Genomic DNA, 55,554 nt, shown 5'->3' on the forward strand with positions numbered 1-55,554 from the left:
GGAGGGCGTCGCGGAGCCGCCGGCGGCCTGCGCGGCAGGCACGACGAGGGCGGAGAGGGCCAGGGCGCCGGAGACGGCGGCCACGGTGGCGCGAATACGCATGCGTTCCCCTGTGTGGAGAAAGTGGACCCGAGGTCCAAAGTGATCAAGGAGTCAGTCGACTCACGGCATCAGACCCGCGAGGGAATCGACTGGTTGTACGACGGAAGCCGGGAGTTTCCGGCGGCTTCACCGCACGGCTGCCGCACGTTCGGCATCACGGGCGGCGCTCACCGCCGCGACGGCCGAGGCGCCCGCGCGGGAGAGGCGTGCCGGAGCCGCCGGCCGGCGCGGCCGGGACGGCGAGGTGCCGCCGGCGACGGCGGTGGTGGCGCTGATCCGCATGTGTTCCCCTGCGTGCGTGGCGATGGCTGAGTCCGGTGACTGCGGTGGGTCAGACTCGGCACGCAGGGGAACGGTTGTACGGAAGTTGAAGAAGTTGTAAGAGATTTCCGGAGGCGGTCGCCGGGGCGCCGTCAGTCGAACCAGCGGTCCCGGGCCAGCTCCTGTGTCCGTGACGGGTCCTCCAGCAGGGCCGCCACCTCGAAGCGCCGGGGCCACTGTCCCGCCGCCCACGCCAGCCCGGCCGCGACCCCCTCCAGGGTGGCCGCGTGGAGCACGCCGTCGTCGGTGAGCCGCCAGTCGATCTCCACGCCGTCCACCACGAGTTCGTCGTGCTCCACGTACGTCCCGGGCGTACGCGGCCCGAGCAGCACCCGCACCGGCTCCGGCACCTCGTGCTCGGTCCCCTCGGAGTGCACCTCGCCGGTGACGGACTCGCTCAGCCGCCGCACCTGGAACAGCTCCGCCAGCTCGGCCGCGCGGGACGGCCGTACCGGCAGCAGCGGGATCCCGGCGGTGAACGGCAGCAGGTCGGGCGAGTCGACCACGACCGCCTCCGCCGCGTCCACGACCTCCACCCGGCCGTCCACCACGGCCCGCAGCTCCTCCGGCAGGGTCACCTGCTCGGGGTCCATCTCCGCCAGCGCGCCGTACAAGCCGTGCAGTTGTGCGGGGGTCACGGTGCGCGCGGGGTCGGCGAGCCGGTCCAGCAGCTCGGCGGCGCCGCCGGGCTCGTCCAGCAGGGCCGCGACCGAGGTGCGCACGCCCAGGGCCCGCAGCACCTGCTCGTCCTCGAACCCGGTGGCGTCGGCCTCGTCGTACAGCCCGCGCAGCAGCGGGTCCCCGCCGGCGGCGAGCAGCCCGGCCGGGCGGCGCCCGTCGAGGACCGGGTGCCCGCGCAACCACCACGCGGTGTACGGCCGTACGGTCTCGTGGGTGCCGTCGTGCAGCAGGATGCGGACCGGCTGGGTGAGCGCGTCCCGCAGCGGGGGCTGCGCGAGCAGGGCGAGGGCCTCCGGCCAGCGGTCGTCGTCCACCAGGTCCAGGTCGCGCACGGCGACCAGCTCGGTGGCGACCGGCGGCACCGGGCTGTCCGGGAAGCGGTCGAGGATGTCCTCGCACCACACGTCGACGGCGTCCAGCAGACCGGCGTCGTCGGGCTCGGCGAAGTCGCTCTCCCGGGGCTCCAGTTCGTCCGGGTCGAGGACCACGTCGGTGGCGCGGACCAGCGCGAAGTTCGCGAGCACACCGCAGGCGGTCAGCGGCTGCTCGCCCCACTTGTCGGCCAGCTCCCCGTCCACGGCGGCCAGTTCGCCCTCGCGGATCACCCGGGCGAAGGGGCTGCCGGGCAGGACGAGTTCACCGGCGGGGGCCAGTTCGCCGTCCTCGTCGGGCAGGGCGAGCGCCCCCAGCCAGGGTTCGTCGCCGGGCTCGAGGGCCGCGTCGCGGACCAGCGCGAGGACGGTGTCGGCCAGTTCCTCCGCATCCGGGGCGTCCTCCTCCCATCCCCCGATGCCGCCCTCCTCGTCCAGCGAGGCGGCGACGGCGGCGCGCACCTGCGGGGTGGTGAGCACGGCGCGCGGAGTGGCGGGCAGCGCGCCCAGCTTCTCCAGCAGCGGGTGCGCGGCGTCCTCGTGGGCCACCTTCAGGCCGAGCCGCCCGAGGACGTCGGCGTCGATCCGGGCGGCGTCCGGGGTGGGCAGCAGGACCTGCCGGGGCCCGATGGCGGTCCGCCTGTCGGCGAGCGGCACGGGCAGCCCGGACAGCCGGTCGGGGTCGACCCCCGCGAGGCTGTCGTAGAGCCGCCACCACCAGCCCGGGTCCTTCTCCAGGCCCGCGAGCCGGTCGATGGCGTCGGCGAGCCGCAGCCGGGCCACCCCGAGGGTGCGCAGCTCGGCGCGCCGCTCGAGTCCGGCGGGCAGCAGGGTGGGCAGCACCTCGGCGAGCACCCGCACGGTGTCCGCCCCGGCGCCCTCCACGACCTCGGCGTCCCGGGGCCGCAGCGCCTGAGGCAGCTCGTGGTCGTCGTCCCGCGCGACGACGGCGGGGGGCAGGAAGGCGGTGCGCGGCAGCCGCTCCAGCACGGCCTGCCGCAGCGCGCCGTCCAGTTCGCCCTTGCCGAGCGGTCCCGGCACCAGGTCGATGATGCCGTCGGTCACCGGCCGCCAGTCGGCGAGCAGTTCGGTGTAGGCGTCGGCGGCGCGCTGCACCAGGAAGTCGGTGAGCGGCCCGGGAGCGGTGTGCCGGCGGGTGGTGTCGAGCGGGAAGGAGGCGATGAGCAGGGCGGGGACGCCGAGCGGCTCGTCGCTGGGGGTCGGCGCGTGCACGACGGGCGTGGTCCGGGGCCGCACCGGCCGCCCGTCCGCGTCCTCGGGTACGGCCCAGGTCACCGACCAGTGGGGGCGCAGCCGCTCCTCCACGGGCCGGTCGGCGAGCAGGTCGGGGGTGAGCGGGCCGTGCGCGGAGGCGGTGCGCCACCGGGTGGCGCCGGCGCGGGAGTCCTCCACCACGACGACGGCGCCCTCGTCGCGGCGGCGCAGGGTGCGCTCGGCGCCGCCGCCCTCGATGACGACCTCCGCCAGGCCGGGCAGGGCGAGGAGCAGCGCGTCGTCGACGGCGTTCAGCAGCCGCTCGGCGAGATCGGCGGCGGCCGCGTCCCGCAGGGGCAGGATGACGGCGGTGTCGTACGGGTCCGGGGCGGTGCCCTCGGCGGCGAACGGCAGCCGGAGCAGCGGCACATGGCCGTCCCGGCGCCGCACCTCGTCGCCCAGCCCCGGGCTGTGCCGGGCGGTCTCGGCGGCCATCTCCCGTGCCTCGCCGAGCGACCAGCGGACACCGCCGTGCCGCCCCACGATCGCGGGTTCGTCGGTCACCGCGAGCACGGCGGCGAACCCGACCCCGAACCGCCCGACGGCACCCTGGGTGACCTCTGTGTCCCGCTTGGCGGAGGCGCGCAGGGTGGACAGCGACTCGACACCGGCCGCGTCCAGCGGGGCGCCGGTGTTGGCGGCGACGAGGACGCCGTCCCGGAGGGTGAGCCGCAGCCGCCCCGGCACCCGCGCCCGGGCGGCGGCGTCGGCGGCGTTCTGGGCCAGCTCGACGACGAGCCGGTCCCGGTAGCCGCCGAGAACCAGGTCCTCCTCGGCGTTGGCGTCCTCCCGGAACCGGGCGGGGCTGGTGGCCCAGGCGTCGAGGACACCACGGCGCAGCCGGGCCGTCCCGAACGGATCGGCACCCTCAGCCGCCGGCCGCACGTACTTGCTGCTCACGTTCACACTCCTCATCACGCGTGAGGACGAAGGTACAGCGCGCGAGGGGAAGAACGGCCGCCGCCGGGTCACGCCCCCGGGCGGGCCCGGGCACGATGCCGACGGGCCGAGGGCAGGACCCCGACGGCGGGGGACACGAACCCGGCCGGGGCCGGGGTGGGTGGGGGGCGGCCCTGTTCCGGCTGCCGGACGCCGGCACAGCTCCGGGCGGTCACCCGGTCACGCCTGCCGGATCCGCGTGGCGGAGGCCGGCGAATCCGCCGGTTGACAGGCCGACGCCAGAACCGCTCCGCCCGCAACGGCAATCCGGCCGGTGGCCCCGGCCACCCCCACCACCCCGCACACCCACCGGCTTCTCGCCGCGAAGCCCGGCGAATCCGCCGGTCAACGGGCGCACTCAGGCACTGCCCCAGGCCGGCAGTCGGCCGTGACGTCGGCTGATCGCGGCGGAGCCGGGGTCAGGAATGCCCCAGTTCCGCCGTGTCCTCGTCGCCCGTTTCCGGGACCGAGCCCGAGTCGCGGGCGGGGCGGAGGGGGAAGGGGTCGACGCGGGTTTCGTCGATGACCGGCGGGGCCGGCTGGGGCGGCTTCGGCATGACGGCCGCCTCGGAGTGGCCGCCGCAGCCGTAGGCCAGGGAGACCACATGGCCGTCGGCGGGCGAGAACTCGTTGGCGCACACGCCGAAGGCCTGGCCCAGGGAGCCGCCGATGGGCGCCAGGAAGCCGCACGTCATACAGGTCGCCGGGGCCGCCTGGGCCATCGCGGTCTTGGGGCCGTACGACTCCTCCCAGCGGTCGGCGGCGACGTGCAGGCCGTAGCGGGACAGCACCCGGGCCCGGCGCATGCCCAGTTCCTCGGCGACGGCGGCGATCGAACCCCGGGACGGGGCCGTGGGCTGGGCGGCGGGCGCGCCGGGGGTGACGTCGGCGTCCTCGGCCTCCGCCAGCTCCGCCATCTCCTGGGAGACGACCGCGTTCGGCGTCGGCTCGTCCTCAGCCGTGTAGCCGGGCTCCAGACGCAGGTCGTCCTGGTCGGTGGGGAGCAGATCGCCGGGACCCAGGTCGCCGGGCCGCAGCCGCTCGCTCCACGGCACCCACTCGGGAGCGAGCAGGGCGTCCGGGCCGGGGAGGAGGACCACCTCGTCGAGCGTGACAATCTTGGCGCGGGAGGCGCGGGCCACGGTCGCCGCCCAGCGCCAGCCGCGATAGCCCGGCTCCTTGCACTCGAAGAAGTGCGTGACAACGCGGTCGCCCTCGGAGACGAGGCCCACGTGCTCCCCGACCACACCGGGAGCGGCGGCCTCCTCGGCGGCGGCTCGGGCGAGATCGACCGCCTCGGCGCACAGACGGTCGGGGGTGCGGCTTCGCGTTGTCGCTGCGCTCACAGGTATCGCTTCTCTCCTACGCCGTCTCGTCGAGGGCGGCTGCCTGAAGGCGGGCCTGCCGACGGAGCGGACCTGGGGACCGCATCGACGTCATGCATCCGCGCGCTCGGGCGCACCTCTGCCATCCATTCTGCGTTATGGCTGAGATAGGCACGCTACACCGAACAAGATTCCTCGCCGCCACGCGGGATTCCTTCCCGCCCGCCCATCGGCCTCTTCCGCGCGGTACGGCACTATCCCACCGCTTCTCAGGGCACTATGAACCACGTGGCGACCGCGGACAGGCGTGGTGTTCGAGGTGGCGGTGCGAGCCGGGCCGGTGGCGCCGTCCGTTCCGTCGGGCGTGCCCTGCACGTCCCGGTGACCGGGGCGGCGCGCGGGATCCGCAGAGCCACGCACGCCCACGGGGCGGGTGAGTCGGGCCTCGGCAAGCTGATCGAGCTGCACGCCGTCAACGGCGCGGGCGACGTGATGGTCACCGTGGCGCTCGCGTCCACGGTGTTCTTCTCCGTGCCGACCGACGAGGCCCGCGGACGGGTCGCCCTGTATCTCGCCATCACCATGGCGCCCTTCACCGTCCTCGCCCCGGTCATCGGCCCGCTCCTGGACCGGCTGCCGCACGGCCGGCGCGCCGCCATGGCCGGCGCCATGCTCGCCCGCGCCCTGCTGGCGCTGGTCATCTCGGGCGCCGTGGCGAGCGGCAGCCTGGAGCTGTATCCGGCCGCGCTCGGCGTGCTGGTCGCGTCGAAGGCGTACGGCGTGGTGCGCAGCGCGGTCGTACCGCGGCTGCTGCCGCCCCGGTTCTCGCTGGTCAGGGCCAACTCGCGGGTGACCTTGGCGGGGCTGCTGGCCACCGGGGTGGCCGCGCCGGTCGCCGCCGGGCTGCACCGGGTCGGCGATCCCTGGCCGCTGTACGGCGCCTTCCTGATCTTCGTCGGCGGGACGTTCCTGTCGTTCTCGCTGCCGCCCAAGGTGGACTCCGCCAAGGGCGAGGACGTGGCACTGCTCGCGGCCGACGAGCAGCATCTGCACGGCACGCAGCGCGGGAAGGACAAGGAGGGGATCAAGCGGCCGGGGCTGCGGACCGTGGGCCCCGCCGTCACGCACGCGCTCGGCGCCAACGCGGCCCTGCGCTGCCTGTCCGGCTTCCTGATCTTCTTCCTCGCCTTCCTGCTGCGCGAGCACCCGCTGACCGGGGAGAGCGCGGCGGTCTCGCTCGGGGTGGTGGGGGTCGCCGCCGGCGCGGGTAACGCGCTGGGCACGGCCGTCGGCTCCTGGCTCAGGTCACGCGCCCCGGAGATCATCATCGTGGCCGTCGTCGCGGTGGTGCTCGGCACGGCGATCGTGGCCGCCGTGTTCTTCGGCGCGTTCCTGGTGGCCTGTCTCGCGGCCGTCGCCGGGTTCGGGCAGGCGCTGGCCAAGCTGGCCCTGGACGCGCTGATCCAGCGGGACGTGCCGGAGCTGGTGCGCACCTCGGCGTTCGCCCGCTCGGAGACGCTGCTGCAGATGGCGTGGGTGTTCGGCGGCGCCGTCGGCATCGTGCTGCCGCTGGACGGCACCGTCGGCCTGCTGATCGGCGCGGTGTTCGTCGCCGTCGGCTGGCTGACCACCCTCAAGGGCCTGCTCGCCTCGGCCCGGCACGGCGGCCGGCCGCACTCCCGGGTCGCCTGACCTGCCGGGGGATGGCGAACCGGCGGCGTCTCACCGGGCAGGGGCACGGCTGGCGTAACGAACCGGGCACGCCGCACCCCACGTGGGCGGACGGATCGGGGCGCCCGATAGCCTTCGGCTATGACCATGCTGCCCCGCGGCGAAGCCGCTGATGTACACCGGGCTGTGCGCCGCCGCCGCGCCGTCGCCGCCGCCGGCCTCGTCTCCGCCGGACTGCTCGCCCTGTCGGCCTGCGACAAGCCGACGCCCGTCGCGACGGTCACCGTCGGCGACAGCTCGGTCAATTCCGAGGCCACCTGCTACAACGACGGCAAGGCACTGGACGCCAAGTCGCTGACGACGTGCGTCAAGAACGTCGGGAACGCCAAGTCGATCAAGGTCGACCAGGACGAGACGGTCCGCATCGGCGTCGACCCGAAGATCGCGGACACCGGCTGGGTGCTGCTGGTCAACGGCCAGCAGTTCACCGACGTCAGCAACAAGACCTACCGCACCATTCCGGGCAGCGCGTTCTTCAACCAGCAGTACGGCACCCAGGGCGACACCAACACCGTCACCATCCGGATGGGCTCGAAGTCCAACCAGGGCATGTGGTCGTTCAAGCTGAAGAAGGCCTGATCACGGCCTTGGCACGCGTCCTCGTGGCCACCGCGGTCCCCGTCGAGCGGGACGCGGTGGCCAGGGCGCTTCCCGGGGAAGCGGCCGAGGTACGGCTCCCCGGCGCGCTGCTGTGCCGTACCGCCGGCTGGGATCTGCTCGCCGCGGGCGTCGGCCCGGCCCTCGCCGCCGCCTCCACCGCCGGCGCCCTGACGGCCGCCGCCCTCGAGGGCGCCCCGTACGACCTGGTCGTCTGCGCCGGGATCGGCGGTGGCTTCCCGCCCGAGGCGCCCGTCGGCTCGCTGGTCGTCGCCGACGCGATCACCGTGGCCGACCTGGGCGCCGAGACCGCCGAAGGCTTCCTCCCGGTCACCGAGCTGGGCTTCGGCACCGTCACCCACCGGCCGCCGCAGGCCGCCGTGCGCCTGGTGTCCGAGGCGACCGGCGCCCGCACCGGCACGGTCCTCACCGTCTCCACCGTCACCGGCACCGCCGCCCGCGCCGCCGCCCTGCGCGCGCGGCACCCGGGCGCGCTCGCCGAGGGCATGGAGGGCTTCGGGGTCGCCGAGGCCGCCGCCGCGCACGGGGTGCCGGTGCTGGAGATCCGCGCGGTGTCCAACCCGGTCGGCCCCCGCGACCGCGCCGCCTGGCGCATCGGCGACGCCCTCACCGCCCTCACCGAGGCGTTCGGGAAGCTCGCCCCCGCACTGGAGAGTTGGAAACCGTATGACCGCTGAGCCCTTGCAGATCGCGTACTCCCCCTGCCCGAACGACACCTTCGTCTTCGACGCCCTCGCCCACGGCCGGGTCCCCGGCGGCCCCGCGCTGGACGTGACCTTCGCCGACATCGACATCACCAACGGCATGGCCGAGCGCGGCGAGTTCGACGTGCTGAAGGTGTCGTACGCCGTCCTGCCGTACGTCCTCGGCGACTACGCGCTGCTGCCGTGCGGCGGCGCGCTCGGCCGGGGCTGCGGGCCGCTGGTGCTCACCCGGGAGCCGGACGTCGACCTGACGGGCCGTACGGTCGCGGTGCCCAGCGAGAAGTCGACGGCGTACCTGCTCTTCCGCCTCTGGGCGGCCGACACCCTCCCGGCAGGCGTCGGCGAGATCGTCGTCATGCCGTTCCACGAGATCATGCCGGCCGTCCGGGACGGCAAGGTGGACGCCGGGCTCGTCATCCACGAGGCCCGGTTCACCTACCAGAACTACGGGCTGCACAAGCTCGCCGACATGGGCGAGCACTGGGAGCGGACCACCGGACTGCCGATCCCGCTCGGCGCGATCATCGCCAGGCGCTCGCTGGGCGCGGAGCGGCTGAACCGGCTCGCCGACGCCGTCCGCGCCTCCGTACGGGCCGCCTGGGACGACCCCGAGGCGTCCCGCCCGTACGTCATGGCGCACGCCCAGGAGATGGACCCGGCCGTGGCGGACCAGCACATCGGGCTGTACGTGAACGAGTTCACCGCCGACCTCGGCGAGGACGGCTACGCGGCGGTCCGCGGGCTGCTCACACGCGCGGCGGCCGAGGGGCTGGTGCCGCCCCTCGGCCCGGCTGCGCTCGCTTTTCCGTAGTACGGCCGGCTGTCTCCCGTACGGCTAGACGTCCAGCTGGTCGGCGACCGCGCGGAGCAGACCGGCGATCTTCTTGCCGGAGGCCTTGTCCGGGTAACGGCCCTTCTCGAGCATCGGGGTGATGTTCTCCAGGAGGGTCGTCAGGTCCTGCACGATCGAGGCCAGCTCGTCCGGCTTCCTGCGGGTGGCGGCGGCCACCGACGGGGTCGGCTCCAGGACGGTCACCGACAGCGCCTGGTCACCGCGCTGACCGGCGACGACGCCGAACTCCACGCGCTGTCCCGGCTTCAGCGCGTCGACTCCGGCGGGGAGAACAGAGGAATGGACGAAGACGTCACCGCCGTCGTCGCGGGAGAGAAAGCCGAAGCCCTTCTCACTGTTGAACCATTTGACACGCCCGGTCGGCACCGTCTGTCCTCGTCCTCGTACTAGTTGGGGAAACTGCTTCGAAAGTGCTCTTGATAGCACTAGAGCGGGTCGTCCATGACCCGCCGCTACCAAGGCTAATGGTCTCGGGGCGGGTGACAAGACGTCCCCCGGTTGTTCCCTCGCGCTGGGAACTACCCTGGTCCGGTGCGTGACAAAACCCAAACGAATTCCGCCGCACCCGGTGACGGGCTGATCCGCGCCGGTGCGATCGTCTTCTTCGCCGGGGCGCTGGCCACTGCGGTCACGGTGGTTCCGCTGTTCCTCGGCACGAAGCCTTTTCCCACCTACATGTACGGCCTGAGCATGCTCATGGCCGTCGGTTTCCTCCTCGCGGGCGCGGGCGTCCTGCGGGCGGTCGCCGCGGGCCGCCGTCAGGCGCGCGAGGCCTCGGCCTCCCGGTAACCGGCCAGCCACGCGGGGAAGGCGGACAGATCGTCGAGGACGACGTCCGCCCCGGCGGCGCGCAGTTCCTCGGCGGGGCAGGGCCCGGTCGCCACGGCGACCGACAGGGCTCCCGCCGTACGGGCGCCGCGCACGTCCCCGACGTGATCGCCGACGTACACCCCGGCGGCGTACTCGCGCAGCGCCTCCGCCTTCCGCTCGGCCCACAGGTCGCCCACGACGACGTCCGGCTCGATGCCCAGGTGGCTCAGGTGCAGCTTGGCGTTGGGCTCGTACTTCGCCGTGACCACCATCGTGCGTCCGCCGGCCGCCCGCACCGCGGCCATCGCCTCGCGGGCGCCGGCCATCGCGGGGGTCGCGGCGATGGCGTACGCCGGGTACATCTCCCGGTACAGGTCGGCCATCTCCGGCACCCGCTCCTCCGGGAACCAGTTGACCAACTCCTCGGCGAGCGGCGGCCCCAGCCGCGTCACCGCCAGATCGGCATCGATGAACGCCCCGGTCCGCTCGGCCAGCGCCGTGTAACAGGCGTGGATACCGGGCCGTGAGTCGATCAGGGTCATGTCGAGGTCGAAGCCGACGGTGAATGTCATATGGGTCATTGTGTCAGGGGGCATCCGGGCGGACGCCGCCGACCGACGGCCCACCCCGGTCAGCCGTTCAGCGGGGGCGCTGGGAGCGCGGATTCGGGCAGACGCCGGCCAGGGCGGGGTGTCCGGGCGGACGCCGCCGGGCAGGGATCGCCCCCGGTCGGCGCCTCAGCGGGTGCGCTGGCAGCGAGTGTCCGGGCAGGACACCGGCCAGGGAGGGATGTCCGGGCGGACGCCGCCGGCCGATGGCCCATCCCGGTCGGCGCCTCAGCGGGTGTCCGAGCAGACGCCACCGGCCAACGGCCGCCCCGGTCGGCGCCTCAGCGGGTGTCCGAGCGGAAGCCGCCGGTCAACGGCCCACCCCGGTAAGCCGCTCACCGGGGGCGCTGGGAGCGGATGTCCGGGCAGACGCCGGCCATGGCAGGGAGTCCGGGCGGACGCCGCCGGCCGACGGCCCGCCCGGGTCGCCGCCTCAGCGGGTGTCCGAGCAGACGCCACCGGCCAACGGCCGCCCCGGTCGGCGCCTCAGCGGGTGTCCGGGCAGACGCCGCCGGCCGACGGCCCGCCCCGGTAAGCCGCTCAGTGCGTGCGCTGGGAACGCCGAATCGGGCGGACGTCGGCCATGGCGGGGTGTCCAGGCGGACGCCGCCGGGCAACGGCCCATCCAGGTTGCCGCCTCAGCGGATGTCCGGGCAGACACCGCCGGCGAGCGGCACTTCCGGGTCGGCGGCTCAGCGGGGGCGCTGGGAGCGCCATGCCAGGAACAGCGCCGAGGCGATCGCCGCTCCCCGTACCACCCACGGCCATGTCCCGGCGACCGCGTCGTTCATGTGGCCCTGCGGGATCGGGGCGCCCCAGCGGCCGTTGACCCTCCCCCACAGCCAGACCAGCCCGGCGGCGACGGCGGTGCCGGGCAGGACCATCACGGCGACCTTGGTCTCCGCGGGGGTCAGCCGCCGGGAGCCGTAGGCGATCACCCAGCCGAGGAGCAGGGCGAACCAGTTGCCGAGCACCGCTCCCGCGACCAGCGCGGCGGCGGCCAGCAGCAGAAGGGGGTTGGTCCAGCCGGTGGCCGGGCGGGGCACCAGGCGCCGCCGCCCGGCGGGCTCGGCCTCGGGCTCGGTGGCCTCTTCCGGCTCGGCACGCTCCGCCGGCGCCTTCTCCTTCGGCGGGCGCCTGAGCAGCTCCGGGATCTCCACCCCGCCCACGAAGCCCGGCACCGAGTCCGTCTCCGCCGAGACGCCGAACGGATTCCCGCCGACCCTCCACCAGTCGGGCTGTACGGCGCTGCCCCCCAGTTCGTGCGCGGGGGCCAGGTGCGGCGGCGACGCGGCGTCGCGCGGGACGGAGGGCGCGGGCGCCTGTTCGGTCCCGGAGGGACGCGGGCGGGGTACGACCCGGCGCAGCCCCTTGCGGCGCTCCCCGGCCCCCTCCCTGTCACCGCCCGCCTGCTCCTGCGTCGGCTTCGGCCTGCGCTTCGGCTCGGGCGGCGCGGGCTGTACGGGCACGGCGGCGGACGGCGGCTGCGGAACCCGGCCGGCGCCGGACCCGCCGCCCGCGGCCGCCACCACCTCGTCCGGGCTGCCCAGCCGGTCCAGGATGCGGCGGACCGCCGCGGGACTGTCGACCGTCGCCCTGGCCCGGTGCCGCTCGATCTCGCCCCGCAGCTCCGAGACGAGCCGCATCCGCGTGCCCGACGGCAGCTGCCGTTGCTGAGCGATGTCTCCGACACGGCTCAGGTACTCGTAGACGACCTGGTCGCTCTCGATCCCCAACGCAAGCCCCTCCGGGGTGGCGGCGATGAAACCCCGTGAGGACCGTAGCGCAGAGAGGTGTCCGCCAGCCCGTACCGCTCCCGGGGCGCCCCCCTCGGGGGCGGCAGCCGCTACCGTGGGTCAGATGAGCCAAGCGGCCCACCCAGCACCCCGTTCCCTCGCGGAAGCGCTCCGCGCGCGGGACGACGCCTCCCTGGCCGCGCTGCTGCGCAGCCGCCCCGATCTCGTCACGCCCGTCCCGACCGACCTGACCCAGCTGGCCACCCGGGCCGGCACCCGGGCCTCGGTGCTGCGGGCGCTGGAGCGGCTCGACCGGTTCGCGCTGCAGACGGCGGAGGCGCTGGCCGTGGCCCCGGACCCGGCGTCGTACGACACGCTGCTCGGCCTGATGGCCGGGGACGCCCGGGACGAGACGATCGCCGCCGCGCTGCCGCACGCCCTCGGCACCCTGCGCGAGCAGGCGCTGGTGTGGGGCGACGACGACCGGCTGCGGCTGGTCCGCACGGCCCGCGAACTCCTCGCGCCGTCCCCGCAGCACCCCTCCCCGACCGGGCTCGGCCCCACCGTGCAGGAGGCCACCTCGGGCATGTCGCCGGGCCGGATCCAGGAGATCGTCATGGCGGCCGGGCTGCCCTCGACCCATGACTCGGTGTCCGCCGTGGCCGCGCTCACCGCGCTGTTCTCGGACCGGAAGAAGATGGCGAAGCTGCTCGCCGACGCCCCCGAGCCCGCCGTGGAGGTGCTGTCGCGGCTGGTGTGGGGGCCGCCGTACGGGCAGGTCACCCCGGAGCCCGCCGCGCATCTGCGCTGGCTGCTGGACCGCGGTCTGCTGCTGCCGACCGCACCCGGCACCGTCGTGCTCCCCCGCGAGGTGGCCCTGCACCTGCGTCAGGGGCGCGCCCACCGCGCACCCGAGCCGCTGCCGCCCGCCGTCGAACCGGCCGCCACCCACAGTCCGCAGGTGGTGGACGCGACGGCGGCCGGACAGGCGTACACCGCGCTCGCCACGGTCGAGGAACTGCTGAAGGACTGGGACGAGGGCGGCCCGGCGGTCCTGCGGGCCGGAGGCCTGAGCGTCCGGGACCTGAAGCGGACCGCCGTGGCCCTGGACGTGTCCGAGCCGGTCGCCGCTTTCTGGGTGGAACTCGCGTACGCCGCCGGTCTGATCGCCGCCGACGGCGAGGCCGACGAGCGGTACGCGGCTACGCCCGCCTACGACGAGTGGCTGGAGCGGCCCGCCGCCGAACGCTGGGCCCGTCTCGCCGAAACCTGGCTGGCGGCCACCCGGACGCCGGGGCTGGTCGGCGGCCGGGACGCGAAGGACCGTACGCTCGCCGCGCTCGGCCCGGGCCTGGACCGCTCGGCCGCGCCCGAGGTACGGCACCGGGTGCTGACCCTGCTGGCCGGGCTGCCGACGGGCGCGGCGCCCGGCGCCGACGCGGTGCTGGCCCGCCTGCGCTGGGAACGCCCCCTGCGCGGCCCCCAGCAGCGGGGCGCCGAGGAGGACCTGCGCACCCGCCTCGCCCGCTGGACCCTGTCCGAGGCGGAACTGCTGGGCATCACCGGCCGCGGCGCCCTGTCGACACACGGCCGGGCCCTGCTGGGCGCCCCGGCGCTGGGTGCGGGCACATCGGACACGTCCCGCACGACCGCCGGCACCGCACAGACCGCCGCCCACCGTTCGTCGACCGCCACCGGCGCCACGCCCGGCAGCCCCGGCACCACCCGGGCCGCCGCCGGGCCCGCCGAGTCCTCCCGTCCCGCCGAGTCCTCCCGTCCCGCCGAGTCCTCCCGTCCTGCCGAGTCCTCCGGCCCCGGTGACAAGCTGCCCGTGCATCATCACCACCGGCCCGCGCCCGTCCTCGCCCCGCTCTCTTCCGCCGAGCAGGCCGTGGCGACGGCTGCCGCCGCCCGGTTGCTCGCGCCGCTGCTCCCCGAGCCGCTGGACCACGTCCTGCTCCAGGCCGACCTGACGGCAGTGGCGCCGGGGCCGCTCCAGCGCCCCCTCGCCGATGTGCTGGACGTGCTCGCGGACGTCGAGTCCAAGGGCGGCGCGACCGTGTACCGCTTCACCCCGGCCTCGGTGCGCCGCGCGCTGGACGCCGGCCACACCGCAGCCGACCTGCACGCCTTCCTCGCCCAGCACTCCCGCACCCCGGTGCCGCAGCCGCTCGCCTATCTGATCGACGACGTGGCCCGCAAGCACGGCCATCTCCGGGTCGGCGCCGCCTCGGCCTACGTGCGCTGCGACGACGACAGCCTGCTGAACGAGATCCTGGCCGACAAGCGCGCCGCCGCCCTGCGCCTGCGCCGCCTCGCCCCGACCGTGCTGGCCACCCAGTCCGACCCGGCCGCGCTGCTGGAGGGCCTGCGCGCGATGGGCTACGCACCGGCCGCCGAGTCCGCCGAGGGCGACGTCCTGATCGCCCGGGCCCACGCCCACCGCACCCCGCCGCGCACCGCGCCCGAGCCGGTCCCGGACGGACCGCCGCCGCCCGACGCCACGCTGCTCTCGGCGGCGATCCGCGCGATCCGGGCCGGCGACCTGGCCGCCACCACCCCGCGCAAGCCCGCCGGCGAGCCGCTGTCGGGCGGTGAACCTCCCCGCACCTCCTCCGCCGAGACCCTGGCCACCGTGCAGGCCGCCGTACTGACCGGCGCGTCCCTCTGGATCGGCTACGTCAACGCCGAGGGCGCCGCCAGCCAGCGCGTCATCGCCCCGGTCAAGGTGGAGGGCGGCTTCGTCACGGCGTACGACCACACCGCGGACGAGGTCCGCACCTACCCCCTGCACCGGATCACCGGAGTGGCGGAGCTGGCGGAGGACTGAGGGTGATCGCCGCCGGGTGCGGCACACTGGATGTTTGGCCCCGTCCAGCCGTTCGGAAAGGCAGCCCGCGTGAACGGTCCCCTCATCGTCCAGTCCGACAAGACCCTGCTCCTGGAAGTCGACCACGAGCGGGCCGACGACTGCCGTCGGGCCATCGCGCCGTTCGCCGAGCTGGAGCGGGCCCCCGAGCACATCCACACCTACCGGGTCACCCCGCTCGGGCTGTGGAACGCGCGTGCCGCCGGGCACGACGCCGAGCAGGTCGTGGACGCGCTGGTGCAGTACAGCCGGTACCCGGTGCCGCACGCGCTGCTCGTGGACATCGCCGAGACGATGGACCGCTACGGGCGGCTGACGCTCTCCAAGCACCCCGCGCACGGACTCGTGCTGACCAGCACCGACCGGCCGGTGCTGGAGGAGGTGCTGAAGTCCAAGCGGATCGCCCCGCTGGTCGGCGCGCGCATCGACCCGGACACGGTCGTCGTGCACCCCTCCGAGCGCGGGCAGATCAAGCAGACGCTGCTGAAGCTGGGCTGGCCCGCCGAGGACCTCGCCGGGTACGTCGACGGCGAGGCGCACCCGATCGAGCTGCTGGAGGACGGCTGGGCGCTCAGGCCGTACCAGAAGCAGGCCGTGGAGAACTTCTGGCACGGCGGCAGCGGTGTCGTCGTGCTGCCCTGCGGCGCGGGCAAGACGCTCGTCGGGGCCGGGTCGATGGCGCAGGCCAAGTCCACCACCCTGATCCTGGTCACCAACACCGTGTCCGCGCGGCAGTGGAAGCACGAGCTGGTGAAGCGGACGTCGCTGACCGAGGACGAGATCGGCGAGTACAGCGGCACGAAGAAGGAGATCCGCCCGGTCACCATCGCCACCTACCAGGTGCTGACCACCAAGCGGAAGGGTGTCTACCCCCACCTGGAACTCTTCGACTCCCGGGACTGGGGTCTGATCGTCTACGACGAGGTGCATCTGCTGCCCGCTCCTGTCTTCAAGTTCACCGCCGATCTGCAGGCACGCCGCCGGCTGGGCCTCACCGCGACGCTGGTGCGGGAGGACGGCCGGGAGTCGGACGTGTTCTCGCTCATCGGGCCGAAGCGGTTCGACGCGCCCTGGAAGGAGATCGAGGCGCAGGGCTACATCGCTCCCGCCGACTGTGTCGAGGTCCGGGTGAACCTCACGGACGCCGAGCGGCTGGCGTACGCCACGGCCGAGACCGAGGAGAAGTACCGCTTCTGTGCGACGACGGACACCAAGCGGAAGGTGACCGAGGCGATCGTGCGCCGGTTCGCCGGGCAGCAGATCCTCGTGATCGGCCAGTACATCGACCAACTCGACGAGCTGGGCGTGCACTTGAACGCCCCGGTGATCAAGGGCGAGACGTCCAACGCCCAGCGCGAGAAGCTCTTCGACGCCTTCCGTGAGGGCGAGATCAGCGTGCTCGTGGTGTCGAAGGTCGCCAACTTCTCCATCGACCTGCCCGAGGCGACGGTCGCCATCCAGGTGTCCGGCACCTTCGGCTCCCGCCAGGAGGAGGCCCAGCGCCTCGGCCGGGTCCTGCGCCCCAAGGCCGACGGCCACCAGGCGCACTTCTACTCGGTCGTCGCCCGCGACACCCTCGACCAGGACTTCGCCGCCCACCGGCAGCGCTTCCTGGCCGAACAGGGCTACGCCTACCGGATCATGGACGCCGACGAGATCCTGGCGGAGGACAGCACGGGCTGAGCCGCCCGCGGACGGCACCGCTGAGCCGCCGGGGGACGGCACGGGCCGTGCCGCCGGGGGCCTGTGCCGCCGTCACTGGCGGCGTATGCCCGCTTCCTCGCCGTACTCGCCCAGGATGATCACGCCGAAGGCGGCCTCCGCGAACACCTTGAGGGCACGCAGGGCGTTGCCGAGCCAGTGGTGGTGGGGGCCGTCCACGGCCGTGGCCCCGGCCGGCGGCCGGTCAGGGCCTGGAGAGATGGTTGCTGCGCTCATGTCTCCATGGTGGATCGCCGGACATATCAGCCGCATCGGTCTCCGGGTCCAATTCCGGACGGCTCCGCGTAGATCTCCGGGTGGAGCCCGGCCCCTACGTCCGGGGCCGCGCGTCCCCTAAGGGGCGGCCCGGCGGCCGGAACCGACGCGCGCACCCGGCAGCCCGGACGGAAATTCATTGGCCTCGCCCCCGCACGCTCCCATAAAATCTCCGCTCTTGCCCGCTTCTCCTCCGCGGAGTGCCGTCGCCCGGTCGGAAACCGGACGGCATCGTCGTAGCCACCCAGCAGGTCCACCGGAGGCATCCCCGTGCTCACGTCCACGCCCGACGACGACCCCCTCGCCCGAGAGCGCTCCCACCTCGCCGCCTCCCGCGCCGCGCTGCGCGCCATGCGCGAGGACGTGGAGGCGCTGGACATCCGGGACGTCACCGCGAACTGGGTCAACGCCGAAGTGCTGTCCCGGCAGATCGACGAGCGGATCAAGGCGCTGGCCGACCTCAGCGACACCCCGCTGTTCTTCGGCCGGCTGGACTATCTGCACGCGCCCGGCTCCGACAAGGCCGAGGGCGCCGAGGGCGAACGCTTCTACATCGGGCGGCGGCACGTCCACGACGCCGGCGGCGACCCCATGGTCATCGACTGGCGTGCGCCGGTCTCGCAGCCGTTCTACCGGGCGTCCAAGAAGGACCCGATGGACGTCGCGCTGCGCCGACGCTTCGGCTACACCGGCGGCGAGCTGACCGCGTACGAGGACGAGCACCTCTCCGACCCGGCCGAGGCGGCCACCGCCAGCAAGCTGCTCCAGCAGGAGATCGAGCGGCCGCGCGTCGGCCCCATGCGGGACATCGTCGCCACCATCCAGCCCGAGCAGGACGAGATCGTCCGCGCCGGCCTGTCCGGCACGGTCTGCGTCCAGGGCGGCCCCGGCACCGGAAAGACCGCCGTCGGCCTGCACCGGGTCGCGTATCTGCTGTACGCCCACCGGGAGCGGCTGGCCCGCACCGGCACCCTCGTCATCGGGCCGAACAAGTCCTTCCTGCACTACATCGAGCAAGTCCTGCCCGCGCTGGGCGAGCTGACGGTGCGGCAGGCCACCGTGGACGACCTGGTCGCCCATGTCGAGGTGCGCGGCACCGACGACGCGGCGGCGGCCGTGATCAAGGGCGACGCCCGGATGGCCGAGGTGCTGCGCCGGGCCCTGTACTCCCACGTGACGATGCCGACGGAGCCGGTCGTGGTGGTGCGCGGCTCGCGGCGCTGGCGGGTTCCGGCGTACGAACTGGAGGAGATCGTCCGCCAGTTGCTGCAGCGGGACATCCGTTACGGCGCCGCCCGCGAGGCCCTGCCCCAGCGGATCGCGCACGCGGTGCTGGTCCAGATGGAGCGCTCCGGGGAGGCGCCGGACGACCGGGTGCAGGACGCGGTGGCCCGCAACAGCGCGGTGAAGGCGGCGGTGAAGGCGGTCTGGCCGCAGGTGGACCCGGCGAAACTCGTCCTGCGGCTGCTGACGGACGCGGACTTCCTCGCCGAGCACGCCGCCGGGATCCTGGACGAGGACGAGCAGAAGACGATCCTGTGGGCCAAGCCGGTGCGCAGCGTGAAGTCGGCCCGGTGGTCGCCGGCGGACGCGGTGCTGGTCGACGAGGCGGCCGACCTGATCCAGCGCACGCACTCGCTGGGCCATGTCGTCCTGGACGAGGCGCAGGACCTGTCCCCCATGCAGTACCGGGCCGTCGGCCGCCGCTGCACCACGGGCAGCGCGACCGTCCTCGGCGACCTGGCGCAGGGCACGACCCCGTGGGCGACCCGCAGCTGGGAGGAGGCGCTGGCCCACCTCGGCAAGCCCGAGGGGGTCGTCGAGGAGCTGACGGCCGGTTTCCGTGTCCCGACGGACGTCATCGCCTACGCCTCCCGCCTGCTGCCGTACATCGCCCCGGGCCTCACCCCGGTCGCCTCCGTCCGTGAGAACCCCGGCTTCTTCGAGATCCGTCACGTCGGCGGCACGTCCGAAGTGATCGCCGCCTGCAAGGAGTTGCTGCGCAACGAGGGCTCGACCGGCCTGATCGCCGCCGACGCCCGCGTCCCCGCGCTGGCCGAGGCGCTGACGGCCGCGGGGATCACCTGCCTCGCCCCCGGCGAGGAGACCACCCGCGAGACCCGGCTCACCCTGGTCCCGGCCTCTCTGGCCAAGGGCCTGGAGTACGACTACGTGGTGCTGGACGAGCCCCAGGCGGTGGTGGACGGCGAACCGGACGAGCGGACGGGGCTGCGGCGGCTGTACGTGGCGCTCACGCGAGCGGTGTCGGGTCTGATCGTGATCCATTCGGCGCCGGTACCGGCCCAGTTGGCCTGACGGCACACGGCTAGGGTCGTGCCGTTCCGGCATGTCCCCACGGAAAGGCCTCCGTTGAGCACTCCACCGCCTCCGCACCCGGCGTATCAGCAGACACCGGGTCCCTACCCGCAGGCCCCGGCGGGCTACCCGCAGGGGCTGGGGGCCCACCCACAGGCGCCGGGCGGCTACCCGCAGGGGCCGGGGGGCTACCCGCAGGCTCCAGGGCCGTACGCGCAGCAGCCGGGTCCGTACCAGCAGGGACCTGGACCGTACGCGCAGGGACCTGGACCGTACGCACAGGGACCCGGACCGTACGCGCAGGCACCTGGACCGCGCGCACAGGCGTCCGGGGCGTACCAGCAGCCGGTACCCGGGCCGCACCAGCAGGCTCCGGCGCCGTACCCACCCCAGGCGGTGGCCGCCGATCACGGCCAGGCCGGTCCGTACCAGCAGGCGCCCGGTGCCTACCCGTCCGGCGCCGCCCCCGCGCCCGGTGGACCCGGGTGCGACGTGTGCGGAGCCGCGCCCGCCACACGGGTGACGGTCCGCGGCCACCAGGGCATGCTGATCGTGATGCGGAACCTGTGGCGGAAGGGCACCTTCTGCCGGACCTGCGCGCTCGCCGTCTTCCGGAAGATGCAGTCGGACACGATGGCGCAGGGCTGGTGGGGTCCGATGTCGATGATCATCACGCCCATCACGCTGCTGATCAACCTCTTCACCCTGTCCAGGATCCGCAAGCTCCCCGCGCCGACGGCCGCCTTCGGCCCCGGCCTGGACCCGGGCCGCCCGGTCCTGCGGCGCCCGGCCGGAATGATCGGCATGGTCCCGCTCACCGGCTTCTGCCTGGTGTTCCTCTTCGTCCTCCTCGCGCTCGCGATCGCGTGACGACGGCGGACGGTTCGTCCTCGTCGCGCTCGTGGCCGCGTGACGACGCTGGGCGGGGCGCGTCCTACTCCCCGTCCAGCACCCTGCGCCACTCGGCCACGGCCTGCTCGGAGACCGCCCCGTCCCACCCCGCGGAGCGCGCCGCGCCGCCGATGTGGAAGGCGTCGATCCCGGCGGCCCGGAGCTGCGGGACGTGCTCCAGGCGGAGGCCGCCGCCGACCAGGAGTTCCTGGCCGTACCCCGGCTCACCGCGCCGCCCCGCCTCCGCGACCAGCGTCGGCAGCCCCTCGTCCACCCCGGCGGGGGACCCGGCGGTGAGGTAGGTGTCGAGGCCGGGGAGGCCGGCGAGCTGCTTGCGCAGGGCGTCGCGGTCGGCGGCGCGGTCGATCGCCCGGTGGAACGTCCACGCGCAGCCGTCCAGCACACCGGCCAGCCGTTCCACCGCGGCGAGGTCCACCCCGCCGTCCCCGTCGAGGAAGCCGAGCACGAACTGGTCGGCGCCGGCCTCCCGCAGCTCCCCGGCCACGCCCACGAGCCGTGAGACGTCACCGGCCGCGAACCCGTCGGCGAGGCGGAGCATCACGCGCAGGTCGATGTCGACGGCGGCCCGGATCCCGGCGAAGACGGACGCCGACGGGGTGAGCCCGTCGGCCGCCATGTCGGTGACGAGTTCCAGGCGGTCCGCGCCTCCGGCCTGGGCGGCGACCGCGTCCTCGACGTCGAGGGCGATCACCTCCAGGACTGCACGCTTGCTCATGGCACCCCATTCATCTTCATCGGCGTTCATCGGCTCCGCGGTGGGTACGGCCGACGGCTCTACAGGTCTAGTCCAATTCCAAGACTACGCCTGTGCCCGATGGGGTTCCCTCGTCACCCGAAGGTTCGCCGTCACCCGAAGATGTTGAGGTCCCCCTCCCGGGCGCCGGCCAGCTCGTACCCGTCCCCGTTCAGCGGCCGCCCCGCGTACAGCCGTACCAGCGTGGCCGCGTCGCCGATGTACCGAGCGGGCGGTGCCGCCGCCACCGGCGCGCCGAACCGCAGCGGCTCGTCCACGTCGTCCAGGTCGGCGTGCAACGGCAGGTGATCCCTCTCCCGGGTGATCCGGACGAGCAGCGTCAGGGCGTCCGGCAGCCCGGCCCCCGCGTACGCTCCCGGCGCGCCGAGGACGTCGCGCACGTCACCGGCGTGCACCCACTCCCCCAGCGCGATCATGTCGAGCGCCCCGCCCGCCTCGGCGATCACCGGCCCGGCCTCGGTCATCCCGCGCTCCAGCTCGTCCACGACCTGCGCGTTCGACCACTCGGCCCGTTCGGCGATGTCCCGGTCGTTGGACTCGGGCGAGAACACGCCCCGCTCGAACCGGCCCTCCACCACCCTGATCAACGCGGCCGAACAGTGCGCCAGCACATCCCGCACCGACCACCCCGGACACGCGGTGGTCGGCAGCGCGAAGTCCGCGTCGGAGCGCGAGCGCAGCAGCGGTATCAGGGCGTTCCGCTCGAGGCTGAGCAGCCGCCCGGGCAGTTCGGGGTCCCGTACTTCCTGTACGTCAGTCATGGAAGCCACGCTAGGGGCGCCAACGGCGTGCGTCACGGAAGAATGGCCACATGGCCGACCTCGACGCCCTGCGCCTCCGTTTCACCCGCGCGCTGGAAGCAGCCCGCGCCCCCGGCGGCGGTCCCGACCCCACGCCGTACGCCGACAACCTGCTCACCCGCTGGCAGGAGCCGCAGCGCCGGTACCACACCGTCGGGCATCTGACGGCGGTCCTGGACCACATCGACGTCCTGGAGAAGTACGCCGCCGACCCGGACGTCGTACGCCTGGCCGCCTGGTTCCACGACGCCGTCTATCTTCCCGAGCGCTCCGAGAACGAGGAACGCTCGGCACGGCTGGCGGAGCGCGCCCTGCCGGAAGCAGGCGTCCCGGAGGCGAAGACCGCGGAGGTCGCCCGCCTGGTCCGCCTCACCGTCACCCACGACCCGGCCGATGACGACCGTGACGGCCAGGTCCTGTGCGACGCCGACCTCGCCATCCTGGCCGCGCCCCCGTCGGCGTACGCCGTCTACACCGCCGAGGTCCGCGAGGAATACCACTTCGTCCCGACCGACGCCTTCCGCGAGGGCCGCGCGGCAATCCTCCGCCAACTCCTCGCCCTCCCCCGCCTGTTCCACACCCCGTACGGCCAGGAGCACTGGGAGACGACGGCGCGCTACAACCTCAACTCGGAGCTGGAAATACTGTCGGCCTGATACGGCGGGGCGGTCACCGCTCCTTTCGATGAAGTCCCGAAACCCCCGCCGGGCACCTCCACCTGGCCACCGCCTTCCCCGCCCACGTCAGCCGAGCGCAATGCTCCACACCTCGCCATGCCCGGGCCATTCACTGCGCTCGGTACCATCGTCGACCACGAAGACCGACACTTTGGCTTCAGGATTCCGGTACTCCAGGAAGCCTCTCTGCTGCACGCACTGCAGCGCAACGTCTGGCGCGGCGGACAAGAAGCACTCTTCCAATTCACGCCAGGCAGTGTACGGCTGGAAAGCGACACCTGAATCCCGATGGAACTCCCGTAGCAGGTCAGGATTGCCCGGCAATCGATGCAGCTGGAGAGTGACACCCGTCAAAACCCACTCGCTCTTTTTCGTCAGAGACAACTCGATCAGCCCGTAGTCCCGGCGTGCGTCCAATCCGCCTCTGCCGAGCTCTTCGACGTACTCGCCGCGAAAAGCCCGATCTATCTCCGATGCCGAAGCTCCGAGACCAACGCCCAACACTCGGCCTTGAGCCAGCAGGGAGGCGCAAAGCCGCAGACCAACGTTATCTGTCACCAACAAATCCCGCTTTCAAGCGCGTCATTTCAAAACACGTGCGGCGTGACGTAAGCAGTCAGGGCATCGTCCGACATACCGCCTTCCGACAGGGAAACATATCCCAGGATCTCATGCTCACATTCGCCAGGAGCGGCCTGCAATACCAAGCACGCGTAAGCGATCGACCGCCGAAGAAGTCGGGACAGCCTTTCGGCTCCTGAATCGGGTAGGTCGTAATCCATCATGCCGCGCCCGTTTACCGCCGCTTCCAAGTGCGCCATCGCTGCCCGCGGTCCAGCCTTCTTCCGCGATCGCACGATACGCGGCAGGAACGTCGTCCAGACGGACTGGAGGCAGTTCGGCGCCCACAAGACCAAGCATCCTGTCGTTCAGTCTCATCACTCATCCCCTCCCGGCGTCCTGATCCCCAAAGCCTCGGTCACTGCCGCTCTGAGTTCCGTGTCGGACAGATCACCGGGTTCCGCGAGCTCCGGGGCGACCGAGTAGTCCTCCAGTATCGTGAAGACGCGGTTGAAGAGATCTTCGAGGGGCCCGCGGAGCCGTTCGCCGTTCGCCTGGGAGGCGCGTCGCTCTTTCCACCAGCCGCAGGCGAAATCGGGCGCGCTGCAGGCACCTTGAGTGAACGCGTCGAGCAGTTCGAGTCGGCGTGCCGCCGCGCTGTGGGGATCGATCTCGGCCGGATGGGACCACGCCCGGTGTGCCGGCGGGTGGGCGGCGGCCACAGCCGCCAGAGAAGGGCACCGGTCCGCGAGAGCACGCGCGTGTCGGGCAAAGCGCGCCCGCGCCGTGTCGACGCCTTCACCAACGGCCGCCGACATGAAGGAAACAACACCGGCGACAAGGGCGTAACCCGGTTCCGGGAAGAGAACGGCTCCCTGTTGGTCGGGCGCCCACAGGAGGGATGGAGGGCGGACTTCGGCACGGTATGCATCGAAGGGGAGCTGAATCGATCGCACGATGGGCTCACCGGCGCCTGAAAGGTGTGCGCAGGCCAAGCGCGTGGCCTGGACGGCCCGGCAGCCTGCCGTCATGCGATGCCCCAGGGCGGGGTCCAACTGTGAACCCACAGGCAGGGGAGCCACCGCCTTGTCTCGCAGCCAGGGGGCAGCGAAGGCAACACCGTCGCCCAGCAGGACAGCGATGGGCGCCCGTTCACTCACGAATCGTTCACCTCAGCAGTCCTTTTCCGTTTCAGTGCGCGCCCTGTCTATGCCGTCAAGGGTGCGAGGAGCACCACTTCATACCGAACGACGCCTTTGACGAGGAAGATTCAGGCATCCTGCGCCAATTGCTCAGCCCCTGGCCTGTTCCACACGCCCTACTGCCGCTGGGCTGACCGATTGAGCAGAAAATTCCTTACTTCGTCAATACTCGTCTGCCACTCGGAAATCACGTGCCCGTCTTCGTCGATCGTCGATCTTTGCTCCACTGATCGCCAAGGATCGTCGGGATTGAATTGCTCCGTCAGCTGATCCATGAAAATAATCGAGTTCTGAATATAGACAACATCCCCACACCTATATAGAGGCCAACAGAAAACGAAGTTACTACTCGCTGGATCCGTCATCGACGAGATGAGGCACGAAGTAGCATCGTTTGAGGTTTCAAGAAGCTGCAACGCCCTTACCCAACTAGCCTCATACTGTTCCACGCTCCAATAGGTAAGGTCCATCAGGAAATCATCTTGGAAGTCTCGCACCGTAATTCGACCTACGGCGCTGCCACCCATCGCAACTTCGCTCGGCGACGGAACAGAGACCACTCGAATAGAGAACGCATCATTTCTTGATGTAGTTGAGGTCCGAGTCGTAGGTGCCAATCCTCTGCCCTTTCTTGTTGAACATCTTCCAGCCATCGGACACGTTGTGCCCGTCCACGTCCGGCGTGATGTAGTTCTTCCCGTTGGAGAAGACTTCTTGACCATGTGAATTAAATGGCGCCTTCTGAGGTGAAATCCTTCTGGTGTATCCGAGTTCGGCAGCCCTGTCCGCTGGACTCACAGCGTACAGTTCGTTGCAAGCTTCAATCCGTCGCTCAACAACCTCGGGATGATAGGGATCGCCATGCAGTGCAGGAGATGAGGTATAACCCTCCGGTGCGACTGCGGCTCTGCCTCCTCCATCGCCCCCGTCGGTTCCGTCGGCTCAGCGCTGTCCACAGCGCCTTCCCCCCTTGCCGAAGATTCCTTGCCGCAGTCGATCACTTTCGTTCAGTGAACGACCTTAAATGCTCACACGCCCGGATCAACGCGGGCAACGAACCTCAAGCCAACAACTGGCCAAGCCTTGGTCAACTGGCCGCCCCGGCTGGCGAGTCGGCGCCCGTAATGGTGTCGACCCGACGCGCCCCCGCCCCCTAGGGTTCGCCCCATGCGACCAATAAACGGGGACGATGTGACCGAGGCCGTGGCCGGTGCCACGGCGGTGCTGCGTGCGGCGGTGGACCGGGACTGGAAGGCCGTACCGGCCGGGGCGTTGGAGTGGGACTGCCACACCACCGCGGTGCACGTCGCCGACGACCTCATCGCCTACGCCGCCAACCTGGCCGGGCGCGCGCAGGACGCCTACGTGCCCTTCGAGCTGACCCTCGACGAGGGCACCGACAACTCCGGCCTGCTGCACGTCATCGAGACCACCGGCGCGCTGCTCGCCGCCGCCGTCCGCACCGCGCCGCCCGGCGTCCGCGGCTTCCACCCCTACCCCTTCCGCAGCGCCGACGCCGAGGGCTTCGCGGCGATGGGCATCGCCGAGGTGCTGCTGCACACGCATGACATGGCCCTGGGCCTGGGCCTGACCTATGAGCCGCCGGCCGGTCTCGTCGAGTCCCTCCTGGCCTGCCTCTTCCCGCACGTCCAGCCCGGCCCGGCCCCCTGGCCGACCCTGCTGTGGGCCACCGGGCGCGGCGAGTTGCCCGGCCGTGCGCCGGTCACCGAGTGGCGCTGGAACAACAACCTCGTCATCCCGGCCGAGCGCGTCACGCTGACCGGGGTCCGCCCGGCCGCCGCGCGGGACCTGCGCCTCGGCGGCGACGGCGGCTTCGGCTGGCTCGACGGCGGCCCGTACGAGGGCACCCGGGATGCCTCCGGGATGCTGGTGAAGGCGTACGAAGCGGGCGTGCACCGGCCCGAGTTCGGGGTCTTCGTGCTCGTCCGGCACGAGGACTGCCGGGCGATCGGCGGCATCGGTTTCCACGGCGTCCCGGACGAGGACGGCCGGGTGGAGATCGGGTACGACCTGGTCGAGGGCGCCCGCGGCCAGGGGTACGCCACCGAGGCCCTGCGCGCGCTCGCGGACTGGGCGCTGGCCCGCGACGACGTCAGTTCCGTGTTCGCCACCGTCGACCGGGACAACACCGCCTCCCAGGCGGTGGTCGGCCGGGCCGGGTTCACACAGGTCAGCGGCGAGGGCGAGGAGTTCGCCTACGAACTACGCCGCTGAGCGAGCCCCCTTGACGCCGGTTCCAGAACGCGCCGCTGAGCCGGCCACTTGGCATCGGCTCCTGAACCGCGCCACTGCCCGCAGCCCTTGCGCGCGCCTGCCAGTCTCGCCGCCCCCAACGGCCCTTCTCCCGCGCCTGCAAACCTTCCCGCCGCCCGTAACCCTCGCGCACGCCTACGCACCTCGCCGCTGAGTCGCCCCCTTGCGTCTCCGCAGTCCGGACGCCCACAGCAGCCGTACCACCTCGCGGCTGCTGACCTCCACCGCACCGGCCGCCACCGCGTCGGCGTACCGGTGGGACGGGAGGTCGTAGTGGTCGCGTTCGAAGGCGCGTCTCGGCACGCCCAGGGTCTCGGCGAAGGTGTGCAGTTCGTCGTAGGACGTGTCGCTGACCAGGTGGGACCACATGCGGCCGTGGCCGGGCCAGGCGGGCGGGTCGATGTAGAGGGTCACGGGCGTCTCATCGCGTCACGAGGAGGCCGGGCCGCCCGTGGCGGAGCCCAGCGAGCCGACGGCCGCGACCTTCACGCCCGCCTTGTGGCACACCCAGTGCGGGTCGGGGCCCAGTTCGGGCTCCACGTCCAGCGCGTGCGGGTCGCCGGAGACGCACACCGGGCACAGCGGCCAGCGGCCGTACCGCTCCAGCAGCGCGTCCTGGACGTCCTGGGCGACCAGCCCGGCGACATAGGCCATGCCGTCCGGCCACTGCTCGAGCCACCAGCGGCGCTGGGCCACGGAGTCCTCCACCAGGGAGACCACGTCCGCCTCCGCCACCTCGCGCGCGACCAGGTCCGCGAGCACCAGTGCGCGGGCCGCGTGCAACGCCTGTTCCAGAGGACTCAAGGGACTGATGGGCTCCATACAACCCATTGTGCGCACTCTTGACCGGGACGCCGAACCGAAAATATCTTTCATTCGTGACCCAGGACGTGAAGGAAATTTTCGGCAGTCCGGGCGGCTCCCTCGCCGCGAAGGTGCGCACTCTGGCCCCCTCCATGACCCGGTCCATGCATCGCGTCGCCGAGGCGGTCGCGAACGACCCGGCCGGCTGCGCCGCTCTCACGGTCACCGGCCTCGCCGAGCTCACCGGCACCAGCGAGGCCACGGTCGTCCGCACCGCCCGGCTGCTCGGCTACCCCGGCTACCGCGACCTGCGCCTGGCGCTCGCGGGCCTCGCCGCCCAGCAGCAGTCCGGCCGGGCGCCGGCGATCACGACCGACATCGCGGTGGACGACCCCATCGCCGACGTCGTCACCAAACTCGCCTACGAGGAGCAGCAGACCCTCGCCGACACGGCCGCCGGACTGGACACCGTCCAGCTCGGCGCGGCCGTCGGCGCGCTGGCCGCCGCCCGGCGCACCGACGTGTACGGCATAGGGGCCTCCGGGCTCGTCGCCCAGGACCTCACCCAGAAACTGCTCCGCATAGGCCTCATAGCCCACGCCCACAGCGATCCGCACCTCGCCGTGACCAACGCGGTGCAGCTCCGTTCGGGTGATGTGGCGATCGCCATCACCCACTCCGGCTCGACGGGGGACGTCATCGAGCCGCTGCGGGTCGCCTTCGAACACGGGGCCACGACCGTGGCCATCACCGGCCGGCCGGACTCGCCGGTCACCCAGTACGCCGACCACGTACTGACCACGTCCACCTCACGGGAGAGCGAGCTGCGACCGGCCGCGATGTCCTCGCGGACCAGCCAACTGCTCGTGGTGGACTGCCTGTTCGTGGGAGTGGCACAGCGCACGTACGAGTCGGCCGCACCCGCTCTGGCCGCGTCGTACGAGGCCCTGGCCCATCGGCACCGTACTTCTTCGCGATAGACCGTAGGGCCGGCTGCCTGTGGGCGTCTGCGGGTCGTGTACGGCTGGTTCCCCGGGTTCGCGGGTTCACCCGAACCCGGGAGCTCCCCAGCGCGGCGGGGCCGCGCATGGACACAGCCCCGCGCCCTCAGGGAGGCCACCCGCCCGAACCAGATTGCCACCGGAGAGAGCCGCCCCCCTCATGAACTCGCCCGACCTGCATACCCAACTGGCCTCCCTGACCACCGAGGCCTTCCGCCCCGAACTGGCCGACATCGACCGTCTGCCCACCCTCGACATCGCCCGCCTGATGAACGGCGAGGACGCCACCGTCCCCGCCGCCGTCGCGGCCCAGCTCACCCGGATCGCCGCCGCCATCGACGCCGTGACCGAGCGCATGGCGCGCGGCGGGCGGCTGATCTACGTCGGCGCGGGCACCGCGGGCCGGCTCGGTGTGCTGGACGCCTCCGAGTGCCCGCCCACCTTCAACACCGATCCCGCGCAGGTCGTCGGCCTGATCGCGGGCGGGCCCGAGGCCATGGTCACCTCCGTGGAGGGCGCCGAGGACTCCGGGGAGCTGGCCCGCCGGGACCTGGACGCGCTGAAGCTCACCCCGGCCGACACCGTCGTCGGCGTCTCCGCCTCCGGCCGCACCCCCTACGCGGTCGGCGCCGTCGAACACGCCCGTGCGCTGGGCGCGCTGACCATCGGCCTGGCCTGCAACGAGCACAGCGCGCTCGCGGCCGCCGCCGAGCACGGCATCGAGGTGGTGGTCGGCCCCGAGCTGATCACCGGCTCCACGCGGCTGAAGGCGGGCACGGCGCAGAAGCTGGTCCTCAACATGCTGTCCACGATCACGATGATCCGGCTGGGCAAGACGTACGGGAACCTGATGGTCGACGTCCGCGCCTCGAACGACAAACTCCGGGCCCGCTCCCGGCGGATCGTGTCCCTCGCCACGGGCGCGTCCGACGACGAGATCGAGAGGGCCCTCACCGAGTCGGGCGGCGAGGTCAAGAACGCGATCCTCTCCCTCCTCACCGGCGTCGACGCCCCGACAGCCGCGCGCCTCCTGCAGGAGTCCAACGGCCACCTGCGCGCAGCTCTGGGAGAGGCGGGCGGCTGAGCCGGAGGCTCGGGGAGCGTTACGGCGGGGGCTTGGTCAGGCCATGGTGTGGCGACGGTACGGGGCCCCGCCGCCACGCGGCCCGACGGTGCGGCGCTGTCCCGGCCGGCCTTACCGTGTGGCCGTACCGGCGTGACGCGGGGCGGCGACCGGTCGTTCCCCCGGCATGACGAAGATGAAGAAGCTGCTGGCGACCGCCGCCCTCACGGCCGGTTCCGCCGCCGCCCTCGCCGCCCCTGCACACGCCGACGCCCGGGGCCACTGGACCGCCACCGGCACCGCCGCCTGCGCCGGCAATCTGCTCGTCGTGCCCGTGGTCAAGTCCGTGTCCCCGCTGCCCCTGGCCAACCCCGCGGCCGCCTGCCCCGCGGACAGCCTGATCCAGGGCCACAACTGAGCCCTCACGGCACCAGGGCACCCTCGACGCGGCTCGGCAGCACGCTCACACCCTAGGTCGGGTGGCCGGGTGCCGGGCCCCGAGGGGCGACCGGCGGTCACCGCGGGCCGGGGAACGAGCACGCGGCCCCGAGGGCGGCCGGAGGGTGCCGATGGCAAGCAAGGGAACGTGGGCGTCTGCCGGATGCGGGCCGGGGTGGCCCTGGCCCCGCGGCCGGCAAACGAGCGCGGGCATCACCCGCATGCCCGCCGGGGTGGCCCAGACGACCGGCAAAGAGGCGCGGCCGGCTCTCGAAAGCCCGCCAAGGCAGCCCCGCGGGCGGGCAAACGAGCGCGGGCAGCTGCCGCATGCACATCAAGGCGACCCCGCAGCCAGTAAAGAAGCGCGGGCAGCCCCCGGACGCCCGCCCGGGTGGCTTCGCGGCTGGCCTACCCTTGAGGTTCCCGGTGGGGCCGGGCCGGTCGGCGGCTCCACTGGACGTCGAGGAACTCGAGGACTGCGCGGACTGATATGAATCACGCCCAGCTCGCCGCTCTGGGGAGGGCGCTTCGGCTGCTCGGGGAGCATGGGGAGGCCCTGAGCGCCGACACCCCGGATGCCCGGCTGCATGAGATCAAGGCGGATCTGCGGCGGGCGCTCGATCTGCTGGACGAGAGTGTCGCCGGCGGCGCGCCCGCCACCCGGTGCCCCGAGCATCCGCAGGGACCCGTGGACGAGAGCGCGCCCGATCGGTGTCTGCTGTGCGAGACGCGGCGGCGGGCCGCACGGCGCTCGGAGTTCCAGGGCCGGCCCAGCGCCGCAGAGCCCGCCCCCACCGCGCCCTCGCGCTACGGCGTGCGCGGCGACCGGCCGCAGCCGCAGCAGCGCTGGCTGCCGGAGGCGTGGAACGGCCGCGAGTGGCAGCTGTGCGGGACACCGAGGAGGGACCGGCGGGAGGCCGAGGCCTATCTCGCCGCCCAGCGGCGGTCGTCGCGGCCCGCCATGGCGTACCGGCTCGTGCACGAGTTCACCGACTACGAGGTGCTGCGGGTGTGGGGCACGCCCGTGCACGTCGACATCGAGCCCATGGGCAACCTGTAGGGCCCGTCAGGCCGGCAGCGGCAGCGGCAGCGGCAGCGGCGGGAAGTCGTGTCCCTCCCAGATGCGTCTGCTCCGCTCCTCCGGGTACGGCGCCACGGACGGCTCCGCGTCCAGGATCTGCACCAGGCGGGTGTGCGGGTCGTGGGCCGGCCAGCCGGGGGTGCCTGTCCGGGCGAAGGCCGTCCAGGCGCCGCGCATGAACACGGACAGTCGCTCCGCCTCCGGTGTGGGCCTGCCGCCGGGGAAGAGCAGGCCGCCCAGGTCCGCGCCGTACGTGCCGAAGAGCAGCGGGATGTCCAGGGCGTGGCAGGCGCCCATCAGGCCGCCGCTCTCGGGGGCCGGCCAGGTCAGTTCGTAGACGTGGGCCCGGCCGCCGCCGGTGTGCTGGGCCTCGGCGAGGCGCAGGCTCGGTATCGCGAACAGCCAGTCGGTCTGGACGCGCTCGAAGAGCTGCTCGGCGGAGGCGTCGGGGTAGGCCGTGCGGTAGGCCGTCTCGCCCGCCTCGCCGCCCGGCGCGTACAGCCGCAGGGTCGCTGTCGCCAGGTCGTCCGTGATCCTGCCGTAGCGGCCCGACATGATGTGGAACAGGCGGTACTCGTCGCGGTTGTGGCCGACGAGGAGGTCCACCTCGCGCGCCGCGCCCGCCGCCAGCGCCTCCCAGGGGGTGGTGGGGAGGATCTCGCCGTCGACGACCGGGGCGAACGGCACGGTGGTCGGGGCCACCTGGCCCCAGCGGTCGGTGTACTGGGCCATCTTGGCGCCGAGCGCCGCGCCCGCCTCGGTGAGGCGCTGGGGCTCGACCCCCGCCAGATCGGCGGCCGTGGGGCCGCGGCCCGCCTCGGCCGCCAGTGCCGCGGCCAGGTCGCGGGCCAGCTCGGCGGAGAAGAACGTGCCGGGCACGGACTGGGCCACCGCCCGCCGGAACAGGCCCCGCGCTCTGGGCATGGCCAGCAGGGAGGCGATGGAGCCCGCGCCCGCCGACTCGCCGAAGACCGTGACCTGGGACGGGTCGCCGCCGAAGGCCGTGATGTTCTCCTGGACCCACTCCAGGGCCGCCACCTGGTCCAGCAGGCCGCGGTTGGCCGGAGCGCCGTCCCAGTGGGCGAAACCCTCCATCCCCACGCGGTAGTTGAAGGTGACGACCACCAGGTCGCCCTCGCGGACGAGGTGTTGCGGGTCGTAGCCGGGCTGGCCGCCGTGACCCAGTTTGAAGGCGCCGCCGTAGATCCACACCATCACCGGGCGGGCGGCGGACGGGTCGGCATCGGGCGTCCAGACGTTGACCGTGAGCCAGTCGTCCGCCTGCGGGGCGGCGAGCTGGGCCGTACGCCCCAGGAAGCCGGTCTCCTGCGGGGGCGGCGGGCCGAACGCGTACGCCTCGCGGACGCCGTCCCAGGGGCGGGGCGGGCGCGGGGCCTGGAAGCGGGCCGCACCGACCGGCGGGGCGGCGAACGGTATGCCCCGGAACACCGACAGGCCCCGCTCGCGCAGGCCGCGCACCGCGCCGGAGGCGGTGCGCACCACGGGGCCGTCGGTGTCCGGGACGCCGCTTGGCAGGGCGCCGCTCTCCGGGGACGGGGACTCGCTCGTCGTCATGCTCGCTCCTCAATCCTCACTGGTCATCAGAAGAACGCCCGGCGGCGATCACGAGTGCCCGTCGCACAGCACCCGAACGAAGGAGTTTCAGCTGAGCGTCTTCACGGCAGCCGCGTCGTACGGCTTCAGCTCCTCGAAGCGGTCGGCGAGCACCTTGGCCGCCCACTCGGGGTCCTGGAGCAGCGCGCGGCCCACCGCGACCATGTCGAACTCCTCGGCCTCCAGGCGGTCGAGGAGGTTGTCGATGCCCTTGACCGGGGAGCCCTCGCCCTGGAAGGCGTTGATGAAGTCGCCGTCGAGGCCGACCGAGCCGACGGTGATGGTCTGCTTGCCGGTGAGCTTCTTCGTCCAGCCGGCCAGGTTCAGGTCCGAGCCGTCGAACTCCGGCAGCCAGTAGCGGCGGGTGGAGGCGTGGAAGACGTCGACGCCGGCCGCGGCCAGCGGGGTGAGGATCGCCTCCAGCTCCTCCGGGGTCTCGGCGAGCCGGGCGGTGTAGTCCTGCTGCTTCCACTGCGAGTAGCGGAAGATGACCGGGAACTCCGCGGAGACCCGCTCGCGGACCGCCGCGACGATCTCCGCGGCGAACTTGGTGCGGGCCACCGGGTCACCGCCGTAGGCGTCGGTGCGGCGGTTGGTGCCCTCCCACAGGAACTGGTCGACCAGGTAGCCGTGGGCGCCGTGGATCTCCACGCCGTCGAAGCCGATGCGCTCGGCGTCGGCGGCCGCCTGGGCGAACGCGGCGATGACGTCGTCGAGGTCCTTCTGCGTCATGGCCTTGCCGGTGGGCTCGGCGCCCGCGGTGACCAGGCCGGAGGGGCCCATCGCGGGGGCGTCCGGGAAGGGGTTCTGACCCTGCTCGCGGACCATGCCGATGTGCCACAGCTGGGGCACGATGGTGCCGCCCGCCGCGTGCACGTCCTCGGCGACCTTCGCCCATCCCGCGAGCTGCTCCTCACCGTGGAACCGGGGCACGCGCGAGCTGTTGCCGGCCGACTCGTGGCCGACGTAGGTGCCCTCGGTGACAATCAGGCCGACGCCGGCGGCGGCGCGGCGGGCGTAGTACGAGCGCACGTCCTCGCCGGGGATGCCGCCCGGGGAGAACATGCGGGTCATCGGCGCCATCACGATGCGGTTCGGCACGGTGAGGCCGTTCAGCGTGATCGGGCGGGACAGGATCTGGGCCGCGCGGGAAGTGGACGTGGTGACGGTCACGTGGGGGCTCCTGGTGAATGACTCTGCTGACCAGACGGTATGTGTGTGCGCATTGTTGCAGCTACTGAAGTAACTTCCTATGCGCCGGACCACATTCCCGCCCCCAGCGAGCCTTCACGTGACGCCGCTCACGCTGGCCCGGTTCAACTGCCGTACCCGCTCCCGCAGTACGGCGTCCGGCGGCGCCGGCTCGACCGACTCGGGCGGACAGTCCCACTCCCGCCCGCCGCCGATGGGGCGCAGCTGCACCCGGCCGCCCACGCGCCCCATCACCTCACCGAGCCGCCCGGTGCGCGCGTCGACGGCGTACTCGCACGCACGGTTCACAGCGGCCGCCAGCCGGGAGGCCACACCGAGATTGCAGCGTCCCAGATCGACCAGGGCGTACGGATCCTCCCTCGATACGCTCAACGGGTCGACCCGGAGCGACGGCAGGACGACGCCGACCCGGCACAGGGCCGCGCGCAGCCGCTCGACGGCTTCCTCGGCCGTCCGGGCGGGCCTGTCGCCGGCGTTCGTTTCCTTCACTTCCATTGCGCCATTTCCTCCACGCTGAGTGCTCCCGTTCACCACACAGCGTGGCCGTCGGCGGCCTAACCTGGCCAGATACGGCGTCCCAACAACGTTGTTCGTAGGACGAGGAGTTGCCATGCCGGGACCGAAGGACCTCGACCCGTCCTCATCACCACGCGCCCTGCTGGGCGCGGAGTTACGGCACGCCCGTGAGCGGAAGGGCCTGAGCCAGGAACAGTTGGGGCAACGGCTGTTCGTCAGCGGGTCGTTCATCGGGCAACTGGAGGCGGGGACGCGGCGGATGCAGCCGGAGTACGCGCGGATGCTGGACGAGGTGCTGGAGACGGACGGCTTCTTCCAGCGGAACTGCGGGGCGGCGGCGAAGTCGAAGTTCGAGGAGCACTTCGAGGCGGTGGCGGAGGCCGAGGCTCAAGCCATTGCGATCAGGGAGTACACACCGCTCCTGATCCCCGGGCTGCTACAGACGCGCGCGTACGCACAGGCCGTGAACCGCGCGCACGACCCTATGGCGCCGGAGGAGACCATCGAGGAGTGGACGGAAGGCCGGATGGAGCGGGTCCGTCTACTCGAGAACCCAACAAAGCCGTTGTTGTGGGCTGTGCTTGACGAGGCAGCGCTACGCCGGGAGACGGGAGGTCGGGCGGTGATGGCGGAGGCCCTGCGCCACGTCGCCGAACTGGCCTGCCGGAACCGGGTCATTGTGCAGGTGCTGCCCTTCAGCGCGGGTGCGCACGCGGCAATGCAGAGTGATCTGAAGCTGATGGAGTTCGCGGACGCCCCTCCAGTGGTCTACTACGAGGGAGTCCGCACCGGGCGGATGGAGGACGACCCCGCCACCGTCGCCCACCTCAGGTTCAGGTACGACCTTCTTGTGGCCGACGCGCTCTCGCGGGACAAGTCCCTGGCCCTCATCGAGGCGTTGGCGGAGGATTACGCTCATGAGGAACACCCCTGACCGCGACTTGAGCCCGGCCATATGGATCAAGTCGAGCTACAGCGGCGGCGGCAACAACTGCCTGGAAGTCGCCCCCGGCCACCCCGCCCTCGTCCCCGTCCGCGACTCCAAGAACCCCGACGGACCGAAGCTGGCGTTCTCGGCCGAGGCCTGGTCGGCGTTCGTCTCGGGGCTCAAGCGCTGAGCTTCGAGCCCTCTTTACAAGGAACGGGTGGTGGGCTCAACCCGCCCACCCACCCCGCGAGTTGACGCTCAGCGCCCGACTTGCCACACATAGTCACGAGGCTCTAGCGTGCCCGCATAACGAACAGCCCCCGCCAGGCGCTACCAACACCTGCGGGGGCTTGACCGACGAGATCACGAGGCGATCCCGTGGCTGACACCCACTTTAGCCCTGCCCTCCTGCCCGCGCACGCGACCCCGCACCCGATGGCCAATCCGGGTTACGGCAAGCGCTCGGCACCGGACCAACGCCCGCGCACCAACCACGACTTCTCGCACCTCCCGCCCCGCGAAGCAGCCGTCGCCGCCTACCTCGACCGCGTCCCCGAAGGCGCCGACATCTCGGTGAAAACGCTGGCCAAGCAGCTCCCCTACGGCCAGTGCGCCCTGCGGACGATCCTCAACCGCCTTCAGACGGCGGGGCACTTGCGGCGCGGCCGGGAGCGGCTGGAGACGGAGTCCGGCGGCACCCGGTGGATCACCCGATCGTGGTGGTCCCGTACCGCCCGCGACGACGCCTGGTGGGCGGCGTTCACACGGGGCGACGTACCGGAGGAGCCGGCCGAGCCGTCACCAGGCCGCCCCACCCGGTCCCGCGCCCACATGCTGCTCGCCGCCCTGGGCCGTACGGCGCCCGTGCTGTCGCTGTCCGCCGCCGACTGCGCCGTACTCGCGCCGCTGCTCACGGAGTGGTTCGCGCGCGGGGCCAGCGACGAGGCCGTAGTCCGCGCCCTCACCGAGGGTCTGCCGTCCCCGGTGCACCATCCGGCCGCGCTCGTCCGCCGCCGCCTGATCGACAAACTGCCTCCGGAACCGGCTCCCCGCCCGGCGCCCCGGCGGCTGCTGGAGTGCGCGGAGTGCGGGGTGCCGGGGCGGCCGGAAGCGCTGCCGGGGGGCGTGTGTGCGGGCTGCCGGGGCGGGCGCGCGCCGACGCGCTCCAACGCGCCCCTGGCTCCCTCGGCGATCCCGGACCGAGCAGCGGGGATCCGCGCTGCGATGGCTCTCAAGCGACAGGAAAGGACATCTGTATGACAGCTTCCACGGTCCGACATGACCACCTGGGGGCACCGATGGAGGGGAGGAGGCGACGCCATGACCCCTGACACCGAAGAACGCCCGCAGATGTCCGTCGAGGACGTCGAGGAACTCGTCCGCAGGGCTCCCAGGGAGCTGCGGAACCGGCTCGAGTTCCTGGGCGGAAGGCTGTGCATCCGGCACGGGCCGCTCGACGTGGAGGAGTTCGAGGAACTGGCCGCAGCCGCCCCCGAAACCGTGCGGCTCGAGTACGTCAACGGAAAGGTAGTCGTCAAGGCCATGCCGGATGGCAACCACGGCGAGATCTTCATGTGGCTGCTACGTCAGTGCATGCAGCAACGGCCTGACCTGGACCTTGCGCCCGAGCGAGGCGTCAAGGCCGAGGCCTACCGTAAGGGCCGTGCCATCACGGACGGTTTCCTCGCACCGGTGGACCACTTCAAGGGGCACGGCAACTGGTCCGACACCGACGGGGCGCTCATGGCCGTGGAGATCACCTCCCACGACCGCGACACCGACCAGCGCAAGCGCATCGACAAGCCCGTGGGTTACGCGGCGGCCGGGATCCCCGTCTATCTGCTCATCGACCGCGACAGCGCCACGGTCAGCGTGTACAGCGAACCGAAGGACGGGCGTTACCTCCAGTGCTCCACCCGTCCCTGGGGCGCGACCGTCGAACTGCCGCCTCCGGTGGGCATCACTCTCGACACCGAGAAGCTCAAGGACTACGCCGACTGAGCCTGGAACCCGAAAACGCCCGAGGGCGGCACACCCAGCCGGAAGCTGGACGTGCCGCCCTCGGTCCGAAGGACAGGCGATCAACCCTCAGGTCGATCAGAAGTCCATGTCACCGCCCGGCATGCCGCCGCCGGCCGGCGCGGCGGCCTTCTCCGGCTTGTCGGCGATGACAGCCTCGGTGGTGAGGAACAGCGCGGCGATGGAGGCGGCGTTCTGCAGGGCAGAGCGGGTCACCTTCGCCGGGTCGATGATGCCCTCGGCGACCAGGTCGACGTACTCGCCGGTCGCGGCGTTCAGGCCGTGGCCCGGGGTCAGGTTGCGGACCTTCTCCACCACGACGCCGCCCTCGAGGCCGGCGTTGACGGCGATCTGCTTCAGCGGGGCCTCGAGCGCGATGCGGACGGCGTTGGCGCCGGTCGCCTCGTCACCCTCGAGCTCCAGCTTCTCGAAGACCTGGGAGGCCTGCAGCAGGGCCACGCCACCACCGGCGACGATGCCCTCCTCGACGGCGGCCTTCGCGTTGCGGACGGCGTCCTCGATGCGGTGCTTGCGCTCCTTGAGCTCCACCTCGGTGGCGGCGCCGGCCTTGATGACCGCGACACCGCCGGCGAGCTTCGCCAGGCGCTCCTGCAGCTTCTCGCGGTCGTAGTCGGAGTCGCTGTTCTCGATCTCGGCGCGGATCTGGTTGACGCGGCCGCCCACCTGCTCGGAGGAGCCGGCGCCGTCGACGATGGTGGTCTCGTCCTTGGTGATGACGACCTTGCGGGCGCGGCCCAGGAGGTCCAGGGTCGCGTTCTCCAGCTTGAGGCCGACCTCCTCGGAGATGACCTCGCCACCGGTGAGGATGGCGATGTCGCCGAGCATGGCCTTGCGGCGGTCGCCGAAGCCCGGGGCCTTGACGGCGACGGACTTGAAGGTGCCGCGGATCTTGTTGACGACCAGGGTCGACAGGGCCTCGCCCTCGACGTCCTCGGCGATGATCAGCAGCGGCTTGCCCGACTGCATGACCTTCTCCAGCAGCGGGAGCAGGTCCTTGACCGAGGAGATCTTGGAGTTGGCGATGAGGATGTACGGGTCCTCGAGCACCGCCTCCATGCGCTCCATGTCGGTCGCGAAGTAGGCGGAGATGTAGCCCTTGTCGAAGCGCATGCCCTCGGTGAGCTCGAGCTCCAGACCGAAGGTGTTGCTCTCCTCGACGGTGATGACGCCTTCCTTGCCGACCTTGTCCATGGCCTCGGCGATCAGGTCGCCGATCTGGGTGTCGGCGGCGGAGATGGACGCGGTGGAGGCGATCTGCTCCTTGGTCTCGACGTCCTTCGCCTGCTCCAGCAGGGCGGCGGAGACGGCCTCGACGGCCTTCTCGATACCGCGCTTCAGAGCCATCGGGTTGGCGCCGGCGGCGACGTTGCGCAGGCCTTCCTTGACCAGGGCCTGGGCGAGGACGGTCGCCGTGGTCGTACCGTCACCGGCGACGTCGTCCGTCTTCTTGGCGACTTCCTTGACCAGCTCGGCGCCGATCTTCTCGTACGGGTCCTCGAGCTCGATCTCCTTGGCGATGGAGACACCGTCGTTGGTGATCGTGGGGGCGCCCCACTTCTTCTCGAGGACGACGTTGCGGCCCTTGGGGCCGAGCGTCACCTTCACGGCGTCCGCGAGCTGGTTCATGCCGCGCTCGAGGCCGCGCCGCGCCTCCTCGTCGAACGCGATGATCTTGGCCATGTGAAGTGGTCCCTCCAGGACTGGGGGTGATTCCTTCGGACCGCGCCCGCGCCCGCGACGGACGGCTCGCCGGCCTCGTGGTTCCTTGCCCCACCCGGCCTGCGGGCCTCACCGACCCGGTCCTTCACTGTCACTCTCACCTTCAGAGTGCTAACGCCAATGATTAGCACTCGGCCCCCCCGAGTGCAAGCGCCCCGCGGGTGCCGGAGGTCGCGCTCAGCCGCGCGCGAACAGGGGCGCGCCGGGCATGACGAAGGGCCCGCACCCCGGGAGGTGCGGGCCCTTCGACGATGAAACAGAAGAACGTCGCTGTCAGCCGACGCGTGCTTCAGCTGGTCGCCAGCCGGACCATGTCCGCCTGCGGGCCCTTCTGGCCCTGCGAGATCTCGAAGTCGACCCGCTGCCCCTCTTCCAGGGTGCGGTAACCGTCCATCTGGATCGCGCTGTAGTGGACGAAAACATCCGCACCACCGTCGACCGCGATGAAGCCGTACCCCTTCTCCGCGTTGAACCACTTGACGGTGCCCTGAGCCATGCCTAACTCCCCTATTACTGGCCCTTGCACAGATCCACACTTCGCGGACCCGGGTCAGACCTCACCCCCCAACGGTCGGGGGCGTGCGCCGGAACGCGTCGACCGCGGCTGAATGTATCTGTCCAACTGCCGTCTGCAACAGGTCAATCGGACGAGAATTCTGGAAGGCAACGGTCCGGAATGTGGTGAGAATTCGTCCGACTTCAGGGCAAGTCGGGCTCCACAAAGCATTACAAAAGCCGCATAAAGCCCGCATACTTTGGCTACTTCTTGTCGGGCGTGCGGCATGAATGCAAGGCTCCCGACCTGTCGGACCGGGAGCGCGTTCCCCAACTCTACCGCGCTCAATCACATGGAATTGCCCCCTCCGCTTCTCTTGCGGAGGGGGCAATTCCATGAACAACGAGTAACGGCAGTTACCCAAGGTAATGATCAGCCGCCGGCGACCGCCGGAATGATGGAGACACCGGCGCCGTCCGGGGTCGCCGTCTCAAGGCCCTGCTCGAAGCGGACGTCGTCGTCGTTGACGTAGACGTTGACGAACCGGCGCAGCTTGCCCTGGTCGTCCAGGACGCGCGCGGCGATGCCGGTGTGGTTCTTCTCCAGGTCCTCGATGACCTCGGCGAGGGTGGCGCCCTCGGCGGTCACCTCGGCCTGGCCGCCGGTGTAGGTGCGCAGGATGGTGGGGATGCGAACGGTGACGCTCATCTATGACCTCCGGTCAGCTCATCGCCCTCAGGGGCGCGGGGGACTGCGCGACCAGCCCCCACCGGCCCGCAGACGAAATCGATGGGCCGAAGCCCCTACGCAAGCCCCGCCTCCCGGAAAGAGTCCAGGGTGGGACGGATCGTCACGGTGAGCCCCGTGCCGGCCACCGCGTCCAGCGTCTTCAGGCCGTCGCCGGTGTTGAGGACCACCGTGGTCTTCGTCGGGTCCAGGACGCCGTCCTTGAGCAGCTTGCGGGTGACGCCGACGGTCACGCCGCCCGCCGTCTCCGCGAAGATGCCCTCGGTGCGGGCCAGCAGCTTGATGGCGTCGACGACTTCCTCGTCCGTGACGTCCTCCACGGCGCCGCCGGTGCGGCGCGCGATGTCCAGGACGTACGGCCCGTCGGCCGGGTTGCCGATGGCGAGGGACTTGGCGATGGTGTTCGGCTTCTGGGGCCGTACGACGTCGTGCCCGGCCTTGAAGGCGGTGGACACCGGCGAGCAGCCCTCGGCCTGGGCGCCGAAGATCTTGTACGGCTTGTCCTCGACCAGACCGAGCTTGATCAGCTCCTGCAGACCCTTGTCGATCTTGGTGAGCTGGGAGCCGGAGGCGATCGGGACGACGATCTGGTCGGGCAGCCGCCAGCCGAGCTGCTCGCAGATCTCGTACGCCAGCGTCTTGGAGCCCTCCGCGTAGTACGGCCGCAGGTTGACGTTGACGAAGCCCCAGCCCTCGCCGGCCGGGTCGCCGATCAGCTCGGAGCAGAAGCGGTTCACGTCGTCGTAGTTGCCCTCGATGCCGACGAGGTCGCCGCCGTAGATCGCGGCCATGACGACCTTGCCCTGCTCCAGGTCGTGCGGGATGAACACGCAGGAGCGGAAGCCGGCCCGGGCGGCGGCGGCGCCGACGGCGCCGGCGAGGTTGCCGGTGGAGGAGCAGGACAGGGTGGTGAAGCCGAAGGCGCGCGCGGCCTCCAGGGCCTGGGCGACGACCCGGTCCTTGAAGGAGTGGGTCGGGTTGCCGGAGTCGTCCTTGACGAACAGGCCGCCGCTGACGCCCAGTTCACGGGCGAGGTTGTCGGCCTTGACGAGCTTGGTCCAGCCCGGGTTCAGGTTGGGCTTGTCGGCCACGTCGGCCGGGACGGGCAGCAGCGGGGCGTAGCGCCAGATGTTCGCGGGGCCGGACTCGATGCGGCGGCGCAGCTCTTCGGTGTCGTAGGCGGAGAAGTCGTAGGCGATCTCCAGCGGGCCGAAACACTCCTCGCAGGCGAAGACCGGGCCGAGCGGGACGCGGTGACCGCACTCGCGACAGCTCAGGGCCGCGGCGGGACCGAGATCGACGGTGGAACTGCTGGAGCTTGCAACTGTCTGCACAGCCATGTGAGGCGAGGCCCTTTCTCCTCATCTTCCTCACGACGCATCTCGCCGTGAGACGGATTTGGCACCTTCCCTAGCCGGGAGCCTCGCGGAGCGATCAGCAGTGATCTACGAGAACCGACTGGAGGGTTGCCGGGGCTTCATCGGGCCGTGTCCCTCTGCCCCTCTGGATGAGCGGTATGCGGTTGTGGACGCACGCTGACCCCCGACATGCGATGGTCATCGGCGTTGTTCAAGACTGTAACCGAAGGCCAGGACAGTTGAGATAGTCGTCCGAACCGCGAGATGGATCACACGGTGCCGCCCGTGCGATCACGAACAGTGAGGAGCCGCAGACCGTGCTGGAAGAAGTCGAGCACTGGCTGGCCACCCGCTCCTGGTCCGTGGCCGATCGCCCGCTCCACCGCATCCTGTCGGCCAAGCAGCGCACGGGCCAGACGATCAGCGTCGTGCTGCCCGCGCTCAACGAGGAGGAGACGGTCGGCGACATCGTCACGGTCATCCGCCGCGACCTCGTGGAACGGGTCCCGCTCGTCGACGAGATCGTCGTCGTCGACTCCGGCTCCACCGACCGCACCTCCCAGGTCGCCGCCGCCGCGGGCGCCCGGGTCGTTCACCGGGACGAGATCCTGCCGCGCATTCCCGCCGTCCCCGGAAAGGGTGAGGTGCTGTGGCGCTCCCTGCTGGTGACCGGCGGCGACATCATCTGCTTCATCGACGCGGACCTCAGGGACTTCTCCGCCGACTTCGTCTCCGGGATCGTCGGCCCGCTGCTCACGGACCCCGGAGTGGACCTGGTCAAGGGCATGTACGACCGCCCGCTCGCCGGGAGCGCCGGACAGGGCGGCCGGGTCACCGAGCTGATGGCCCGCCCGCTGCTGAACATGCACTGGCCGCAGCTCGCCGGGTTCGTGCAGCCGCTGGGCGGCGAGTACGCGGCCCGGCGCAGCCTGCTGGAGCAGCTGCCGTTCCCCGTCGGGTACGGCGTGGAGCTGGGCATGCTGGTGGACGCCCTGCACCTGGTCGGCCTCGACGCGCTGGCCCAGGTGGACGTGGGCGTGCGCAAGCACCGCCACCAGGACGGCCAGGCCCTCGGCCGGATGGCCGCCGCGATCTACCGCACGGCCCAGCTCAGGCTGGCCCGCGGCCACCTGGTCCGGCCCTCCCTCACCCAGTTCGAGCGGGGCGAGGACGGCTTCGAGCCGCGCACCTACTCGGTGGACACCGAGGAGCGGCCGCCGATGGTGGAGATCGCGGAGTACGCGGAACGCAAGGTGGCGTGAACGTTCGTATACGGCGGCGCGCCGGGCAGGGCCGTACGTTTGAGCGTTTCCGGGCGGGGCTAGGTTGAGGACCATGGCTTCCACGGATGCTGCTGCCAAGAAAGCTCAGGTGCTGGTCGCGTCCAACCGCGGCCCGGTTTCGTACACGGTGGACGAGGGCGGTGCGCTGCGCGCCAAGCGGGGCGGCGGCGGGCTGGTCTCGGGACTGTCGGCCATCGGCTCGGACGCGGACTCGCTGTGGGTGTGCGCGGCGCTGGGCGACGGCGACCGCGAGGCCGTACGGCGGGCCGGTGGCGGGCTGCTGCCGGCCGAGGACAGCGGCGGGCAGCGGGTGCGGATGCTGGACATCGACGCGCGCGTGCACGCGGACGCCTACAACGGCATCGCCAACTCGGTGCTGTGGTTCGTGCACCACATGCTGTACCAGACCCCGCTGGAGCCGGTCTTCGACGCGGAGTTCCGCCGGCAGTGGGCGTCGTACGAGACCTACAACCGCGCGTTCGCCGAGGCGCTGGCCGAGGAGGCGGCCGGGGGCGCGGCCGTCCTCGTCCAGGACTACCACCTGTGCCTGGTGCCGGGGATGCTGCGCGAGCTGCGCCCCGACCTGCGGATCGGGCACTTCTCGCACACGCCGTGGGCGCCGCCCGAGTACTTCCGGCTGCTCCCGGACGACATCCGCGAGCAGCTGATGACGGGCATGCTCGGCGCCGACCGGGTGGCGTTCCTGACACAGCGCTGGGCGGACGCGTTCCGGGACTGCGCGCAGACGGTCCTGCAGTCCGGGATGCCCGCGGACACGCGCATCGGCGTGCACGGTCTGGGCGCGGACGGGGACTTCCTGCGCAAGCGGGCGCACGAGCCGGACGTCGAGGAACGGATCACCGCGCTGCGCGAGGAGATCGGCGAGGGCCGCCGGACCGTCGTCCGCGTCGACCGCACCGAGCTGTCCAAGAACATCGTGCGCGGCCTGCTGGCCTACCGGCAGCTGCTGGAGGAGCACCCCGAGTGGCGGGAGCGGGTGGTGCACGTCGCGTTCGCGTATCCGTCGCGGCAGGACCTCGCCGTGTACCGGGACTACACGGCCGCGGTGCAGCGGGTGGCCGAGGAGATCAACTCCGCGTACGGCACGCCCGCCTGGACCCCGGTGGTGCTGCACGTCAAGGACGACTTCGCGCGCTCGCTGGCCGCGTACCGGCTCGCCGACGTGGCCCTCGTCAACCCCATCCGGGACGGCATGAACCTGGTCGCCAAGGAGGTGCCGGTCGTCTCCGACCAGGGCTGCGCGCTGGTGCTGTCCCGGGAGGCGGGGGCGTACGAGGAGCTGGGCCCGCACGCGTTCGCGGTCAACCCCTACGACGTGCTGGAGACCGCGCGGGCGCTGCACGAGGCGCTGAGCCTGCCGGACGCCGAGCGGGCGGAGCGGTCGAAACGGCTGGCCGACGCGGCCACCGCGCTGCCGCCCGCCCGGTGGTTCCTGGACCAGCTGCGGGCGCTTCAGGAGCTTCAGCCGAGCTGAGCCGCGAGCGACCGCAGCAGCTGTACGACGCCGGCCGGGCCGTCGACCACCACGTCGGCCCGTTCCGCCAGTTCCGCGACCTCCGCGCTGCCGCTGCACACCAGCAGGCCGGGGACGCCGTCGGAGCGGAGCTTGTCGACGGCGGCGAAGGCCGGCAGGTCGCCGAGGTCGTCACCGGCGTAGACCACGCACTCGGCGCCGGTCCTGCGGACGTGGTCGGCGAGCGCCACGCCCTTGTCCATGCCCGGCGGGCGCAGCTCCAGGACCATGCGGCCCGGTTCCACGATCAGACCGTGCCGGGCGGCGAGGTCGGTGAGGGGGCCGCGCAGCGCCTCGAACGCGGCCTGCGGGTCGGCGGCGCGGCGGGTGTGCACCGCGACCGCCCGGCCCTTCTCCTCGATCCAGGTGCCGGGCCAGGCGCCCGCGCGGTCCAGGACGCCCGGGAGTTCGGCGCGGGTCGCCGCGACGCCGGGGTGCGGGGCCGGGGCGGTGACGGTGCCGGTGACCGCGTCCCAGCGTTCGGCGCCGTAGTGGCCGAGGACGGTCAGGTGCTCCAGGCCGGGGACGCCGGCGAAGCCGCCGTAGCGGACGGCGACGCCGGCGGGGCGGCCGGTGATCACCGCGATGGAGGCGACCTTCGGCGCGAGGGCCGCGAGTGCGGGTACGGCTTCCGGGTGGGCGCGGGCCTGTTCGGGGTCGGCGACGATGGGGGCCAGCGTGCCGTCGAAGTCCAGGCCGACGACAGCTGCGCTGGGCTTGGCGAGCAAAGCGGCGAGTCCGGCCTGGCCGGGGTGGGTCTGCGGGGTGGGCAGAGCGTCCATACGGCGACCCTATCCAAGCTCGGGCGCGCTCACTCCTGGGGCTCAGCCCCAGACCCCGCCAGGGGGCTCCGCCCCCTGGACCCCCGCTTGCCCACCCGCCCACCCGTCTCGGTCGGCTGGAAAGGGCACCCCTGTCAGGCCTGCCGCCGTTGCGCGGCTCAGCGCTCTCTGCGTCTGGCCTCTCTCACCCTGCGCAGGCGGTTCACCGTCACCGGATCCGACGCCAGGGCCCGCTCGTCGTCCAGCAGGGCGTTCAGGAGCTGGTAGTAGCGGACCGGGGACAGGCCCAGTTGCTCGCGTATCGCTCGCTCCTTCGCGCCGGGGCCGGGGAAGGCGCGGCGCTCCAGGGCGAGGATGGCGTGTTCGCGGGGGCCGAGTTCCATGGGAGCCACCGTAGCGGCGGGCACTGACAGGGGCCGTCAGTTGTTGGCGCTGCTGTCCGCCGCCGTGGCGGTCGCCTGGAGGCGGCTGAGGACGCCGGCGGGATCGCCGCCGGGGGCGACGGCCTGGCCGATGTTCTGCTTCACGGCCGCGCTGACCGTCGCCCAGGACGTCTTGCCGACGGGGTACAGCTCGGAGGTGGGCAGCTGGTCGAGGAAGGGGTGCAGGGCCTTGTCGGGGGCGGCGTCCGAGTCGCTCATCGCCGTCGAGGCGGAGCCGGTGACCGGGAGCAGGCCGTACTCGCGGGAGAAGGCGAGGACGTTCTTCTCGCTGTAGACGAAGTCGAGGAAGTCGCCGATCTGGTCGCGGTGGCCGTTCTGCCGGAAGGCCATCATCCAGTCGGCGACGCCCATGGAGGCCCGGGCCGGGCCGGTGCGCCCCGGCGTCGGCACCATGCCGAACTTCACGCCCTTCTTCTCGGCCTGCTGGATCAGCGTGGGGTGTCCGTTGAGCATGCCGACCTGGCCGTCGGCGAACGCGGCGAAGGCGTCCGCGCGGTTCAGCTTGCCGGGTGCGACCGGCCCGGTCAGGCCCTTGTCGACCAGGGCGTCCTTGAGCCAGGTGAAGGTCTGGACGTTCGGTGCGGAGTCGATGGTGTAGGTGCCGATGTCGTCGGTGTAGCCGTCGCCGTCGTTGTCGGAGTTCGCGCCGCTGAGCATCCACTGCATGGTCTCGGCCTGGGCCTCCTCGGGGCCGAGGGGCAGCGCGAAGGGGTACTTCACGCCCTTGGCCCTGAGCGCCGTGGCGTCGGCGGCCAACTCGTCCCAGGTGGTGGGCGGGGTGATGCCGGCCTTGGCGAACAGGGTCTTGTTGTAGAAGAGCACGCGCGTGGAGGCCGCGAACGGGATGCCGTACTGCGTGTGGTTCCACTGCCCGGCCTCGGAGAGCGGGGAGAGGAAGTCGGCCTGGGTGCGTATGGAGAGCAGGTCGGAGGCCGGGTAGAGCTTGCCGGCGGCGGCGTAGTCGGCGTAGGCGCCGATCTGGGCCAGGTCGGGGGCGTGGCCGGCGGCGACCATGTCCTTCACCTTGGCGTCGACGTCGTTCCAGGAGTAGACGCTGACGTCGATCTTCACGCCGGGGTGCTTGGACTCGTATGCCTTGGCCAGGGCGTCCCAGTACTTCTTGGAGCTGTTGGCCGGGGAGTCGCCGTAGTCGGCGGCGACGAGTCTGAGGGTGACGTCGGAGGAGCCCGTGCTCCCGCAGCCGCCGAGGACCGCCGTCATGCCCAGTGCGGACACCACCGCGATCGTTCCTGCCGTACGTCGACGCACCCTCAAAACCCCAACCCTGCTGTGTGACCGTTCAACATATGGACACATAAGGTCTACACCACGTGAGTGGACTAGACCTCTCCTGGGTGGGAGGGCCACACTAGGGACCGTGGTGAGACATGTCATCGCCCTCGACGTGGGCGGTACCGGGATGAAGGCCGCCCTCGTCGGCGACGACGGCGGGCTGCTCCACCGCGCCCGCCGCGCCACCGGACGCGAGCGCGGACCGGACGCGGTGGTCGCGGCGATCCTCGACTTCGCCGCCGAGCTGCACGGGTACGGCCTCGCGCACTACGGCCAGTCCGCCGCCGCTGCCGGCATCGCGGTCCCCGGCATCGTGGACGAGGAGCGGGGCATCGCCTCCTACGCGGCCAACCTCGGCTGGCGGGACGTACCGCTGCGCGCCCTGCTCGGCGAACGGCTCGGCATCCCGGTCGCCCTCGGCCACGACGTGCGCACCGGCGGGCTCGCCGAGGGCCGGATCGGCGCGGGCCGGGGCGCCGACCGGTTCCTGTTCGTGCCGCTCGGCACCGGGATCGCCGGCGCCATCGGCATCGACGGGCGGGTGGAGGCGGGCGCGCACGGCTTCGCGGGCGAGATCGGCCATGTCGTCGTACGGCCCGGCGGGCTGCCCTGTCCGTGCGGGCAGCGCGGCTGCCTGGAGCGGTACGCCTCCGCGTCCGCCGTGAGCGAGGCGTGGGCGGCGGTCTGCGGGGACCCGGACGCGGACGCCGCCGACTGCGCCAAGGCCGTCGCGTCCGGCGATCCGAACGCCGTCCGGGTCTGGCAGGAGGCGGTCGACGCGCTCGCCGACGGCCTGGTCACCGCGCTGACCCTGCTGGACCCGCGCACCCTGATCATCGGCGGCGGGCTCGCCGAGGCGGGGGACGTGCTGTTCCAGCCCCTGCGGGACGCCGTCCGGCGGCGGGTCACCTTCCAGAAAGTCCCGGCCATCGTCCCGGCGGCGCTGGGGGACACGGCCGGCTGCCTCGGCGCGGGTCTGCTGGCCCGCGATCTCCTCGACCCCACCGACCCCTCGGAGGTAACCGCCTGATGGCTCCCAGCTTGGTTCTCGCAGGTGCTCGGGTGGTGCTGCCCAGCGGAGTGGTGGACGACGGGCGCGTGTCCGTCGAGGGGACGCGGATCGTGGCCCGGGCCGCCGAGAGCGCCCCGGTGATCGACGTGTCCGGCCACTGGCTGATCCCCGGTTTCGTGGACATCCACAACCACGGCGGCGGCGGAGCCTCCTTCTCCGGCACCGCCGACGACGTCCTCACCGCCGTCCGCACGCACCGCGCGCACGGCACCACCACCCTGGTCGCCTCCACCGTCACCGACGAGATGGACCTGCTGGCGCGGCAGGCCGGGCTGCTGAGCGAACTGGCCGAGCAGGGCGAGATCGCCGGCATCCACTTCGAGGGGCCCTTCATCTCGCCGTGCCGCAAGGGCGCGCACTCCGAGGCGCTGCTGCGCGACCCGGACCCGGCCGAGGTCCGCAAGCTGATCGACGCGGCGCGCGGCAGGGCGACGATGGTCACGCTCGCCACGGAGCTGCCGGGCGGCGTCGACTCGGTACGGCTGCTCGCCGAGCACGGTGTCATCGCGGCGATCGGGCACACGGACGCCACGTACGAGCAGACGGTCGAGGCGATCGACGCGGGCGCCACGGTCGCCACCCACCTGTTCAACGCGATGCCCGCGCTGGGCCACCGCGCCCCCGGGCCGATCGCGGCGCTGCTGGAGGACGAGCGGGTCACGGTCGAGCTGATCGACGACGGCACGCACCTGCACCCGGCCGCGCTTCAGCTGGCCTTCCACCACGCGGGCGCCGACCGGGTCGCGTTCATCACGGACGCCATGGACGCGGCCGGCACCGGCGACGGCCGCTACATGCTCGGCCCGCTCGAGGTCGAGGTCAGCGAGGGCGTGGCCCGGCTGGTTCAGGGCGGCTCGATCGCGGGCTCCACGCTCACCCTGGACCGCGCGTTCAAGCGGGCGGTGACCGTGGACGGGCTGCCGGTGCAGGACGCCGTGAAGGCCCTGTCCGTGAACCCGGCCCGCCTGCTGGGCCTCTTCGACCGCATCGGCTCCCTGGAGCCCGGCAAGGACGCCGACCTGCTCCTGGTGGACGCGGACTTCGACCTCAAGGGCGTGATGCGGCAGGGCGAGTGGGTGGTCACCCCGCCCCAACTGGCCTGATCTGCCCGTCTTTTCCTCAGGCGGCGGCCTGCTCGTGACTGGGCGGGCCGCCGTCTGTTTGGCATGATCGTGGACCCGGAAACCGATGACAGGCGCGGGCGACGTGCCGCAGGGACTTCGAGGGAGGCCGGCCCGGGTGATCCTCACGGTCACGCTGAACACCGCTCTCGACCTCACCTATCGCGTGCGGTCGCTGCGGCCGCACGCCTCGCACCGGGTGTCGGAGGTCGTCGAGCGGGCGGGCGGCAAGGGAGTGAACGTGGCCCGGGTGCTGGCGGCGCTCGGGCACGAGGTGACGGTCACCGGGTTCGCGGGCGGCGGGACCGGGCGGGAGATACGCGACCGGCTGGCCGGCGTCCCCGGCCTGACGGACGCGCTGGTCCCGGTGGCCGGGGCGACCCGGCGCACGATCGCGGTCGTCGACGAACTCTCCGGCGACACGACCCAGTTGAATGAGCCGGGCCCGCAGATAGCACCCGCCGAGTGGGGCGCCTTCCTCGACCGCTACGACGAACTCCTGCCGTCCGCCTCGGCGGTGGCCCTGTGCGGCAGCCTGCCGCCGGGCGTGCCGGTGGGGGCGTACGCGAACCTGGTCCGGGTCGCCCGCGCCCACCGGGTCCCCGTCCTGCTGGACACCAGCGGCGAACCGCTGCGCCGCGGCGTGGCCGCCCGGCCCGACCTGGTCAAACCCAACGCCGACGAACTGGCCGAACTCACCGGCTCCCACGAGCCGCTGCGCGCCACCCAGGACGCGCGCCGGCGCGGCGCCCACGCGGTCGTGGCCTCCCTCGGCCCGCAGGGCCTGCTGGCGGTCACCCCGGAGGGCCGCTGGCGCGCCGCACCACCGGCCGCGGTGCACGGCAACCCGACCGGCGCGGGCGACTCGGCGGTGGCGGGCCTGCTGTCCGGGCTCGTCCAGCAGCTTCCCTGGCCGGACCGCCTGGCCCGCGCGGTCGCCCTGTCGACGGCGACCGTACGAGCGCCCGCAGCGGGCGAGTTCGACCGGGCGGCGTACGAAGAGCTGCTGGAGCGGGTGGCGGTGACCGGGGTGGTCAGCGCGGCCTAGGCCCTAGCCGTGCAGCGTGTGCTCGCCCTGCTGGAGCCGGAGCTGGTCGATCAGGGCGTTGCACTGGTCGCCGGGCTGGCAGGAGATGGAGATCGTGTTGGAGCCCTTGTTGAGGGTGGGGTACACGTAGGTCGTCGTCCAGCCGTGGGCGTAGTCGCCGTCCTTGGCGTGGGTGTAGTTCTTCAGCGGCAGTCCGGTGGCGAACGGCTTGCCGTTGATGCTGACCGTCATCTTCTGGTCCGGGCCCGCCACGCTGAAGTGCGTGAACAGGGTGTACTCGCCCTGCGCGGGGACGTTGTCGACGCTCCAGGTGATCGAGGCGCCGACCTGGTTCAGACCGCCCACGTAGGAGCCGTCGGAGCTCTGCGCGCCCTTGACGTCCGAGGCCTTCGTCGCGCCGCCCGCCAGCTGGACGCCGTCGCCGGCCGCGTCGGTCTTCAGCTCGTCGTTCGCCGGCGAGTCGTTGTTCGACGGGCTCGGGGTGTGGCTCTGGGACTGGGTGGGAGCCGTGCTGGACCCGGCGTCGTTCTTCTTGTCGTCCGGGTTGCCGTTGAGCATGGCGATGCCGATGCCGATGACGACCGCGGCGACCACCGCGACCGCGCCGATCAGCAGGCCCCTGGTGTTCGGGCCGCGGCGGCCCGGTGCGGGGGGCGCGGAGCGGGGGGTGCTCGGCGGGGCGCCGCCGGGGAGGGTCTCGGGGGCCTGGTAGTAGGCGTTCGGCTGGCCGTAGCCGGCCTGCTGCTGCGGCATCGCCGGCTGGCCGTACTGGCGCTCGCCGACCGTGCGCACTCTGCTGACCGAGTTCGGGTAGCCGTAACCGCCGGACGGCGGCTGAGCCCCTCTGGCCTGACCGTCGGCGTACAGATAGCCGAACGGGTCGTCGTCCTCGGGCGTGCTCGGGCCGTTTTCGCCGGGCGTCATCCCTAGGTCTCCTCAGCGGGTGCGGGCGGATGCGGTACAGGTCTGGAAGTGCGAGCCTACCCGCTCCCGCTGCCCCAAACGGGTGACTCAGACCGCATCAGCGCGCTGACCTGCGGATCACCCGGCGCGTCGGTGCTGTTTGGGACGAGATCGTTTCTCTACGTACATCCGCTCGTCGGCGGACTTCAACACTTCGTCCGCCGTCATGCCGCAGTGCGCCCATCCGATGCCGAAGCTGGCGCCCACCCGGACGGCCCGGCCCTCGGCCCGGATGGGCTGGATGATCTCGTTGCGCAGCCGTACGGCGAGGTCCTGGGCGTCGGCCCGGCCGAGCCCGTCGGCGAGGATCACGAACTCGTCGCCGCCGAGGCGGGCGACCGTGTCGCCGTCCCGCACCCCGCGCGAGAGCCTGCGCGCGACCTCGATGAGGACCGCGTCGCCCGCGTTGTGCCCGAACCGGTCGTTGATCGACTTGAAGCCGTCGAGGTCGCAGAAGAGCACCGCGAGACCCTTGGTGCCGTCGTCGCGGCCGTCCTCGGGGGCGACGGTGTGCACATGGTGGTCGTACCCATCGTAGCCGTCCGTGCCCGGCCGGAAGTCGAAGCCGTGGCCCGCCGGCATGTCGAAGGCGGGGTGGCTGTAGGCCGCGTCCAGGGACTCCAGCTCGGCGTGGGCCGGGCGCCGGCACAGCCGGGCGGCGAGGCGCGAGCGCAGCTCGGCGGAGTTCGGCAGGCCGGTCAGGGAGTCGTGGGAGGCGCGGTGGGCGAGCTGCAGCTCGCGGCGCTTGCGCTCCTCTATGTCCTCGACGTGGGTCAGCAGGAAGCGGGGGCCGTCGGCGGCGTCCGCGACGACGGAGTTGCGCAGCGACACCCAGACGTACGTGCCGTCCCGGCGGCCCAGGCGCAGCTCGGCGCGGCCGCCCTCCGCCGAGGTCCGCAGCAGGGTGCCGATGTCCTCGGGGTGGACCAGGTCGGAGAAGGAGTAGCGGCGCATCGCGGAGGCGGGGCGGCCCAGCAGGCGGCACAGGGCGTCGTTGGTGCGCAGGATGCGGCCGTGCTGCTCGCCGCCCATCTCGGCGATCGCCATGCCGGAGGGGGCGTACTCGAAGGCCTGCCTGAAGCTTTCCTCGCTCGCCCGCAGGGCCTGCTGCTCGCGCTCCAGGCGGACGAGGGCGCGCTGCATGTTGGCGCGCAGACGCGCGTTGCTGATCGCGATGGCGGCCTGGAAGGCGTACATCTGCAGGGCCTCGCGGCCCCAGGCGCCGGGCCGCCGGCCGTTGCGCGGCCGGTCGACGGATATGACGCCGAGCAGCTCACCGGAGCCGCCGCCCTGCACGCCCGGCGCGTACATGGGCGCGAAGAGGCGGTCGGAGGGGTGCCACTCGTCCTCGAAGCGCGGCGCGGGCCCGTCGGTGAACCACTGCGGTACGTCGTCGTCGTCCAGCACCCAGCCCTCGGTGTGCGGGATGAAGACCAGGTCCCCCCAGCGCTCCCCCATGCCCAGCCGCCGCTCCCAGGACTCGCGGGAGCCGACCCGGCCGGTGATCAGGGCCTCGGCGGCGGAGTTCCCGGCGAACGCGGCGACGACGAGGTCGCCGTCGGGGCGGACCAGGTTCACGCACGCCATCTCGTACCCGAGGGCCTGCACGGCGCCGTCGGCGACGGTCTGCAGTGTGTCGGCCAGGCTGCGTGCCGTGTTCATGTCGGCCATGACCTGGTGCAGCTGTCGCAGGGACGCAAGACGGACATACGGCTCCGACTCGGTCTCCATGCTCGCCCTCCCCCCGAGACCTCGCAGCGAATCAAGGGTTGTCTTCGGCGCTACTTAAGGGTGCCTCTTACGGTGCTTCTCAGTTCCCCGCCACTGAATCACAGCGCGCTGCCCACTCGGTACACAGGGTCAACAATTCCTGCCCCTTGTGACTCAAGTCACAGGTGAACGTGAACAATTGAGTGGAGTTTCCGCGTTTTACCCGTGCCTTTCCTGAACGCATGCTTTGTGCGTGCCTGCACATCATGCACACACGCCTCGGCCGCTGGACCTAGGACCAGGCTCGGACGGAGGCCCGATGCGCGCCGCGAAGGGCGCAGACTAGCGTTTCGGGTGTGCTGAACACTCCCTCTTCCACCGCCCTCGCCGCTTCCGGGCATGCTGAGGGGGTGAGCAACGACGAGTTCCGGGCCGCGATGTCCCGACTGGCCGCCGGGGTGGTCCTGGTGACCGCCCAGGAGCCGCCGCTGGACCCGGACGACCCGGACGCGCCGGGCATGGAGGACGTCGGCATGACCGCCACCGCCTTCATGTCCGTCTCCCTCGATCCGCCGCTGGTCCTGGTGAGCCTGCGCACGGGCGCCCGCATGGACGACCTGCTCGACGAGCAGCCCCTGTGGGCGGTGTCGGTCCTCGCCGGGAGCCAGCGGCACATCGCGGGCCGCTTCGCCATGAAGGGCCGCATCAGCGACCGTCTGCTCTTCGAGGACATCCCCTACGTCCGTGGCGAGGTCACCGGCGCCCCGCTGGTGGGCGGGGCGCTGGCCACGCTGGAGTGCCGCACCGAGCAGCGGGTGACGGCCGGCGACCACACCCTGGTCATCGGCCGCGTCCTGACCGCGCGGGTACCGAGCGCGGAGGGCGGCCCGCTGCTGTATTTCCGGGGCCGCTACCGGCAGTTGGGCTGAGCCCCGCGCCCGCCGGCCCGGGCGGCCGCGCTACACCGGCTCGACGGTCAGCCCGGCCAGCTCCTCCGGGTCCGTCACGGCGTCGATGGACGTGATGCGGTCAGCGACGAAGGTGAACGTCAGCACCCGCTCCAGGCGGCCCTGCGCGTACACCACCAGGCCCGTCGCGCCGTCGACCAGCGCCGGCTGCGCCACCCGCGTCACGTGCGCGTAGCGCTGCGCGCCGGCGGCGACCTGCGCCGCACCGACGGTCACACCGGTATCGCCGCGCGCCACCACGTCCGGGTCGAGGACCTCCAGCAGCCCGTCGAAGTCGCCCTCGCGCGCGGCCGCCAGGAAGGCGTCGACCACCTCCCGCTGCCGTACCAGATCGGTCCTGGGCGCGTCCGCGCCCCGCACCCGGCGCCGCGCCCGGCTGGCCAGCTGCCGCGCCGCGGACGGGCTGCGCCCGAGCACGCCGGCGATCTCCTCGAACGGCACCCCGAACAGGTCGTGCAGCACGAACGCCAGCCGCTCGGCCGGCGAGAGCGTGTCCAGGACGACCAGGAGCGCCAGCCCGACCGAGTCCGCGAGCACGGCGTCCTGCGCCGGGTCCAGCCCGGCGGAGGCGCCCGGGCGCCAGGTGTCCAACGGCTCCTCGCCCCGTGAACGGCGGGAGCGGAGCATGTCGAGGCAGACCCGTCCGACGACGGTCGTCAGCCAGCCGCCGAGGTTGCCGACCTCGCTCGTGTCGCTCCGGCTCAGCCGGAACCACGCCTCCTGCACCGCGTCCTCGGCCTCCGCGGCCGAGCCCAGCATCCGGTAGGCGACGCCCCGCAGATGCGCCCGGTACGCCTCGAACCGCTCGGCGAGAAACGCGTCGTCACGGTCCTGCTGCTCGTGGTCACTCATCGGGCTGCCCGGCCTCTTCCGTCCGTCGTCGTGGGTCTTCCACCTCACTGACGAACCGCGGAGCACGGATGTGACGCCGGAGGTGCCTTCGGCGGTGACGGGCACACCCTGAAGGGCACGCCCGCCCGGGGCTCACCCCCAGTCGTGGCCCGACCGGCCCCGCTTCGTCTCCGAGCGCTGCTTCTTCTCCCGCAGCCGGCGTTCGTTGATGCCGCGCGGGATGCGGGTGGGTCTGCGCGGCTTCGGCGGGGGCGCGCTGGCCTCCGCGAGAAGGGCCGCGAGGCGTACGGCTGCGGCCTCGCGGTTGCGCCACTGCGAGCGGTGCTCGGAGGCGCGTACGGACACCACGCCGTCGACGAGCCGGCCCGCGAGCCGCTTGAGCGCCCGCTCCTTCCACACCGGGGGCAGCGCCTCGGTGCCGGCGAGGTCGAAGCGCAGCTCCACGGCCGAGTCACTGGTGTTGACGTGCTGTCCGCCGGGGCCGGACGACCTGGAGAAACGCCACATCAGCTCGGCCTCGGGAAGCGAGACGGAGCCGCGGATGACGTAAGGACCGGACATGCGTCCCATGTTCCCGGTCCCGCCCGGTCCGCGTCACCTGGATTTCCCGGCCGCGTCCTCCCACCCGGCGGGAAGGACGCTCGGTAAAAAAGGTAAAGGGATCCGGAACCGCGGGGACCCCCCTCGACGTTCTTCGTGGTGACGGTAGCTTCAACGGCACTGCACCACACATATCCAAGGGAAGGGACTCCCAACATGGCTGTAAGCCTGTCCAAGGGCGGCAACGTCTCGCTCACCAAGGAGGCTCCGGGCCTGACCGCCGTCACCGTGGGCCTCGGCTGGGACGTCCGCACCACCACCGGCACGGACTTCGACCTGGACGCCTCCGCCATCGCGGTGAACCCCCAGGGCAAGGTCTACTCGGACGCGCACTTCGTCTTCTTCAACAACAAGCAGACCCCGGACAACACCATCGTCCACACCGGCGACAACCGCACGGGCGAGGGCGCGGGCGACGACGAGGCGATCAACGTCAACCTGGCCGCGCTCCC

General features: G+C 72.2%; 56 protein-coding genes and 1 riboswitch (2 of these 57 running past the window's edge). Of the genes, 26 read left to right on the forward strand and 30 right to left on the reverse strand.

The window, feature by feature from the left end; all coding sequences use genetic code 11:
- The 4 genes from AB0950_RS25475 to AB0950_RS25490 form a co-directional block, all read right to left on the reverse strand.
- Positions 1–102: the 5' portion of a hypothetical protein gene (locus AB0950_RS25475; protein ID WP_360160202.1), read on the reverse strand. It extends 828 nt beyond the left edge of the window; only the first 102 of its 930 coding nucleotides appear in the window; the start codon lies at positions 100–102; the stop codon falls past the left edge of the window.
- A gap of 126 nt (positions 103–228) precedes the next feature.
- A complete protein-coding gene (locus tag AB0950_RS25480) occupies positions 229–384 on the reverse strand; it encodes a hypothetical protein (protein ID WP_360160203.1) in 156 nt (51 codons plus the stop codon).
- A 131-nt stretch (positions 385–515) separates the two neighbouring features.
- A complete protein-coding gene (locus AB0950_RS25485; RefSeq protein ID WP_366779482.1) occupies positions 516–3,665 on the reverse strand; it encodes a molecular chaperone Hsp90 in 3,150 nt (1,049 codons plus the stop codon).
- Between the two features lie 443 nt (positions 3,666–4,108).
- Complete coding sequence (locus AB0950_RS25490) at positions 4,109–5,035, reverse strand: DUF3027 domain-containing protein (RefSeq protein WP_360160205.1); 927 nt, start codon at positions 5,033–5,035, stop codon at positions 4,109–4,111.
- Positions 5,036–5,302: 267 nt separating this feature from the next.
- Between AB0950_RS25490 and AB0950_RS25495 the strand changes: the two genes are divergently transcribed.
- From AB0950_RS25495 to AB0950_RS25510, 4 genes are all read left to right on the forward strand, one after another.
- The gene (locus tag AB0950_RS25495) at positions 5,303–6,706 is read left to right on the forward strand and encodes an MFS transporter (RefSeq protein ID WP_360160206.1); all 1,404 of its coding nucleotides are present in this window, start codon (positions 5,303–5,305) and stop codon (positions 6,704–6,706) included.
- Positions 6,707–6,826: 120 nt separating this feature from the next.
- Positions 6,827–7,324 carry a DUF2771 domain-containing protein gene (locus AB0950_RS25500; RefSeq protein ID WP_360160207.1) on the forward strand — a complete coding sequence of 166 codons (498 nt, stop codon included), beginning with the start codon at positions 6,827–6,829 and terminating at the stop codon, positions 7,322–7,324.
- A 23-nt stretch (positions 7,325–7,347) separates the two neighbouring features.
- The gene (locus tag AB0950_RS25505) at positions 7,348–8,040 is read left to right on the forward strand and encodes a futalosine hydrolase (RefSeq protein ID WP_360160223.1); all 693 of its coding nucleotides are present in this window, start codon (positions 7,348–7,350) and stop codon (positions 8,038–8,040) included.
- Entirely contained in the window at positions 8,030–8,878 is an 849-nt protein-coding gene (locus tag AB0950_RS25510) for a 1,4-dihydroxy-6-naphthoate synthase (protein WP_366779483.1), read from the forward strand. The genes AB0950_RS25505 and AB0950_RS25510 overlap by 11 nt, the downstream gene beginning before the upstream one ends.
- A gap of 24 nt (positions 8,879–8,902) precedes the next feature.
- Here the strand turns inward: AB0950_RS25510 and AB0950_RS25515 are convergent, their stop codons facing one another.
- Positions 8,903–9,286, reverse strand: a complete 384-nt coding sequence (locus tag AB0950_RS25515; RefSeq protein WP_360160209.1) for a cold-shock protein — start codon at positions 9,284–9,286, stop codon at positions 8,903–8,905.
- 165 nt (positions 9,287–9,451) lie between these two features.
- On the opposite strand from AB0950_RS25515, the gene AB0950_RS25520 reads away from it, so the two are divergent.
- The gene (locus AB0950_RS25520) at positions 9,452–9,709 is read left to right on the forward strand and encodes a hypothetical protein (protein WP_360160210.1); all 258 of its coding nucleotides are present in this window, start codon (positions 9,452–9,454) and stop codon (positions 9,707–9,709) included.
- Here AB0950_RS25520 and AB0950_RS25525 read toward each other — a convergent pair.
- Positions 9,679–10,302 (reverse strand): HAD family hydrolase, encoded by a 624-nt coding sequence (locus tag AB0950_RS25525; protein WP_360160211.1) that lies wholly within the window; start codon positions 10,300–10,302, stop codon positions 9,679–9,681. The genes AB0950_RS25520 and AB0950_RS25525 overlap by 31 nt on opposite strands.
- Before the next feature lie 728 nt (positions 10,303–11,030).
- Positions 11,031–12,074 (reverse strand): hypothetical protein, encoded by a 1,044-nt coding sequence (locus AB0950_RS25530; RefSeq protein WP_366779484.1) that lies wholly within the window; start codon positions 12,072–12,074, stop codon positions 11,031–11,033.
- A gap of 124 nt (positions 12,075–12,198) precedes the next feature.
- On the opposite strand from AB0950_RS25530, the gene AB0950_RS25535 reads away from it, so the two are divergent.
- Together AB0950_RS25535 and AB0950_RS25540 are read left to right on the forward strand one after the other, a co-directional pair.
- Positions 12,199–14,904: a helicase C-terminal domain-containing protein gene (locus AB0950_RS25535; RefSeq protein WP_366779485.1), complete on the forward strand. Its 2,706-nt coding sequence runs from the start codon at positions 12,199–12,201 to the stop codon at positions 14,902–14,904.
- A 69-nt stretch (positions 14,905–14,973) separates the two neighbouring features.
- Positions 14,974–16,626: a DNA repair helicase XPB gene (locus tag AB0950_RS25540; RefSeq protein ID WP_366779486.1), complete on the forward strand. Its 1,653-nt coding sequence runs from the start codon at positions 14,974–14,976 to the stop codon at positions 16,624–16,626.
- A 72-nt stretch (positions 16,627–16,698) separates the two neighbouring features.
- On the opposite strand, the gene AB0950_RS25545 is transcribed toward AB0950_RS25540, so the two are convergent.
- Positions 16,699–16,881, reverse strand: coding sequence for a hypothetical protein (locus AB0950_RS25545; protein WP_360575407.1), 183 nt, complete (start codon positions 16,879–16,881; stop codon positions 16,699–16,701).
- A 390-nt stretch (positions 16,882–17,271) separates the two neighbouring features.
- Here AB0950_RS25545 and AB0950_RS25550 point away from each other — a divergent pair, with 390 nt between their 5' ends.
- Positions 17,272–19,236, forward strand: a complete 1,965-nt coding sequence (locus tag AB0950_RS25550; protein ID WP_366779538.1) for a UvrD-helicase domain-containing protein — start codon at positions 17,272–17,274, stop codon at positions 19,234–19,236.
- A gap of 396 nt (positions 19,237–19,632) precedes the next feature.
- Positions 19,633–20,106 (forward strand): hypothetical protein, encoded by a 474-nt coding sequence (locus AB0950_RS25555; protein WP_366779487.1) that lies wholly within the window; start codon positions 19,633–19,635, stop codon positions 20,104–20,106.
- A 64-nt stretch (positions 20,107–20,170) separates the two neighbouring features.
- Here AB0950_RS25555 and AB0950_RS25560 read toward each other — a convergent pair whose 3' ends face one another.
- Both AB0950_RS25560 and AB0950_RS25565 read right to left on the reverse strand, forming a co-directional pair.
- On the reverse strand, positions 20,171–20,863 hold the full coding sequence (locus tag AB0950_RS25560; protein WP_360160217.1) for a copper homeostasis protein CutC: 693 nt from the start codon (positions 20,861–20,863) through the stop codon (positions 20,171–20,173).
- A gap of 131 nt (positions 20,864–20,994) precedes the next feature.
- Positions 20,995–21,663, reverse strand: a complete 669-nt coding sequence (locus AB0950_RS25565; protein WP_360575404.1) for a maleylpyruvate isomerase family mycothiol-dependent enzyme — start codon at positions 21,661–21,663, stop codon at positions 20,995–20,997.
- Positions 21,664–21,713: 50 nt separating this feature from the next.
- Between AB0950_RS25565 and AB0950_RS25570 the strand changes: the two genes are divergently transcribed.
- Entirely contained in the window at positions 21,714–22,358 is a 645-nt protein-coding gene (locus tag AB0950_RS25570; RefSeq protein WP_366779488.1) for a hypothetical protein, read from the forward strand.
- Positions 22,359–22,445: 87 nt separating this feature from the next.
- Here the strand turns inward: AB0950_RS25570 and AB0950_RS25575 are convergent, their stop codons facing one another.
- From AB0950_RS25575 to AB0950_RS25590, 4 genes are all read right to left on the reverse strand, one after another.
- Positions 22,446–22,937 carry a hypothetical protein gene (locus AB0950_RS25575; protein WP_366779489.1) on the reverse strand — a complete coding sequence of 164 codons (492 nt, stop codon included), beginning with the start codon at positions 22,935–22,937 and terminating at the stop codon, positions 22,446–22,448.
- A gap of 380 nt (positions 22,938–23,317) precedes the next feature.
- Positions 23,318–23,896 (reverse strand): hypothetical protein, encoded by a 579-nt coding sequence (locus tag AB0950_RS25580; protein ID WP_366779490.1) that lies wholly within the window; start codon positions 23,894–23,896, stop codon positions 23,318–23,320.
- 362 nt (positions 23,897–24,258) lie between these two features.
- Positions 24,259–24,795: a hypothetical protein gene (locus AB0950_RS25585; RefSeq protein ID WP_366779491.1), complete on the reverse strand. Its 537-nt coding sequence runs from the start codon at positions 24,793–24,795 to the stop codon at positions 24,259–24,261.
- Positions 24,719–24,940 (reverse strand): toxin C-terminal domain-containing protein, encoded by a 222-nt coding sequence (locus AB0950_RS25590; protein ID WP_366779492.1) that lies wholly within the window; start codon positions 24,938–24,940, stop codon positions 24,719–24,721. Before AB0950_RS25590 ends, AB0950_RS25585 begins: the two co-directional genes overlap by 77 nt.
- Before the next feature lie 369 nt (positions 24,941–25,309).
- On the opposite strand from AB0950_RS25590, the gene AB0950_RS25595 reads away from it, so the two are divergent.
- Positions 25,310–26,377 (forward strand): GNAT family N-acetyltransferase, encoded by a 1,068-nt coding sequence (locus AB0950_RS25595; protein ID WP_366779493.1) that lies wholly within the window; start codon positions 25,310–25,312, stop codon positions 26,375–26,377.
- Positions 26,378–26,551: 174 nt separating this feature from the next.
- Here the strand turns inward: AB0950_RS25595 and AB0950_RS25600 are convergent, their stop codons facing one another.
- Together AB0950_RS25600 and AB0950_RS25605 are read right to left on the reverse strand one after the other, a co-directional pair.
- Positions 26,552–26,830, reverse strand: coding sequence for a DUF4031 domain-containing protein (locus AB0950_RS25600; protein WP_360159973.1), 279 nt, complete (start codon positions 26,828–26,830; stop codon positions 26,552–26,554).
- A gap of 15 nt (positions 26,831–26,845) precedes the next feature.
- Complete coding sequence (locus AB0950_RS25605; protein WP_360160099.1) at positions 26,846–27,229, reverse strand: hypothetical protein; 384 nt, start codon at positions 27,227–27,229, stop codon at positions 26,846–26,848.
- 65 nt (positions 27,230–27,294) lie between these two features.
- Between AB0950_RS25605 and AB0950_RS25610 the strand changes: the two genes are divergently transcribed.
- From AB0950_RS25610 to AB0950_RS25625, 4 genes are all read left to right on the forward strand, one after another.
- Positions 27,295–28,200, forward strand: a complete 906-nt coding sequence (locus AB0950_RS25610; RefSeq protein ID WP_360159974.1) for a MurR/RpiR family transcriptional regulator — start codon at positions 27,295–27,297, stop codon at positions 28,198–28,200.
- A 181-nt stretch (positions 28,201–28,381) separates the two neighbouring features.
- On the forward strand, positions 28,382–29,305 hold the full coding sequence (gene murQ / locus AB0950_RS25615; RefSeq protein WP_366779494.1) for an N-acetylmuramic acid 6-phosphate etherase: 924 nt from the start codon (positions 28,382–28,384) through the stop codon (positions 29,303–29,305).
- A 166-nt stretch (positions 29,306–29,471) separates the two neighbouring features.
- Positions 29,472–29,702 carry a hypothetical protein gene (locus tag AB0950_RS25620; RefSeq protein WP_360159976.1) on the forward strand — a complete coding sequence of 77 codons (231 nt, stop codon included), beginning with the start codon at positions 29,472–29,474 and terminating at the stop codon, positions 29,700–29,702.
- 510 nt (positions 29,703–30,212) lie between these two features.
- Entirely contained in the window at positions 30,213–30,782 is a 570-nt protein-coding gene (locus tag AB0950_RS25625; protein ID WP_360575323.1) for a hypothetical protein, read from the forward strand.
- Between the two features lie 6 nt (positions 30,783–30,788).
- Here the strand turns inward: AB0950_RS25625 and AB0950_RS25630 are convergent, their stop codons facing one another.
- The 3 genes from AB0950_RS25630 to AB0950_RS25640 all read right to left on the reverse strand — a co-directional run bounded on the left by AB0950_RS25630 (position 30,789) and on the right by AB0950_RS25640 (position 34,124).
- Positions 30,789–32,378 carry a carboxylesterase family protein gene (locus tag AB0950_RS25630; protein WP_366779495.1) on the reverse strand — a complete coding sequence of 530 codons (1,590 nt, stop codon included), beginning with the start codon at positions 32,376–32,378 and terminating at the stop codon, positions 30,789–30,791.
- A gap of 87 nt (positions 32,379–32,465) precedes the next feature.
- Positions 32,466–33,590, reverse strand: a complete 1,125-nt coding sequence (locus AB0950_RS25635; protein WP_366779496.1) for an NADH:flavin oxidoreductase — start codon at positions 33,588–33,590, stop codon at positions 32,466–32,468.
- Positions 33,591–33,704: 114 nt separating this feature from the next.
- Positions 33,705–34,124, reverse strand: a complete 420-nt coding sequence (locus AB0950_RS25640) for a hypothetical protein (protein WP_366779497.1) — start codon at positions 34,122–34,124, stop codon at positions 33,705–33,707.
- 115 nt (positions 34,125–34,239) lie between these two features.
- On the opposite strand from AB0950_RS25640, the gene AB0950_RS25645 reads away from it, so the two are divergent.
- The 4 genes from AB0950_RS25645 (at position 34,240) to AB0950_RS25660 (ending at position 37,074) form a co-directional block, all read left to right on the forward strand.
- A complete protein-coding gene (locus AB0950_RS25645) occupies positions 34,240–35,079 on the forward strand; it encodes a helix-turn-helix transcriptional regulator (RefSeq protein WP_366779498.1) in 840 nt (279 codons plus the stop codon).
- On the forward strand, positions 35,063–35,263 hold the full coding sequence (locus AB0950_RS25650; RefSeq protein WP_366779499.1) for a DUF397 domain-containing protein: 201 nt from the start codon (positions 35,063–35,065) through the stop codon (positions 35,261–35,263). The genes AB0950_RS25645 and AB0950_RS25650 overlap by 17 nt, the downstream gene beginning before the upstream one ends.
- A 245-nt stretch (positions 35,264–35,508) precedes the next feature.
- Positions 35,509–36,333 carry a hypothetical protein gene (locus AB0950_RS25655; protein WP_366779539.1) on the forward strand — a complete coding sequence of 275 codons (825 nt, stop codon included), beginning with the start codon at positions 35,509–35,511 and terminating at the stop codon, positions 36,331–36,333.
- A gap of 60 nt (positions 36,334–36,393) precedes the next feature.
- Positions 36,394–37,074: a Uma2 family endonuclease gene (locus AB0950_RS25660; protein ID WP_366779500.1), complete on the forward strand. Its 681-nt coding sequence runs from the start codon at positions 36,394–36,396 to the stop codon at positions 37,072–37,074.
- Positions 37,075–37,170: 96 nt separating this feature from the next.
- Here AB0950_RS25660 and groL read toward each other — a convergent pair whose 3' ends face one another.
- From groL to thrC, 4 genes are all read right to left on the reverse strand, one after another.
- Positions 37,171–38,793, reverse strand: a complete 1,623-nt coding sequence (gene groL / locus AB0950_RS25665) for a chaperonin GroEL (RefSeq protein ID WP_360159984.1) — start codon at positions 38,791–38,793, stop codon at positions 37,171–37,173.
- Positions 38,794–39,121: 328 nt separating this feature from the next.
- Positions 39,122–39,328: a cold-shock protein gene (locus AB0950_RS25670; RefSeq protein WP_019057200.1), complete on the reverse strand. Its 207-nt coding sequence runs from the start codon at positions 39,326–39,328 to the stop codon at positions 39,122–39,124.
- 432 nt (positions 39,329–39,760) lie between these two features.
- The gene (locus AB0950_RS25675; RefSeq protein ID WP_330339203.1) at positions 39,761–40,036 is read right to left on the reverse strand and encodes a ubiquitin-like small modifier protein 1; all 276 of its coding nucleotides are present in this window, start codon (positions 40,034–40,036) and stop codon (positions 39,761–39,763) included.
- Positions 40,037–40,131: 95 nt separating this feature from the next.
- Positions 40,132–41,415 carry a threonine synthase gene (gene thrC, locus AB0950_RS25680; RefSeq protein WP_360159985.1) on the reverse strand — a complete coding sequence of 428 codons (1,284 nt, stop codon included), beginning with the start codon at positions 41,413–41,415 and terminating at the stop codon, positions 40,132–40,134.
- A gap of 18 nt (positions 41,416–41,433) precedes the next feature.
- A riboswitch (SAM riboswitch) is annotated at positions 41,434–41,589 on the reverse strand.
- Positions 41,590–41,750: 161 nt separating this feature from the next.
- Here thrC and AB0950_RS25685 point away from each other — a divergent pair.
- The gene (locus AB0950_RS25685; protein WP_360159986.1) at positions 41,751–42,695 is read left to right on the forward strand and encodes a glucosyl-3-phosphoglycerate synthase; all 945 of its coding nucleotides are present in this window, start codon (positions 41,751–41,753) and stop codon (positions 42,693–42,695) included.
- Positions 42,696–42,768: 73 nt separating this feature from the next.
- Positions 42,769–44,211 (forward strand): trehalose-6-phosphate synthase, encoded by a 1,443-nt coding sequence (locus AB0950_RS25690; RefSeq protein WP_366779501.1) that lies wholly within the window; start codon positions 42,769–42,771, stop codon positions 44,209–44,211.
- Here AB0950_RS25690 and otsB read toward each other — a convergent pair.
- From otsB to AB0950_RS25705, 3 genes are all read right to left on the reverse strand, one after another.
- A complete protein-coding gene (otsB, locus tag AB0950_RS25695) occupies positions 44,199–45,032 on the reverse strand; it encodes a trehalose-phosphatase (protein ID WP_360159988.1) in 834 nt (277 codons plus the stop codon). The genes AB0950_RS25690 and otsB overlap by 13 nt on opposite strands.
- A gap of 158 nt (positions 45,033–45,190) precedes the next feature.
- Complete coding sequence (locus tag AB0950_RS25700) at positions 45,191–45,415, reverse strand: DUF3263 domain-containing protein (RefSeq protein WP_360159989.1); 225 nt, start codon at positions 45,413–45,415, stop codon at positions 45,191–45,193.
- Between the two features lie 36 nt (positions 45,416–45,451).
- Positions 45,452–46,714: an extracellular solute-binding protein gene (locus AB0950_RS25705; protein WP_360159990.1), complete on the reverse strand. Its 1,263-nt coding sequence runs from the start codon at positions 46,712–46,714 to the stop codon at positions 45,452–45,454.
- 142 nt (positions 46,715–46,856) lie between these two features.
- Here AB0950_RS25705 and AB0950_RS25710 point away from each other — a divergent pair, with 142 nt between their 5' ends.
- The 3 genes from AB0950_RS25710 to AB0950_RS25720 all read left to right on the forward strand — a co-directional run bounded on the left by AB0950_RS25710 (position 46,857) and on the right by AB0950_RS25720 (position 50,009).
- A complete protein-coding gene (locus AB0950_RS25710; RefSeq protein ID WP_360160101.1) occupies positions 46,857–47,798 on the forward strand; it encodes an ROK family protein in 942 nt (313 codons plus the stop codon).
- Complete coding sequence (gene nagA / locus AB0950_RS25715) at positions 47,798–48,943, forward strand: N-acetylglucosamine-6-phosphate deacetylase (protein ID WP_360159991.1); 1,146 nt, start codon at positions 47,798–47,800, stop codon at positions 48,941–48,943. The genes AB0950_RS25710 and nagA overlap by 1 nt, the downstream gene beginning before the upstream one ends.
- A 136-nt stretch (positions 48,944–49,079) precedes the next feature.
- Positions 49,080–50,009 carry a 1-phosphofructokinase family hexose kinase gene (locus tag AB0950_RS25720; protein ID WP_366779502.1) on the forward strand — a complete coding sequence of 310 codons (930 nt, stop codon included), beginning with the start codon at positions 49,080–49,082 and terminating at the stop codon, positions 50,007–50,009.
- A gap of 3 nt (positions 50,010–50,012) precedes the next feature.
- Here AB0950_RS25720 and AB0950_RS25725 read toward each other — a convergent pair whose 3' ends face one another.
- Complete coding sequence (locus AB0950_RS25725) at positions 50,013–50,933, reverse strand: carbohydrate-binding protein (RefSeq protein WP_360575314.1); 921 nt, start codon at positions 50,931–50,933, stop codon at positions 50,013–50,015.
- A 117-nt stretch (positions 50,934–51,050) separates the two neighbouring features.
- Entirely contained in the window at positions 51,051–52,703 is a 1,653-nt protein-coding gene (gene cdgB / locus AB0950_RS25730; RefSeq protein WP_360159994.1) for a diguanylate cyclase CdgB, read from the reverse strand.
- Positions 52,704–53,038: 335 nt separating this feature from the next.
- Between cdgB and AB0950_RS25735 the strand changes: the two genes are divergently transcribed.
- Positions 53,039–53,611 (forward strand): flavin reductase family protein, encoded by a 573-nt coding sequence (locus AB0950_RS25735; RefSeq protein ID WP_360159995.1) that lies wholly within the window; start codon positions 53,039–53,041, stop codon positions 53,609–53,611.
- 30 nt (positions 53,612–53,641) lie between these two features.
- On the opposite strand, the gene AB0950_RS25740 is transcribed toward AB0950_RS25735, so the two are convergent.
- Positions 53,642–54,502, reverse strand: a complete 861-nt coding sequence (locus AB0950_RS25740) for a sigma-70 family RNA polymerase sigma factor (RefSeq protein ID WP_366779503.1) — start codon at positions 54,500–54,502, stop codon at positions 53,642–53,644.
- A 132-nt stretch (positions 54,503–54,634) separates the two neighbouring features.
- Positions 54,635–55,072, reverse strand: a complete 438-nt coding sequence (gene arfB / locus AB0950_RS25745; protein ID WP_360159997.1) for an alternative ribosome rescue aminoacyl-tRNA hydrolase ArfB — start codon at positions 55,070–55,072, stop codon at positions 54,635–54,637.
- 186 nt (positions 55,073–55,258) lie between these two features.
- Here arfB and AB0950_RS25750 point away from each other — a divergent pair, with 186 nt between their 5' ends.
- On the forward strand, positions 55,259–55,554 hold the 5' portion of the coding sequence (locus AB0950_RS25750) for a TerD family protein (RefSeq protein ID WP_360159998.1). It continues 280 nt past the right edge of the window; the window shows 296 of its 576 coding nt (coding positions 1–296); the start codon lies at positions 55,259–55,261; its stop codon lies beyond the right edge, outside the window.

The sequence above is a fragment of the Streptomyces sp. NPDC007189 genome, from assembly GCF_040703635.1.
In the GTDB taxonomy this organism is placed as follows: Bacteria; Actinomycetota; Actinomycetes; order Streptomycetales; family Streptomycetaceae; genus Streptomyces.

What these genes read in the sequence shown, in the direction of transcription:
- AB0950_RS25480 (WP_360160203.1), bottom strand. Translation starts at nt 384, where the DNA reads ATGCGGATCAGCGCCACCACCGCCGTCGCCGGCGGCACCTCGCCGTCC.
- AB0950_RS25485 (WP_366779482.1), bottom strand. Translation starts at nt 3,665, where the DNA reads ATGAGGAGTGTGAACGTGAGCAGCAAGTACGTGCGGCCGGCGGCTGAG.
- AB0950_RS25500 (WP_360160207.1), top strand. Translation starts at nt 6,827, where the DNA reads ATGACCATGCTGCCCCGCGGCGAAGCCGCTGATGTACACCGGGCTGTG.
- AB0950_RS25510 (WP_366779483.1), top strand. Translation starts at nt 8,030, where the DNA reads ATGACCGCTGAGCCCTTGCAGATCGCGTACTCCCCCTGCCCGAACGAC.
- AB0950_RS25525 (WP_360160211.1), bottom strand. Translation starts at nt 10,302, where the DNA reads ATGACATTCACCGTCGGCTTCGACCTCGACATGACCCTGATCGACTCA.
- AB0950_RS25535 (WP_366779485.1), top strand. Translation starts at nt 12,199, where the DNA reads ATGAGCCAAGCGGCCCACCCAGCACCCCGTTCCCTCGCGGAAGCGCTC.
- AB0950_RS25545 (WP_360575407.1), bottom strand. Translation starts at nt 16,881, where the DNA reads ATGAGCGCAGCAACCATCTCTCCAGGCCCTGACCGGCCGCCGGCCGGG.
- AB0950_RS25550 (WP_366779538.1), top strand. Translation starts at nt 17,272, where the DNA reads ATGCGCGAGGACGTGGAGGCGCTGGACATCCGGGACGTCACCGCGAAC.
- AB0950_RS25560 (WP_360160217.1), bottom strand. Translation starts at nt 20,863, where the DNA reads ATGAGCAAGCGTGCAGTCCTGGAGGTGATCGCCCTCGACGTCGAGGAC.
- AB0950_RS25565 (WP_360575404.1), bottom strand. Translation starts at nt 21,663, where the DNA reads ATGACTGACGTACAGGAAGTACGGGACCCCGAACTGCCCGGGCGGCTG.
- AB0950_RS25570 (WP_366779488.1), top strand. Translation starts at nt 21,714, where the DNA reads ATGGCCGACCTCGACGCCCTGCGCCTCCGTTTCACCCGCGCGCTGGAA.
- AB0950_RS25585 (WP_366779491.1), bottom strand. Translation starts at nt 24,795, where the DNA reads ATGGCTGGAAGATGTTCAACAAGAAAGGGCAGAGGATTGGCACCTACG.
- AB0950_RS25595 (WP_366779493.1), top strand. Translation starts at nt 25,310, where the DNA reads ATGCGACCAATAAACGGGGACGATGTGACCGAGGCCGTGGCCGGTGCC.
- murQ (WP_366779494.1), top strand. Translation starts at nt 28,382, where the DNA reads ATGAACTCGCCCGACCTGCATACCCAACTGGCCTCCCTGACCACCGAG.
- AB0950_RS25620 (WP_360159976.1), top strand. Translation starts at nt 29,472, where the DNA reads ATGACGAAGATGAAGAAGCTGCTGGCGACCGCCGCCCTCACGGCCGGT.
- AB0950_RS25625 (WP_360575323.1), top strand. Translation starts at nt 30,213, where the DNA reads ATGAATCACGCCCAGCTCGCCGCTCTGGGGAGGGCGCTTCGGCTGCTC.
- AB0950_RS25630 (WP_366779495.1), bottom strand. Translation starts at nt 32,378, where the DNA reads ATGACGACGAGCGAGTCCCCGTCCCCGGAGAGCGGCGCCCTGCCAAGC.
- AB0950_RS25640 (WP_366779497.1), bottom strand. Translation starts at nt 34,124, where the DNA reads ATGGAAGTGAAGGAAACGAACGCCGGCGACAGGCCCGCCCGGACGGCC.
- AB0950_RS25645 (WP_366779498.1), top strand. Translation starts at nt 34,240, where the DNA reads ATGCCGGGACCGAAGGACCTCGACCCGTCCTCATCACCACGCGCCCTG.
- AB0950_RS25650 (WP_366779499.1), top strand. Translation starts at nt 35,063, where the DNA reads ATGAGGAACACCCCTGACCGCGACTTGAGCCCGGCCATATGGATCAAG.
- AB0950_RS25655 (WP_366779539.1), top strand. Translation starts at nt 35,509, where the DNA reads ATGGCCAATCCGGGTTACGGCAAGCGCTCGGCACCGGACCAACGCCCG.
- AB0950_RS25660 (WP_366779500.1), top strand. Translation starts at nt 36,394, where the DNA reads ATGACCCCTGACACCGAAGAACGCCCGCAGATGTCCGTCGAGGACGTC.
- groL (WP_360159984.1), bottom strand. Translation starts at nt 38,793, where the DNA reads ATGGCCAAGATCATCGCGTTCGACGAGGAGGCGCGGCGCGGCCTCGAG.
- AB0950_RS25670 (WP_019057200.1), bottom strand. Translation starts at nt 39,328, where the DNA reads ATGGCTCAGGGCACCGTCAAGTGGTTCAACGCGGAGAAGGGGTACGGC.
- AB0950_RS25675 (WP_330339203.1), bottom strand. Translation starts at nt 40,036, where the DNA reads ATGAGCGTCACCGTTCGCATCCCCACCATCCTGCGCACCTACACCGGC.
- thrC (WP_360159985.1), bottom strand. Translation starts at nt 41,415, where the DNA reads ATGGCTGTGCAGACAGTTGCAAGCTCCAGCAGTTCCACCGTCGATCTC.
- AB0950_RS25690 (WP_366779501.1), top strand. Translation starts at nt 42,769, where the DNA reads ATGGCTTCCACGGATGCTGCTGCCAAGAAAGCTCAGGTGCTGGTCGCG.
- otsB (WP_360159988.1), bottom strand. Translation starts at nt 45,032, where the DNA reads ATGGACGCTCTGCCCACCCCGCAGACCCACCCCGGCCAGGCCGGACTC.
- AB0950_RS25700 (WP_360159989.1), bottom strand. Translation starts at nt 45,415, where the DNA reads ATGGAACTCGGCCCCCGCGAACACGCCATCCTCGCCCTGGAGCGCCGC.
- nagA (WP_360159991.1), top strand. Translation starts at nt 47,798, where the DNA reads ATGGCTCCCAGCTTGGTTCTCGCAGGTGCTCGGGTGGTGCTGCCCAGC.
- AB0950_RS25725 (WP_360575314.1), bottom strand. Translation starts at nt 50,933, where the DNA reads ATGACGCCCGGCGAAAACGGCCCGAGCACGCCCGAGGACGACGACCCG.
- cdgB (WP_360159994.1), bottom strand. Translation starts at nt 52,703, where the DNA reads ATGGAGACCGAGTCGGAGCCGTATGTCCGTCTTGCGTCCCTGCGACAG.
- AB0950_RS25740 (WP_366779503.1), bottom strand. Translation starts at nt 54,502, where the DNA reads ATGAGTGACCACGAGCAGCAGGACCGTGACGACGCGTTTCTCGCCGAG.
- arfB (WP_360159997.1), bottom strand. Translation starts at nt 55,072, where the DNA reads ATGGGACGCATGTCCGGTCCTTACGTCATCCGCGGCTCCGTCTCGCTT.